Origin of the sequence: Arenibacter sp. S6351L (assembly GCF_023016025.1) — a bacterium.
Taxonomy (GTDB): Bacteria; Bacteroidota; Bacteroidia; order Flavobacteriales; family Flavobacteriaceae; genus Arenibacter; species Arenibacter algicola_B.
This window is the reverse complement of record NZ_JALKBB010000006.1, coordinates 57,672-115,342: the sequence shown is the minus strand read 5'-3', so window position 1 is coordinate 115,342 and position 57,671 is coordinate 57,672. Positions and strand designations below refer to the sequence as shown.

Sequence of the window (57,671 nt, the reverse complement as noted above, 5' to 3'; positions counted from 1 at the left end):
AAACCGCTTTGTTGAAACCATACCAAATAAGGTTCGGGCAGCTCCACCAAATATCTTCCCTTAAATTTACCAAATGGCATTCTATAATGTGCCAATTCTATTAATTGTCTCTTGTCCGGAACTACATTCATACTAAAGATTCTATCCAAAGATACCATCTTCAGAATTGCTTCCCAAGCATTTGATTGAAATCTATTTCCAAAAACGCACCAAGCTTTTGTTGAACATTCTATTTCGAAATTTCGTATTTTTATAACAAATCACCTATCTTTATACACGTACAATTTACATTTATAATGAATTACGACTGTACATATGACCAAAACAGCATTTTGGGCAATGCGGTGGGCAGATTGTGGTAAAGAGCAGGCCCGGGAAATTTTAATAGCAACCCACTTAGCACCTTCAATAAAAAAAAATTAAGTAGAACAGATGAAACGAAGAACATTTATAGGAACCTCAGCAGCAGCATCGGTTGGCATGCTGGCTTACAAAACTGGAAATGCAATGGCGCCAAACAACAATGAAGAGTCAAAATTAAAAAACAACATTAATCACAGTGTATGCTACTGGTGTTATGGGAGCATCCCTCTTGAAGAATTCCTAAAATCCCTAAACGATTTGGGCATAAAAAGTGTTGACCTTATTGGCCCAAAAGACTGGCCATTGCTTAAAAAATACAATATTAATTCCTCTATGTGCAACGGGGCCGAAATAAGCCTCACCGAAGGATGGAACGACCCCAAATATCATGAAACTCTGATTAAAAATTACACGGAGATGATTCCCAAGGTGGCAGCAGCAGGCTATACCAACCTTATCTGCTTTAGTGGCAATCGAAGGGGAATGGATGACACTGTTGGGCTACAAAACTGTGTAGACGGATTAAAAAAAATTATGCCACTGGCCGAAAAACACGGAGTGATTATTCAAATGGAGTTATTGAATTCCAAGGTGAACCACGAAGATTATATGTGCGACCACACCGAATGGGGCGTGGAATTGTGCAAAAAATTGGGATCCGACAATTTTAAACTGCTTTATGATATTTACCATATGCAGATAATGGAGGGCGATATTATTCGTAACATCCAAGACTACCATTCGTACTTTGGACATTACCATACTGGTGGAAATCCTGGACGAAATGAAATAAACGAAACCCAGGAATTGTATTACCCTGCAATAATGAAGGCTATTTTGGCCACAGGCTATAAAGGACATGTGGCCCAAGAATTTATCCCTACATGGGACGATAAAATAGCGGCCCTAAAAGAAGGGGTTACCATTTGCGACGTATAAATAGGGATTAATCCAATTAAAAGGAGACTTTGAACAAAGTCTCCTTTTAATTGTTTAGTGCTTTTTTAATCTTTTTATTCCAGATTAATTGCTGAACGGTATCCCTGGAAAAGTTGGTCTCGGAATCATATTGGTTCTGATAGTCGTTTAGCTCCCGAAGAATATTCCTATATATCTCCTTTACCTCAGACTTTGCATTACTGGTAAATTTGGTCTTGGCCAGAATTTGCCTCAATTTTCGGGCATATACTTCGGATATATCAAAATGCAATTGCTCATGGCTCAAGATCATCGGATTGGCCAATTTAGGTTTGTACCACGATTTATCTGGATAAAAATGGGTGTCCACCTTGAAATCAAGCTCCATTCTATCCTTGGTTCCCTGAGCAGAAAAACTGTAGGTGATACCGCTGGCAGTAATGGCCGCGGCGTTGGAAATATTGGATGGCCTGCCCTTGAAATCGGACCAGGTTAATTTTCTAGACGGGGTCCATAAAACCACCTCATCTTCCTGGCCATAGCCCAAATGAACCATCAGCCATATAAAAAGCCATAATACTTTCTTTAAAGTTCCCAATGGAAAGTGATATTCCTTACGATGTCCGGGTGCAAACTATAATGTACAGGGCAGGTACGTGCCGTATGCTCCAAAATTTTTCTGTGTTTATCAGAAATTATCTTGGGCATATTAAATTTAACATCAATCCTGGTAATCCGCCTAGGATCAGCCTCCATTTGCTTTTTAACTTCTGCAGTGGAATTCTCCAAATCCAATTCCAATCCCCTGGCCTTTATACCCATAACGGAAAACATACAACTGGCCAAACCCGTGGCAACCGTATCGGTAGGAGAAAATGCCTGTCCCAAGCCATGATTATCCAATGGTGCATCCGTTATGAAGGAATTACCCGATCTTGTATGTTCACAGTTCGTTCTAAGTCCACCGGTATAGGTTACTTTCGCGGTCATTGGATTTACTCTTTAAGTTCCACAATATTCATATTCTCATATCCGAGAATATAGGATGCCCTGTTATAATACCCGGAGGAGATATCTTTGTTAAAGTTAAATTTATTGCCCACATATTCGGTCTCCCCAACAAGTTTGGAAGCACTTACCAAATCATTTTTATAGGCCAATTTTAAGAGTAGGTCATAAGTTAGGTCAAAACCACGAACCGCATATGGATCAGGGTCTGCTCCATACCTCTTCCTATACAATTTCACAAAACTATTCTCCCCAACTTCCCGTGAAGCCGAAGGATAGGTAAACCTTAAATTGGAAAGATGGGAATAGGAAACAACTTCACTATCAAAAGCCCTATTCTTGTCTGTTGTAAAGAGACGTATGCTAATATCCTTACTTATCAAAGAATTAAGTAATGAACCTACGTGATAAACCACATTGGCCTGATCAGTTTCCAAAAACACCCAGTTCTCGGTCTCCAAAGAAAGTATTTTGGAGATTTTATCAATATCCACCGTTCGATCTTCCTTTAAGGCCACTATTTTGGCCCCAGGAAACTTCATTAACAAAGCAGATTCGGTAGACTTGTTCTTTTGATCTGCAATTATGATTACGTTTTCCTTTGTTCTCAATCCTTCAACATAGGTCATCATATGTTCCTCCATCACCTTTTCCGAAGGAAGGGCAAAAAACACATTGTTCAAACTTAAATCGCTCTTATCCGTTAAGGGTGCAACAACGGGCACTCCATATTCCGAGGCTTGCAGTGCTACTTCTTTTAGGGATTGGGTCTCCAAGGGACCAAAAATTGCCGATACACCAATTAAATTTTCCTTTTGCAATATACCCTTGGTGCGATTCATGTCCAATTGGGTATCATATGTTTTAACATCTACGGAAATTCCCAGTTTGGCTACAGAATCTAAGGCAACCATTGCTCCGGAATATAGCCCCAAACTATATTTTACGTCCTTTCTGTTCTCAATGGCACTTTTGGTGGCAGCGTTATCGTTTAAATCCAATCTATCCAATCTAAACGGTAAAAGAAATACCAATTTTGGACGGTTTAATGTATTGATACTGTCCCTTAGGTTAATCTTATCCAGGATTAGGGCATTTTTTACGTCAAAATTTCCGGTCTGGGCCTTGGGCAGTTTCAAGACCATACCCGCCTTTAACCCATCCTTTAATTCTGGATTAAGCTCCAATAATTCTTTATAAGTAACACCAAATTTACGTGTAAGTGAAAACTCGGTCTGCTTTGGTTTCACCTCATAAAAATTATAATTCTCAATATTGACCTCGCCGGTCTCCATCTTTTTCGCCGGTATCCGCAGCACCATACCTTCCTTTAGCCCTCCCCTTTCCTTTATTTCAGGATTCAAGGCTATAATTTCGCTGGCTGTTAGTCCAAATTTTTTCTCCAAACTATAAAAAGTTTGCTTGGCCGGGACGGTATATGAATTGTACAATTGGGTTTCCTGATCCTTAATGGAACTCCCCAATATCTTTGGCAATAGAAGCTCCTGTCCAGAAGAAAGGTAATCGCTTATTTTGGACAATTTAGGGTTTAAAACCAATAAACTATCTATGGTAATACCGTACTTATTGGCTATACTCCAGCGCGTTTCCTTAGGTTGAACGGTATAGATTTCATAATTCTCTTCAATATATGCTTTTTCGGATGGGTCTACCTTTTTATATTTAGGTATCTTAAGAATCATTCCTTTTTTCAACTGAACGGAATACAACTCTTTATTGTACCGTTTAATATCATCCTCCGAGATATTATACTGTTTGGAAATACCGAACAAGGTTTCCTTTCTTTTGGTCTTATGGGATGTATAGCCTATAGGTTCCCGGTGTTGAGGGCCTAACTCATCACCTTGTAAGGCTTGCAATAAGGTGTTTACTTCCGAAACACTATCTTTTTTTACAACCGCGCCGTTGAACGATGGTACCACCAAGATCGTATTGGCCCTTAAGGCCTGACCTTTTTTTATCTCTTTGTTGTAATTTAATATTCCTTGCTCGCTTACATTGTATCTTTTTGCGATACTTTCCAAAGTTTCCCCAGCTTTAACAGAATGGGTAGTGAATTTTTGCGCAATTGCATTGATGCTCACCAACATTAATAAAAATGTTGTCAATATTACTTTACTGTATATTTTCACAAGTATAGATTTTATTTGTTCTATTTAAAATAAGCCAAGTATAAAATTGAGAACGAACATTAACACAACAATGTTATAATACAAATTAAAAATTAATGCGCAGCCAGAGATTTAAAATTCCCTGGCACTTGCTCTCTAATTATTCCCATTCTATCGTTGCTGGTGGTTTGGAACTAATATCATAAACCACTCTATTTACTCCTCTAACCTTATTGATAATATCGTTGGAGGTTTTTTGCAGGAACTCGTAGGGTAAATTTACCCAATCCGCCGTCATACCGTCCGTGCTTTCTACCGCTCTTAAAGCTACACATTTCTCATATGTCCTTTCATCTCCCATTACACCTACACTGTTAACGGGCAACAGCATGGCTCCCGCTTGCCAAACCTTATCATATAGGCCCCATTCCTTTAATCCGTTGATAAAAATGGCATCTACTTCCTGTAAAATAGCCACTTTCTCCCGGGTAATATCGCCAAGGATACGGATAGCCAAGCCTGGTCCCGGGAAGGGATGCCTGCCCAATAACTCCTTATCGATCCCCAAACTGGCACCTACACGCCTAACCTCATCCTTAAACAACATTCGCAAGGGCTCCACCACCTTCAACTTCATATAATCTGGCAATCCACCAACATTATGATGACTTTTAATGGTCGCTGACGGACCGCCGGTAGCCGAGACAGACTCTATAACATCTGGATATATTGTTCCCTGCGCCAACCATTTTGCATCTTCCACCAAGTGTGATTCATCATCAAAGACCTCTATAAAAACTCTACCTATAGCCTTTCTTTTCTTCTCTGGATCACTTTCTCCTTCCAAGCTATCCAAAAAACGTGCCGAAGCATCAACACCCTTCACATTTAGCCCCATTCCTTCATATTGGTCCAGTACGGATTGGAACTCGTTTTTCCGTAAAAGTCCATTATTTACGAAAATACAGTGCAAATGTTTTCCGATTGCTTTGTGCAACAAGACTGCCGCTACTGTGGAATCCACCCCTCCGGATAGGCCAAGTATTACCTTTTCATCACCAATTTTAGCCTTTAATTCCGCAACGGTAGTTTCAACAAAGGAATCTGGGGTCCATGTCTGAGCAACACCGGATATGTGCACTAGAAAATTTTCCAACAATTTTTTCCCATCGGTAGTATGGTATACTTCCGGATGAAATTGTATAGCATAGGTATCTTCACCTTTAAGCTTATAGGCTGCATTTTCCACATCATGTGTACTTGCCAATTTAATGGCTCCTTCAGGTAATTCCTTTATGGTATCACTATGGCTCATCCAAACCTGGCTTCCTTCTGAAATCCCTTCGAAAAAGGATTCACTGTGATCTATAAAGGACAATTTTGCCCTACCGTATTCACGGGTATTGGAAGGAGCTACATTGCCACCGTTAAAGTGTGCCAAATATTGGGCTCCGTAACAAACCGCCAACAGAGGCTTTTTCCCTTTTATTTGAGACAAATCCGGATGTGGTGCGTCATCCCCCCTTACCGAAAATGGCGATCCAGAAAGAATCACCGCTTTGTATTCCGATAAATCGTCGGGTAAATGGTTGTACGGTTTTATTTCGCAGAAAATATTAAGTTCCCTGACCCTTCTAGCGATGAGCTGCGTATATTGGGAACCAAAATCTAATATGAGGACGTTATTTTGCATGGGCAAAAATAGTAATTTGAAATTTTTGAAAAAGTATCTTTATGGTATAATAATCATAAAACTTATAAACAGAAAGATATTGGGGAAGCTTTTTGCCGATATCGCCTTTTAAATAAAGGCTTCTTTCAACTAGTTAAAAAAAGAATTATTCGGAAAAATACCCAACAATCAAATTCGAACAAGGTACAAATTTGGCTCATTTGCGAAGATTTTTGCATTAAGGACAAAAAAAAGCCCGGTAACCAACCGGGCAGGCTAATCAAAACCAACCTAAACCAATTAACTAATTATAACTACTCATAATTTCATTAGAAATTATTTTCAAATTCATAGCAATTTATATCTATAACACCTGAGAAAAGAAATACCCTACTCCAACAATTATTTTTATCTTTAATAAAACTAAAAAAAGATTATCATGGCCACCGTTTACTTAGAGGAAATAAGGGAAGAGCTACAAAAGGTCCTCTCGGAAAAAGACCACCCTTTCCGATTTTTCACGCTTGCCACCGTAGGATTGGATCAGGTTGCCCGTTTGCGCACAGTTGTATTAAGGGATGTTTCCGATAATCTAAAACTTACTTTTTACACCGATAAGCGCTCAAAAAAAATTACACATATAAAAGAAAATAAAAGGGTTAGCCTACTCCTGTACCACCCAACCAAATTGCTTCAATTAAAAATTGAAGGCACGGCAACCTACAAAGATGACGAGGCCACCAAAGAGAAATATTGGAGTAAACTGGATGACTACGCAAAAAAACAATATACCACGAGCAGGTCTCCTGGAAGTAATTTAATTAACCCCCAGAATTTGGAATATTTAAGTGAAGAAAATCATTTCTGCCTAGTAGAGATTATACCCTACAAAATAGAATACCTAAAATTAAGTCAACCCCATCATATTAGGGTTCGGTTCTCCAAAGTTGGTATTCAGTGGGAAAGTGAGTATTTGGTTCCCTAAAAATATTTTAGACAACCCATTTCGCCTCATTCTAAGCCATAGAATCCAATATCATGGAAATATCCTTCTCCGTTGTATCCGGGTTGATAAAACAAAAACGCGCCACAGTTTCGTAAACGCCCTTTTGCCTATACTTGGTAGGAGTCACCAGAGCAAAACCTTCCCTGTGATTTTTATAGGTCCAATGGGTGTAATCTTGTGGCAACCATCCTTTTCTTCTAAACAGGACACATGAAAGACTGGGCTCCCTTACCAATTCTACCAAGGGATGCTTCTTTATTAATTCCCCTGCCAAATTGGCCAACCCAATACCCTGATCTACGGCCCAAGAATACTTGTCGGTACCGTGCATGGCCAGTGAAAACCAAAGCGGCAATCCCCTTACCCTGCGTGTCAATTGTATTTGATAGTCCGAAGGGTTAAAACCATGGGCACCTTCATCCTTAAATATTTCCAAATAGGAACCTTCTTGTGAATGTGCTTCCTTGGCCAATTCCGGATTTTTATAAATTATAGCCCCGCAATCATAGGGTGAGAAAAGCCATTTATGTGGATCAATGGTTATACTATCCGCCTTTTCTATCCCATGGAACAAAGGCCGGGCCGATTTTGAGGCCAAGGCGCCTCCACCATAGGCAGCATCCACATGAAACCATAGATTTTCAGTGCTACAAATTTCCGCAATACCGGACAAATCATCTATTATACCTGCATTGGTGGTACCTCCAGTTGCCACAACGGCAAATAACCTATCCCTTTGTTGGGCATCCAAGGAATTTATGCTTTCACTTAGGGCCTCTGCCGTCATCTGTTCCTCGGTTTCCACCAAAAGCACATCACAATCTATGACCTTGGCCATAGATTTCACAGATGAATGGGCCCCTGAAGAAGTTATGATCAATCCTTTTTTATTTACATTTTTTGGATTCTTTCGCCAATTTTCCCTGGCTGTTACCATGGCCGATAAATTGGCAGCCGTTCCTCCGCTGGTAAATACCCCGAAGGATCCCTTTGGCAAGCCTGTTAGGGATACCAACCATTTCATGGCCTCGTTCTCACAAAATATTCCGCCGGCTCCCTCCATCCAATAAGCTCCGTGGATGCTGGAGGCCGAAGTTACAAGATCGAACATGACCGCCGCCCTAGTAGGTGAGGCCGGTACAAACGCCAAATGTCTAGGATGATCAATAGGTACCGTAGCCTTTATAAGCACCTCTTTAAATAATTGAAAAGCCCTTTCCCCGCCAATTCCGTCGGGAGTTATTGTTTCCCCTACCAAGTCCTTTAACTCCTCTTCCTTTTTGGGCTTGCCCAATTCAGGAGCTGGATGGGTAATTCGACCAATGGCATATTTCATGACATCCAATGTCATTTCCACCATTTCAAAGTCTACTTTGTGCATGGACATAGTCTGTTTTTAACAAATATAATCTTTTTGATTGTCTAAAAATCTGTCAGGCGGTGCAATAAACCAGTATAGATCAATCCATTTTTACAATAGAAAACTCTCCGGAAAGTGGCTTAAGTGCTTTCATTAAATGTGGAATCAACCGCTCTCCATACTCTAGATATAGTTCCGAGAAATTAAGGTTGCGTTCTTGAAGTGATTTATTTGGAAAAAGTTGATTCTGAATCTCGGTCATACGCAACACATGGTCCTGTAACTTCCTTTTTTGGGCCTTCAACAATCTTCCCTGTAAATTGTCCAACCCCTTTAATTGTTTTACCTCTTGGGCTTTAACAGCTCCCAAAAAAGAAGCGTCAGTTTTGGCAGCCAGGTCGTACAATTCCTTGAACTGCTCTTGTAAATATTTCTTTTGGGGGGTAAAATCAATATCAATATTGGATATTTCCCTTATCTTTTTGTTAATAAAACTACTTTGATTTAAAAATATATCGGCCAGGGAAATATTCATTCGCTCTAATTTCTCCATCTGCTTCCCTGTAATGACCAAGGCCGAATTACGGAGCAATAATATAGGAAAGGGCACCTTCATTTCCGTAAACATGGTTCTCAATTGCAACCAATAGGCCAATTCGCCTCCTCCTCCTATATAACACAAATTGGGTAATATCACCTCCTGAAAAAGCGGTCTGGTAATCACATTGGGCGAAAAACGTTCGGGATAACTCTCCAATTCCGTCAGAATTTCTTCTTGGCTAAATTCAATTTTGGTATCATTTATATAAAATCTACCATCCTTTTCCACAATCCTCTCCCGGACCCCATCTATCAAATAAAAATAATTGATTTCCCGTGGATTAACCTGTATACCGTAATTGTCCGGTAGCCGTTGTAGCTGATCTATGGTTTCAACGACCTTATTATACGAAGCATTTTCCAACAAATCGCGCTTAACAAAGGGCACCAATAAACGCTTCAATTCGGTATTGTTCCCATCCAAAATAACCAGACCGTGTTCACCAAAAAGTTCATTGGCCAAAAAACGGGTAGCATCGGTAAGATTATCATGCTCCAAATACGCCTTAGCAAACCATTCCTTTAGCTTACTGGCATTTATACTATTGCCCATTTCATTGGAAAAAGCCTCTAGGATAGATTCCAGTCCATCCGTTGCCAATGGTCCTACCGCACCGGAGACATTTTTATTCCACTGTAATTTTTTCCCCCTAAAATTGAAGTAATTTATTTCATCAAAATCATGATCTTCGGTAGCCATCCAATAAATAGGCACAAAGTTGTTTTCCGGATTGGCCAGCTTCAGTTCTTTGGTCAAATTGATGGTAGAAATGATCTTGTATAAAAAATATAATGGCCCTGTAAATAAATTTAATTGATGCCCGGTTACAACCGTAAACGTTGAGGCTTCTTTAAGGAGCGATATATTTACCTTGGTATCCTCCGAAGTGTCAACATCCCTATATTGATTTTTCAGAACCGAGTACAGAACTTCACGATGGGCCCTAGGAAAATTCTGCTTGGCTTTTATCTGCTCCGCAAACTGATCTATTTTAGGTGGCCTATCATAAAAAGGAGACAAAGCTTCCTTTCCGTCCAGATAGTCACATATTAAATTGGAAAAATAGCCAGTTTTTTTAAAGGGTATGCTTTCGACTTCCATAGAAATGTTGGTAATAGCTGGTAAAGATAAAATTATCCCTTTTTTCAGTTCCTAAAAATACGTTAAGAAGTTTAATATTCACTTTTTTAATGTCATTTTGATACGCGCTTTACTCGATCCCTTAAATGGCAAGTATTGTTGGAAGACAACTAATATCACGAATATTCCTTAGATTTGATTCTTAGCAAATCAATGGATTTAAATGAAAAAACTTCTACTAACCTTTTTTCTCCTTTCAACCGCCTTGGGTATTTCCCAAACATTACTATCTCCCTCCGAATTTTTAGGATATGAATTGGGAACTGAATTTACAAGGCACCATCAAGTGGTCGACTACTATAAATATCTGGCCGAAAATGCTTCAGACAGGGTTAAATTAGTAGAATATGGAAAAACCAATGAACGCAGGCCTCTGATCGTTGCCTATGTTTCTACCCCGGAAAACATTGTTGCCTTAGAGTCTATTAGATTGGAGCACCTTAAGAATACCATTGGCCAGGGATCACCCACCAAGGCCATAGTCTGGTTGAGCTACAATGTTCATGGAAATGAAAGCGTCAGTACCGAGGCCTCCATGCAAACCATTTATGAACTTTTGACCAGCAAGGCCACTTACTTGGAAAATACGGTAGTAATAATAGATCCGTGTATTAATCCAGACGGTCGCGATAGATATGTTAATTGGTACAACCAGTTTAAGAACACTCCCAATAATATAGACCCTAACAGCAAGGAACACCATGAAGGTTGGCTTAATGGGCGTTCCAACCACTATATGTTCGACCTTAATCGGGATTGGGCATGGCTTACCCAGGTAGAGAGTCAGCAACGGATAAAAGTTTTCAACCAATGGCTGCCCCATGTACACGTTGATTTTCATGAACAAGGTGTAAACAACCCTTATTATTTTGCCCCGGCCGCAGAACCCTTTCATGAGGTGGTAACCGATTTTCAGCGCGATTTTCAGATTACCATAGGGAAGAACCACGCCAAGTACTTTGATGCCAATGGCTGGTTTTATTTTACAAAAGAAGTTTTTGACCTTTTATATCCTAGCTACGGTGATACCTACCCCACATATAATGGCGGTATAGGTATGACCTACGAGCAGGGCGGTAGTGGGCGTGCCGGACTGGGCATAAGAACTTTTATAGGAGACACCCTTACCCTACACGATCGTATTGCCCATCATCTTACAACTGGCCTGTCTACCGTGGAAGTAGCTTCCAAAAACACAGAAAAATTAAACAGGGAATTCAAGAAGTTTTATCAGAATAAAAATTTTAAATACAAAAGTTATGTAATGAATGGGGATCCCGATAAAATTGATGCCATTGCGACACTTCTCAGGTCCCATGAGATTAAATATGGCTGGGCAAAGGAAGGTACTGCCAAGGGCCATCTTTATAGCTCGGGAAAATTAGGGACCATAAAAACCTCCCCTTCCAGTTTGGTAGTATCCACCAACCAAGCCAAAGGCACATTGGCCCAGGTATTGATGGAGCCCAATACAAAGCTAAGTGATTCGCTGACCTATGATATAACGGCATGGTCTTTACCCTATGCATACGGATTGGAGACTATTGCCTCCCAGACGTTAGTGGAATCCGACCCCTCTAGGGATTGGGAAGTTCTCCCGCCAAAGGGAGCCAATATTGACCAGGACACCTATGCCTATATAAGTGACTGGTCCAGCATGAAGGATGCCCGTTTTTTGAGTGGATTAGTGAAAGAAAATATTAGGGTGCGTTTTGCAAAAAATCCTTTTTGGGCAGAAGGCAAAAAATTTGAAAGGGGTAGTCTCATCATCACCAAAGGGGACAATAAAAACCATAAAGACTTTGTGGAAACCTTGAGCCGGGTTGCGCATGACAATAAGACTATATTAACCCCCACCAATACTGGATTTGTTGAAAAAGGAAACGACTTTGGTTCCAGCTATGTACCTATGATTACGGATACAAAAATAGCAATGCTATCCGGCGAACCTACCAACACCCTCGAATTTGGGGAAATATGGCACTTTTTTGAACAACAACTTCGCTATCCACTAACTATTTTGGATACCGAATATTATGATGAAGTGGATTTATCCGAATACGACGTCCTTATTCTACCCAACGGATGGTATAGCAAGTTCTTCACTGAAGATAAACTGGAAGAATTGAAGGAGTTTGTCTCCAACGGAGGAAAGTTGATCGCCATGGAAGGAGCTATTAAGAGTATAAATGGAGAGCATGGGTTTGCAATAAAGGAAAAAGAGATAAAGAAAGACAGTACAGAAAACATACTCCCATATGAAGAGGCGGAAAGGGAAGACATTAAAAATGCGATTACCGGAGCCATTTTTAGAACTAAAGTTGACCAAACACACCCCTTGGCCTACGGTTATGGCGACCACTATTTTACCCTTAAATTAGGAGACGATGCCTTTGAAAATTTAGATTCAGGGACCGTTGTCTATTTGGAAAACGCGAATTCGCCAATTGCGGGCTTTGCAGGAAGTGAGGCTAAGAAAAAAATTGCCAATACATTGGTATTCGGTGTTGAGGAAGTGGGCAAGGGACAGGTTATCTATATGGTAGATAATCCATTGTTCAGGGGTTTTTGGGAAAATGGCAAACTCTTCTTCGTCAATGCCCTTTTTATGGTGAAATAATGCAAGTGGGGCCAATTTGCCGTGCAAGTTCCATTTAGTTGACCAAAACCCGTAATTCCCGCCAAACCAGCCTTTATTTAAAAGTAGAACTATACGACCAGAAATAGAAACCGGAACATCTAAAAACATTGGAACATGAAAAACATTTTTGAAAAAAAGGTAGTAGACGAGCTAATAGGAAGAATTAATAAATTGACCCCCAAAAGTACCGGAATATGGGGCAAAATGAATGTAGCACAGATGTTGGCCCACTGCAATGTTTCCTATGAAATGGTATTTACGGAAAAGCATCCCAAACCCAACGGACCAATGAAACTGATGCTAAAACTTTTTGTAAAGCAAACGGTAGTCAATGAAAAACCATACAAAAAAAATAGCAGGACTGCACCTGCCTTCCTAATCGTGGACGAAAGGGACTTTGAAAAGGAAAAGAAGCGATTGATAGACCATTTGATAAAAACACAAGAACTGGGAGAGGATTACTTTCACAATAAGGAATCACATTCTTTTGGTCCCTTGACTAAAACGGAATGGAACAATTTGTTTTACAAACACCTCAACCATCATCTGGAACAATTTGGGGTATAGAAAGCAAAGGAATAACGCTTTTGAACCCTTAAGGAACAACATCTCCCCAAGCTTTGGGTCTATTGACAAAAAAGATTCCTTATTTGAATATAATTCAATATTTTTGCAAATTAATCAACATATCAAATCAAAAATTAATTACCAATTATAAGTTTCATGAGAAAAATTCAAGGCATCTATCTATTGACAATCTCCATTTTGCTATCCTCTTGTTCCCCAAAAGAAAATAAGATAGGCGATTTTAAATTACTTCCCCAACCTCAAGAAATTGAAGTTACAGGGGTTAGTTCAATTTCTCCCGATCTAACCCTGAAAGCAGTAGCCAAAAACGGGGAAGCACTACCTATAATTGACCAGGATATTATGGTGCTGGATGATAATCAAGGAAAGATTGCTTTAATGTATGAAATAGATTCCAATCTAGGTACTCCTGCAGAAGGTTACACCCTGACTATTTCAAACGAACAGATCCTAATAAAAGGAAAGGATGAAGCCGGATTGTTCTATGCCTTCAAATCCTTGGAACAATTAATGCTGGATGCCAAGGATCAAAAGGTTAACCTTCCATTATGCCAACTAAAGGATTACCCTTTATTAGCCTACCGCTCCGTCCACTTGGATGTAAAACACCATTTGGAAAAGACCGAATACTATTACGAATTGATGGATAAGTTTGCCAGCTACAAGATAAATGGTATTATTTTGGAAGTTGAGGACAAATTAAAATTTAAACGCCAACCAACAGTTGCCTCCGCAGACGCCCTCAGTATCGAAGAGTGGAGAAAGATCAGCGATTACGCCAAAGAGCGGCATATAGAAATAAGCCCATTGGTACAAGGCCTGGGCCATGCCTCGTTTATTTTAAAACATCCGGAATACCTGGAGCTCAGGGATAACCCAGAAAGCGATTGGGCCTTTAATCCTCTGGATCCAAAGACCTATGAAGTACAATTTGACCTTTATTTGGACGCTATGGAGGCTTTTCCCTACGGAAGGTACCTGCATGTGGGGGGTGACGAAGTACATACTACCGGAAGAGGCAGCAATGAATCGCCCTTAAAATTACAACTGATGTGGTTGGACAAAGTGGCCAAATTCGCAGAAGAACACGGGAAAACCCCAATTTTCTGGGATGATATGCCTCTAAAACAAGCCGATGTCTATGACCCAATGTTCAAAAAAGATATGACCCAGGAGGAAGTAGATCAAGTCTGGATCGATAATGAACATAAATTGTTGGAATTTTTGGACATCTTCCCAAAGAATTGCATCTATATGCGATGGAATTACAGTTCCCCTCAAGCCCTTGGCAACATAAAGGCAATGCAATGGTTTACAGACCATGGCATGGAAGTTATGGGTGCCACGGCAGGCCAAACCAGATGGGTTTTAATGCCGCAGGAAGAGAGCAATATGGAAAACATCCGTTCTTTTGCGGTTAGCTCCATAGACAGTGGCCTAAACGGATTGTTATTGACCTTATGGGATGATGATTCTCCTCATTTTGAATTGTACATGAGGGGTATCTTGGCCTTTGCCGAATATTCCTGGATTGGTGACAAACGCAGTAAGGAAGAAATAAAGTCGGCCTTTAGGCAAAGGGAATATGGGTATGCCTTGGCCGATGACACTAAGGCTTTTATTACCGAACTTGAATCCCCTGTGGCCTTTTGGAAAAATGCACTACTTAAAAAGAACCAGCGCAATTTCCTTCATAAGATGAAAGACCCCTTGGAAGAGGCTGTTATTGACTTTCCGGACAAAGAAAATATAGGGGCATGGAGCTTGGCCAATGAAGAGCGTTTAAAGACAGCTGCCCAAACTCTATCCCAAACAGACAGTATTGCAAAAAAAATAGAGAATGCCCGTTCTCTTGCCCTGCGCAACGACCACAACCTACAAGTGTATGAACAGGTAAACAAACTTTCCGCTTATAGTCCAAAAATGCTACTGGCCCTTCGTGATTACGACATGGCGGATAGCAGCGAGGATATCATGGCCACGGCTTCCAAGCTAAAGGAATTGGAGGCGGAATTCGCCAGCCTTAGAAAGGAATTGGAAATGGTCTATGGTAAAACCCGTAATTTGAACAAACCGGATAATTATATTTTGGATCAAGACCATCATGTGCATTTGGCCAATCAATCCATAAATTTCGATTGGCAATTCTATGCAGAAATGATGTTCTTTAAAAAATTGAACAACGAACTTGCAAAAGAGATTTATATGGAGAATGCAGATCCCCTAAAAAAATAATTACCTACCAAAATTTACTACAGAAGAAATAGAGGTGAAATATCTTGTGCCAATGTTAACAATAATAAGCGTTAAATTAAGTATATTTCGCCCCTAAATCCGATTTGTAAATCGGGCTTAAGGAGCGTATATGAAAGAGAAGGAAGCCACCCGAATAAACAAATTTTTAAGTGAAATGGGGTATTGTTCGCGTAGGGCGGCGGACAAACTTATTGAGCAGGGACGGGTAACCATTAACGGAAAAGTTCCCGAAATGGGCACCAAGATCACTATGGACGATGAGGTACGTGTAGATGGGGAGCTTATATCCGAACCTCAAGAAAAGCCTGTATACATTGCATTTAACAAACCCATTGGTATTGTTTGCACTACAGATACCAGGGTGGAAAAGGACAATATTATCGACTTCATAAATTACCCAAGTAGAATATTCCCTATTGGAAGATTGGACAAACCCAGTGAAGGCTTAATTCTATTGACCAATGACGGAGATATAGTAAATAAGATTTTACGGGCCAGAAATAAGCACCAGAAAGAATATATAGTTACCGTAGATAGGCCCATAACCAAAACTTTCCTGGAAAAAATGGCCAATGGGGTCCCCATCTTGGACAGGGTAACCCGTAAGTGCGAAATTGAGGAAATAAGCAAGTTCCAATTTCGGATTATTCTAACACAAGGGCTTAACCGTCAGATAAGGCGTATGTGCGAGTATCTGGGTTACAATGTAACCGCCCTAAAACGTATTAGGATCATGAACATTCAATTGGACGTTCCTGTAGGCAAATGGCGGTATTTATCCGAAAAGGAATTAGGTGAAATCAATGAAATGATTTCCGATTCTACCAAGACCCATCACAAGTAAAAACAATAAACTGCCCCTCTAATTTAATTTTAAAAGTATGGCCATGAAGATGGAAGAAATAGAAAATATTGAGTTATTGTACTTAAGCGTGGATGACTATCAAGAGCTTAAAACGGCCATGATAGAATCGTACACCACTATGCCGGAATCTTACTGGCGGGAACATCAAATAGATAATTTAATATCCAAATTTCCGGAGGGACAGGTAGTCATAAAAGTGAATGGCCATATTGCAGGCTGCGCATTGTCCATTATTCTGGATTATGATAAATTTGAAAATAAACACACCTACCAACAAATAACCGGAAATTACACCTTTAACACCCACTCTCCGGATGGTGATGTACTGTATGGTATCGATGTTTTTATAAAACCCGAATATAGGGGTATGCGGTTGGGTCGTAGACTATATGATTACAGAAAAGACCTATGCGAGCGTTTAAATTTAAAGGGGGTTGCTTTTGGAGGTAGAATCCCCAACTATTATAAGTACAAAGACACCTTATCTCCCAAGGAATATATTGAAAAAGTAAAACGCAAGGAAATAAACGACCCTGTACTTAACTTTCAAATTTCCAACGACTTCCATCCAAGTAAAATTCTAAAAAACTATTTGGAAGGTGATTCAGCTTCCAACGATTACGCGGTACTTTTGAAATGGGACAACATTTATTATGAGAAGAAGAATATAGAGGCTAGCGTTGTAAAAAAGGTGGTGAGGGTTGGGCTCATCCAATGGCAGATGAGACCCTACAAAAACCTGGATGACGTACTTCAACAAGCAGAGTATTTTGTAGATGCGGTTTCCGGTTATCGGTCAGACTTTGCACTGTTCCCCGAATTCTTTAACGCCCCTTTGATGGCGGAGAACAATCATTTATCAGAGTCTGCCGCCATACGTGAACTGGCTCAGCACACGGCCACCATTGTTCAACGATTTTCAGAATTGGCAATTTCCTATAACATCAATATAATAACAGGGAGTATGCCAGAAATAAAGGATGAAAGTCTTTACAATGTTGGGTATATCTGTAAAAGGGATGGCACCAAGGAACGATATGAAAAACTCCATGTAACTCCGGATGAGGCAAAGGTATGGGGCATGCAAGGAGGCAACGAACTAAAGGTATTTGACACGGATTGCGGAAAGATTGGTGTCCTGATCTGCTACGATTCCGAATTTCCGGAACTGAGTAGATTACTGGCAGACGAAGGAATGGATATTTTATTTGTCCCCTTTCTCACCGATACCCAAAATGGCTTTTCCAGGGTCAGAAATTGTGCACAGGCCAGGGCCATTGAAAATGAATGTTATGTGGCCATTGCAGGAAGCGTGGGCAACTTGCCCAAGGTACATAATATGGACATTCAATATGCCCAATCCATGGTATTTACCCCCTGTGATTTTGCTTTTCCCGCCAATGGGATAAAGGCAGAAGCCACACCAAATACCGAAATGATTCTGATAGTTGACCTGGATATAGATCTACTGAGGGAACTAAACCAATTTGGTAGCGTTAGAAACCTAAAAGATAGAAGAACGGATATTTTTGAGGTGCGCAGAAAGAACTAAACAAAAAACAATATAGCACACCTTGTGCACCTTACTTAATGCTTATTGCCGCATAAAAGACTAATATATCCGGTACAACCAAAACCATTGTAGGTGAAACACTGTAGCTAAGGAACTTAGAACATATTGTTTCCCAAAAGGAACAGCACAAGTCAACTTGTGTTGTATTTACACGGCTATTTCCCATATACATCGGCTTTAACATAAGCCACTTTAATTTATGGGGCGGAAAACCAGGCTCCATTAGCTGTGGTTTTACTGTCTTGGGCCTCCGAAAAATTAAACAAATTTTTAGTAGGGTATTTCATTAAAAATCACTAACTTAGGAAGACCATCGTTCATTGATATAAGCTTTGAATGCTTAGCTTAAATTACCCTTTCCAACCTGCACCAACTACTATTTATATTTATTGCGAATACCCATGAACGCTTGGAACAATAAAATTCAAACAGATGAAACTCAAAAAAAATCCCTTTGGAAAAAATCCCCTTATAACCGCAATAACCATTTTGTTGTTCTTAGGGGTAACGCCCTCCGTTTCGGCGGCCATTCTGTACCAAGATGTGCAGGAACAGGAAAGTTCATTTAACCAATATCAAGGTAAAATTGTTGATAGCGAAACCAATAATCCATTGGTATTTGCCACTCTTTCCATTGAAAATACGAATATTAGTACCGTCAGTAATACCGAGGGTTACTTTTCCTTGAAAGTTCCCAAAGATATTGGCGAGGGACAGGTTAGCGTTTCCTTTTTGGGCTACAAGACCAGAACAATCCCTTTAAGCCAGTTGAAGGAAAATAAGAATGAAATTGCCCTGGAGGTAAGCTTTACGGAATTATCCGAAGTGAGCCTTGCCGTTCCTAAAGACGCAAAGGCCCTGGTCCAAGAAACCTTGCTCAGAAAAGGTGATAATTATTTTGACGACCCCACCTTAATGACAGCCTTTTACAGGGAAACCATTAAAAAAAGAAGGAAAAACGTTTCTTTATCCGAGGCCGTGGTCAATATTTACAAATCTCCCTACAATTCCGATCGTAGGGATGCATTACAGCTCTACAAGGCAAGAAAGAGCACCGATTATGATAAACTGGATACCTTGGCCATTAAACTGCAAGGGGGGCCTTTTAATACCCTCTTTGTGGACATGATCAAATACCCTCAGTATATCTTTACAGAAGAAACGTTTGATGATTACAACTTTAGCTTTGAAAATTCCACCAAAGTTAACGACAAGCTTATCTTCGTAATCAATTTTAAACAAAAGGAATCCATTACGGATCCCTTATACCAAGGTAAACTGTATATAGATGCCGATAAAAAAATTCTGACCAGTGCCATCTATTCCCTAAACATTACGGACAGGGAAAAGGCAGCTAAAATGTTCGTTCGTAAAAAGCCTGCCCATGCCAATGTTTGGCCAACGGACATTGCCTACCGCGTAGATTACAGGGAAAAAAACGGAAAATGGTATTACGGATACAGTAATGTCCTATTGGAATTCAAAATAAATTGGGACGATCGACTTTTCAATTCGGTATATAGTATGACCTGCGAAATGGCCATTACCGATTGGGAGAAAAACACTACAGGAGAATCGCCCAAATTTAAGGACCGTATCAAATCTTCGATAATTTTGGAAGATGAAGCAATAGGATTTTCAGATCCGGATTTTTGGGGCGAGTACAATATCATAGAACCAGAAAAATCCATTGAATCTGCCATTAAGAAAATACAAAGGCAATTAAGAAGGTCTAAGGCCAAAGAGGATTCATCCTCCCTGGGAATGTAGAGCTATTATATTTGAACAATGAAGTCCGTCATGTTTATGACGGACTTTTTTATGCGATTTTTTATATATTTAGGTGATACAAAATAAGATTAATGAAAAAAAGGAGACAGTTCTTCAAAACAGCCCTAGGGGCAGGGATGGCTACCCTAGTGCCAGCAACAATATTTGCCAATCCACACGAAAAAAAATCAGCCCTTACAACCTTAAAGCCCAAAGCATTAAAAAAAGGAGATACTATAGGCCTTATTGCACCTGGTTACGCCATAAAACCCGAGGTATTGGTGGAAGCCAAAGAAACTCTGGAAAAAATGGGATTTATACCTTACCATACGGATCGCATACACGGGAACCATGGTTACTTTAGCAATACGGACGCGGAAAGGGTTGCGGATCTAAACGAAATGTTCGCCAATAAAAAGGTAGATGGTATCCTTTGCGCACGTGGCGGATACGGATGTACCAGGATTATGCATTTAATAGATTATGGACTTATTAGAAAGAACCCCAAGGCTTTAATTGGATTTAGTGACATTACGGCTCTTTTAAATGGCATATATCAGGAAACTGGCCTTATCACGTTTCATGGGCCCGTGGGGAGCACCATCAATGACCCGTATAGTATTGAGCAGCTGCAAAAAGTGGTAATGAAATCCAAAGAATTGCCTCCCATTATAAATAATGTAGAAATAACAGATCTGGAGGAATATAGCAAGCCCGAATATGATCGATATTGCATCAACCCGGGTTTTGTAACCGGAAAATTGGTAGGCGGTAGTTTAACTTTGGTAAATGCCCTGATAGGGACTCCCCATGAAATTGATTTCACAGATGCTATAGTCTTTCTTGAAGATATTGAAGAAGCCCCCTATCGTATAGATAGGATGCTGACCCAATTACTGCAGGGCAAGACCTTTAATAAAGCGGCAGGAATAGCTTTAGGTGTTTTTAAAGGCTGTGATAGTGTTCCCGATCCCAAATCCTTTACGCTTAAGGAAGTTATAATGGACAGAATTAAACCTCTTGGAATACCTGCTGTTTACGGCATGACCTTTGGCCATATAGAAAACAACTTTACACTCCCTTTGGGAATTAATGCCAAATTGGACACCGAGAAAATGACACTACAATTATTGGAAAAGGCGGTCCGATAAATATAGGCCGCACAACTTATAAACTGGTAAATATTATTTAAAGCAAATTACCTAAAAGTATAATGCAGCCATCATAAGGATGGCTGCTTTTGGTTGAAACTAGCCGTCATCGGTTAGTTGGCCACCTCACTAATAAACTTCAATCTATACAACCTAAGCTCTTCATCCTCATATTCCCCATCAAATTCCTTTAAGGCCACTTCAAGATCGTCCGTATTGGCTTCCAAGAAGTAATCATGGATTTCCTCTTGCTGATCCTCATCCAAAATCTCATCGATCCAATAGGCGATATTCAATTTGGTACCGCTAAAAACAATTTGTTCCATCTCTTTGATCAATTCGTTCAATTCCAATCCCTTGGCAGAAGCGATATCATCCAACGGCAATTTTCTATCTACGTTTTGAATGATATAAAGCTTAAGGGAGGAATTGGCACCCGTACTTTTTACGATGAGATCATCGGGTCTTAAAATGTTGTTATCCTCAACATAGGCGGCAATCTGATCAACAAAGGGCTTGCCATATTTTTTTGCCTTACCTTCCCCAACTCCATAGATATTCACCAGTTCATCCAAGGATATTGGATATTTAAGCGCCATGTCGTCCAAAGAAGGATCTTGAAATACAACAAATGGCGGAACCCCCAATTTATGGGCTTCTTTTTTTCTTAAATCTTTAAGAATCTTCAATAAATTATCATCGGCCACACCTCCTGAAGATTTGGCGGCGCTTACTATAGCATCATCGGTCTCCTTATTGTAAACATGATCCATCGTCATCATAAATGAAGTTGGATTCTTAACAAATTCCTTTCCAAGTGGGGTTACATGCAAAATTCCGTATTGCTCAATTTCCTTTCTAAGCAAGCCAGCAACCAAGCTCTGCCGGATCAAAGCCATCCAATAGCCTTTATCCTTATCCTTTCCTATACCAAAAAAATCCTTTTCATCGGTCTTGTGAGAGGAAATCAAGGCATTTACCTTCCCGACCAAGGCCCTTACCACCTCTTTGGACTTGAATTTCTCGCTGGTACCCGTTACTACACTGATCAGCTTAACCACATCGTCCTTGGCTTCCTGCTTTTCCTTGGGGTTTCTGGTATTATCATCCATATCGGCACCCTCACCGTTTATTTCATCAAATTCCTCCCCAAAATAATGAAGTATAAATTTTCTTCGGGACATTGAAGTCTCGGCATAACCCACAATTTCCTGCAATAGGGCATTTCCTATCTCCTGCTCTGCCACTGGCTTTCCGGACATAAATTTTTCCAGTTTTTCCACATCCTTATAGGAGTAAAAAGCAAGGCAATGCCCCTCCCCCCCATCTCTTCCGGCCCTACCAGTCTCCTGATAATAGCTTTCTATGCTCTTGGGAATATCGTGATGAATTACAAAACGCACGTCCGGTTTGTCGATTCCCATCCCAAATGCAATGGTGGCAACCACTACATCCACATCCTCCATAAGGAACATGTCTTGATGCTTGGACCTGGTCTTACCATCCAATCCCGCATGATAGGGTACTGCGCTAACTCCGTTTACCTGCAATACTTGGGCCAGCTCCTCTACCCGTTTCCTACTAAGACAATAAATAATGCCCGACTTGCCCAAATTTTGCTTTATGAACCTAATGATATCACTATCAACATTTTGGGTTTTAGGCCTTACTTCGTAATAAAGATTTGGTCTGTTAAAACTTGCCTTGAACACCTTGGCATCAGTTATTCCCAAGTTTTTGATAATATCTTCCTGTACCTTGGGAGTCGCGGTAGCAGTTAGGGCAATTAATGGAATATTATCTCCCAACCTGCCAACAATAGATTTAAGATTGCGGTACTCCGGTCTAAAATCGTGTCCCCATTCCGAAATACAATGGGCCTCATCCACCGCTACAAAGGATATGGTTTCCCCCTGCAAAAAATCCACATATTCCTCCTTGGTCAAAGATTCGGGAGCAACATACAAAAGCTTGGTTATCCCACTGCTTACATCACTTTTTACCTGTTTGATTTCTGTCTTTGTCAAAGAAGAGTTCAAAACATGGGCCACTCCTATCTCGCTGGACACGTCCCTAATTGCATCTACTTGGTTCTTCATCAGGGCAATCAATGGCGATACCACAATTGCCGTTCCTTCCTGCATTAGTGCCGGTAATTGATAACAAAGGGATTTACCACCTCCTGTGGGCATTATTACAAAGGTATTTTTACCTTGTACAATATTCTTAACAACATTTTCCTGTAAACCTTTGAACTGGGAGAATCCAAAATACTTTTTTAGAGAGGCATGTAAATCAATCTCATTTATACCCATACCGTACTTCACCATATTAATATTATAAATTGGCGCCATCGCCAAAAATGAAATTCCTTAAGTTAAGGAATTTTTGTCTTTTAAATAAGTATTTATTCGAAATAAATTTGTTCAAATTTAAAATATTCTATAAACTTAAGTTTATGTAATTTTGTAAAATAAAGATAAGACTTTCTTTTAGGAAAATCATCACATAATTTTAATTTACTTTGAGCGATACCAAAGCTATATTGGCCATAGCAAAGAAAACCATAGATAATGAGGCCGAGGCAATATCCCATTTAGCGACTCTCCTAAACGAAGATTTTTCCAATGCGGTGGAATGCATCAGACATTCCAAAGGCAGGGTCATAATTTCCGGAATTGGAAAAAGTGCCCTGATCGCTTCCAAAATTGTTGCCACCTTAAATTCCACAGGTACCCCATCTATATTTATGCACGCCGCCGACGCCATACACGGCGATCTTGGAACCGTTCAGAAAGACGATGTAGTCATCTGCATATCCAAAAGTGGCAATACCGCCGAAATTAAGATGCTGGTACCTTTAATAAAACGGGGCAAGAACAAATTAATAGGAATGACCGGGAATCCGGATTCCTTTTTGGCAGCACAGGCAGACTACATTCTAAATACCTATGTTGAAAAAGAGGCCTGCCCCAACAATCTTGCACCAACTACCAGTACAACTGCTCAATTGGTCATAGGGGATGCCCTGGCTATCTGCCTATTGGAACTCAAGGGATTCAGCAGTAAGGACTTTGCTAAATACCACCCGGGAGGTGCGCTTGGGAAAAAATTATATTTAAGGGTGGGCGACATTGCCAGTAATAATCAGATTCCGCAGGTCCGTACCAACAGTGATGTAAAATCTGTGATCATAGAGATATCCGAAAAAATGTTAGGTGCCGCAGCGGTATTGGAAGACCAAAAAATTGTTGGAGTAATAACTGATGGCGATATTAGGCGTATGCTTAACAAATATGACAATATTTATGGTTTAACCGCCAAAGATATCATGAGCATTACTCCTAAAACTATAGCTTCGGACGTCCTTGCCGTAAAGGCATTGGAAATAATGCAGGCCAATAATATATCACAAATATTGGTTGTTGATGGAGAGAATTACAAAGGAATAGTACATTTACACAATTTAATTAAAGAAGGCATACTGTAATGACAAAAAAGATTAAGACCCCAAATGAGATGTCGTTCCTAGACCATTTGGAAGAACTAAGATGGCATTTAATAAGATCAACCTTGGCCGTAGTTATTATAGGGGGAGTGGCTTTTTTAATGAAAGGATTTATTTTCGATACGGTCATCTTTGGCCCAATGATGCCAGATTTTCCAACCTACCACGTTTTTTGCGACTTTTCCAAGTTATTGGGTTTTAGCGAGGCTTTTTGTAATACAGAACCGGAATTTACGGTACAGAGCAGGCAAATGTCCGAACAATTCTCCGCACACATCTGGACTTCCATTTGGGCAGGTTTTATTATTGGATTTCCCTATGTACTCTATGAAATGTGGAAATTTATTGCTCCCGGTCTTTACGACAATGAACGTCAGAATGCAAGGGGTTTTATCTTTATAGCTTCCTCTCTTTTCTTTATGGGGGTATTGTTCGGGTACTACGTTGTAGCTCCTTTGTCCATTAACTTTTTGGGAGGATACTCCATAAGCGACTCAGTAGTAAGGGAAATAGATTTGGTATCCTACATATCTACCGTAAGAGCGGCAGTAATTGCCTGTGGTCTAATATTCGAATTACCCATTATCATTTATTTCTTGACCAAAATAGGTTTGGTTACCCCGGAAGTACTTCGTAAATACAGAAAAATAGCGTTGGTTGTGGTACTTATTATATCCGCCGTAATCACCCCACCGGATGTGGCCAGTCAGATAATTGTGGCGGTACCCATTTTAATCCTATACCAAATAAGTATTTATATTTCCAAGGTGGTTTTAAAAAGAGAAGCCAAAAAACAGAAGAAAAATGTCAAATCAAGTTAAGGAGTTTAACGAGTATCGTTCCAAAATGAACGAAAAGCTCTTGGCGGACAACAACAAGATCATAAAAAGAATCTTCAACTTGGACACCAATGCCTACGCCGCCGGTGCTCTAGACGTAAAGACCAAGGAGCTGTTGGGATTGGTAGCCTCCGCTGTACTGCGTTGCGACGATTGTGTAAAATACCATCTGGAAAGCTCCTTTAATGAAGGCGCCAGCAAGGAAGAAGTTATGGAAACTTTGGGCATTGCCACCCTTGTCGGCGGTACTATAGTAGTCCCCCACTTAAGAAGGGCCTATGAATATTGGGAGGAACTGGAAAAACAAGAAGGTTAAAAAAACTACAATATCTTTTCCCAAACTAATATAAGGCTTAGTTTTGGAGAATAGAAAGGTACTATGAAGCTAAGAGCAGATAATATTATGAAGTCCTACCGAGGGCGACAAGTAGTTAAAGGAATTTCATTGGAGGTCAACCAAGGTGAGATCGTTGGTTTATTGGGCCCCAATGGTGCCGGAAAAACAACATCGTTCTATATGATAGTGGGGTTGATAAAACCTAATGGGGGCAATATTTATCTGGATAAAATGGAAATAACGCGCTTCCCTATGTACAAAAGAGCGCAAAATGGTATTGGATATTTGGCTCAGGAAGCCTCAGTATTTAGAAAATTGAGCATTGAAAAAAATATTCTTAGCGTACTTCAATTGACCAAATTGAGCAAAAAGGAGCAGCTGATGAAGATGGAATCGCTCATTGAGGAGTTTGGACTGGGGCATATACGCAAAAACCGGGGCGATCTTTTATCGGGTGGCGAAAGAAGGCGGACCGAGATTGCAAGGGCCCTGGCAACAGATCCGAAATTTATCTTATTGGACGAACCCTTCGCTGGAGTAGACCCTGTGGCCGTTGAGGACATTCAGAGAATTGTGGCCCAACTTAAAAATAAGAATATCGGCATCTTAATTACAGACCACAACGTACAGGAAACTTTGGCAATCACAGAGCGTTCTTATCTTATGTTTGAAGGTGGTATCCTTAAATCAGGGATTCCCGAAGACCTGGCAGCCGATGAAATGGTCCGAAAGGTGTATTTGGGACAGAATTTTGAGCTTCGTAGGAAGAAATTGGATTTTTAATTATACCCTCTCCCACCTAACCGGAAATTGTTCAAAGCAATAAGCCATCCCAAGCCCAATTCATTTTTTTATGTATTATCTAATCAATGTTGGCCTAACCTCAAAGAGGTCAATCAATATTTATAAGTAATCAATCTATTTTTGGGGTTTTTAGGTTATTCACCAAAGAACTTATAATATAAAAAGCTATGATTCCCGGAATAGCGATAAATTTCATGGTGAGGATCAGCACAAAACTTACCACTATAAAAATATAGCGCAGGGCGTTATCCCGAAAGCTCCAATTTTTAAACTTCAACGCAAATAACCCAATACGGGCATTTAGCAGATACGAACTCAATAGGGTTGTCCCGATCAAGAACCATTTATTCAAGATTATGGTATTTAAAAAATCATTGTTATGATATAGCAATATTAGGGGAAAGGAAAGTATCAGCAAGGCATTGGCTGGCGTTGGCAGTCCCACAAAGGAGGAAACCTGATTTTCATCCAGATTAAATTTTGCCAAGCGATATGCCGAGGCCAGGGTAATTAAAAACCCAAAAAAAGGAATCAAGGGAATGTTGAATGCGGCCCAATGCATGGTCTCCGTTGTATCTGGCTGAAGGCCAATGTTCCATCCACCGCTATAGGACATACTCAACAGCTGAAACATTACTATACCAGGCACCAAACCACTTGTAATTACATCTGCAAGGGAATCCAATTGCAGCCCCAACTCACTTCTCACATTCAAAGCCCTTGCTGCCAATCCATCAAAAAAATCAAAAAATATACCCAAAAACACAAAAGCCGCGGCTACCTCCAGTTTGTTAAGTACGGCAAACACGGTGGCGACACAACCACAAAAAACATTCAACAAGGTAATTATATTTGGAATATGGCGCTTCATAGGTCTTGTTTTACTAGGTTTACCACCAACATTTGCACATTGCAACTTGGGTACCATCATGTAAAAATACCATTTATTAAAAAATGCTGTTAAAATATATCCTGTTTTTTATAATAGCTTGTACTATCCCGCTTAAATCCTATAAATTATTCGATATTTGCGTTGGTAATTTCAAAAAATAGTGGCTCCCAATAGTATATGAGCATAAGGATTCTTTTTATTGCATTTTTTTTGGGCCTGATGTTCCACGGTACCGCACAGGTTAGGGAATTATCTCCCGAATCCCAAATTAGCGTTTTAACCTGTGGCTCTGGCAGCGACCTATACACTACATTTGGCCATAGCGCTTTTAGAATACAAGATCCCACCCAGGGAATAGACTGGGTATACAATTATGGGACTTTTAATTTTGACCCTCCCATGTTCTATGTGGAGTTCGCCATGGGCAAATTATTCTATTCCCTGAGCAAGCAAAACATGCCCAATTTTTTGTATGCCTACGAAATGGAAAATAGATGGGTAAAAGAACAACTCTTGCGACTTACCCCTACAGAAAAGAATGAATTGTTCCAATTTTTGGAAAATAATTATCGCCCAGAAAATAGGGATTATAAATACGATTTCTTTTTCAACAATTGCGCCACCAAAATAGGGGATGTCTTACAAGAGGCCCTAGGTGAAAATTTGCATTTTAATGAAGGTCATTTGGAAAAGAATTACACCTTCAGGCAGCTTATACACCAAAACCTAATTACCAATTCATGGTCCAGTTTCGGCATAGATTTGGCGTTGGGGGCTGTCATAGACAGAACAGCTACGGTTAAGGAACATATGTTTTTACCCATATATGTAATGGAACAATTGGGCAATACCACCCTATCCAAACATAATCTAGTAATTAGGGACAGGTCCATTTTAACTTCGGTAAAAAAGGAGGAACAGGGATATTTTCTGGCCTCCCCCCTGTTTTGGATATTGGCAATGTTGTTGTTTGTTTTGACCATCACCTATATCGACTATAAGAATCAAGTTAGAAGCAGGATCTTGGATTCCATACTATTTTTTGTTACAGGGCTGGCCGGTGTTCTGCTGATTTTTCTTTGGTTTTTTACCGACCATACGGCTACAGCCAACAACTTCAATATTCTATGGGTATTTCCATTAAATTTAATTGTTGGCTTTACCATTGTTAGAAAGAAGAAGGCCCCCAATTGGCTGCCCAAATACTTGCTAATTTTACTTGGACTATTAAGCTTAACCTTGGTATTGGCAGCATTTAAAGTGCAGGTTTTCTCCCCCTTGGCCATTCCCCTTTGGATAATGCTTGGAGTGAGATATCTTTTTTTATGGAAGTATTTCCAACAACACATCAGTTTAAAATAACACCTTAAATGAACCTACTTACTGTAGAAAACATATCCAAATCATTTGGCGAGTTATCGCTTTTTTCAAATATTTCCTTTGGCATCAACAAGGATCAAAAGATTGCGCTCATTGCCAAAAACGGCAGCGGAAAGACTTCTATCTTAAACATACTTTCCGGCAAGGATGCATCGGACAGCGGCCAGATAAATAGTCGTAAGGGCATTCGAATTTCATTTTTGGAACAAGAACCGGACCTAGACCCCAAATTGACCGTAGAGGAAACCATCTTTGCATCGGACAACGAAGTTTTAAAAGTTATTCAAAACTACGAACATGCACTTCTGGATCCAGAAGATGCTGATGCCTACCAAAAGGCCTTTGAAGCAATGGAACGCTATGATGCTTGGGATTTTGAAACCCAATACAAGCAAATCCTGTTCAAATTAAAATTGGAAGATCTAGATGTTAAGGTAGGACTACTTTCAGGGGGACAAAAGAAGCGATTGGCATTGGCCAATGCCTTGATCAATAGGCCGGATCTACTTATATTGGATGAACCTACCAACCATTTGGACCTGGAAATGATCGAGTGGCTGGAACAGTATTTCGCCAAGGAGAACATGACCTTGTTCATGGTTACCCACGATCGTTATTTCCTGGAGCGGGTCTGCAATGAAATCATTGAATTGGACAATGGGCAGCTGTATTCCTACAAGGGTAATTATTCCTATTATTTGGAAAAGAAAGAAGCCCGTATAGAACAGGAAGCAGTGGAACAGCACAAATCCAAAATACTGTTCAAGAAAGAACTGGATTGGATGCGCAGGCAGCCCAAAGCAAGGACCACTAAATCGAAATCCAGAATCGACGATTTTCATACTATTAAGGAAAAGGCAAGCCAACGTAGAAAGGAACACGAGGTGCAGTTGGAAATAAATATGGAACGTATGGGGAGCAAAATTGTGGAGCTTCACAAAATATCCAAATCCTTTCCCAACAAGCCCATTCTGGACAAATTTGAATATAACTTCCTGAAGGGGGAACGAATCGGTATCATAGGAAAAAATGGCACAGGAAAATCTACCTTTTTAAATATACTGAGCGGCACCGTGCAACCGGACAGTGGCAAGGTAATCATTGGCGAAACCATTAAGTTTGGCTATTACACCCAAAAGGGTATTACTATAAAAGAAGGTCAGAAAGTAATCGACGTTATCCGTGAATTCGGGGATTACATTCCGTTAATGAAGGGGAAACAAATTTCAGCCCAGCAACTATTGGAACGTTTTCTGTTCGACCGTAAAAAGCAATATGATTTTGTTGAAAAATTAAGTGGAGGGGAACGCAAACGCCTATACCTGTGCACCGTCTTAATACAAAATCCGAACTTTCTTATCCTAGATGAACCTACCAACGATCTGGACATTGTAACGCTGAACGTATTGGAAAGTTTTCTGCTCGATTTCCCAGGCTGCCTTTTGGTTGTTTCCCACGACCGTTATTTTATGGATAAGATCGTGGACCACCTCTTTGTTTTTAGGGGAAATGCAGAAATTGAGGACTTTCCAGGCAACTATTCCGATTTCAGGACTTATGAAGACAGTAACATACAGGAAAACAAGGCATCCAAAGAAAAAGCCAACGAGGTAAAAAATTCCAAAAATACCTGGAAAGAAGAAGAAACCGGAAAAAAGCTTTCGTTTTTGGAACAAAAGGAGTACAAACAATTGGAAAAGGAAATCCAAAAACTGGAATCCCAAAAGGTGGAAATCCAGAATAAATTTACGGATAGCACCCTTTCCGGTGATGATATTTCCAAATTATCTATTGAGCTCAAGGAGATTACAGATACCATAGAAGAAAAAACAGAACGCTGGTTCGAGCTTTCTATGTCCATGGGCGAATAAATCTTGTCCAATAAAGTTTAAGATGTTATATAAGCTATTCGCATTTATAAAATTCCGGCTGTCATCCAGCAACCAGCACGGGGTACACTCCCCTTTTGTTTACCGGTTTATTACCAAGTGTCTTTACGCTGCCCCACATTATAGAATATCAAAGTCCCATAATATTCTAGTAAAGACTATAGCCTATTTTGGACTTGGCCAAGTACATTTGGTCCCTGCCAATATTGCTGTGCAAAAAGAAATAACAAAATACTTAAAAGGGGTATCCTTCACCAATACCTCCAAAGAATTAATTTTTATTGAACGGTTGGATAAGGCAACGGTTGATGAATTTATTGTTCATAATTACAACCTTGCCAACGATACTGTTGTTTTCGTAGATGGGATATACCAAACGGCGAACACTCATAAATTATGGGAAAATATAAAAGAATTGAAACAGGTAAGGGTTACCATAGACCTATTTTACTGCGGACTGGTTTTTTTTAGAAAGGAACAGGCCAAAGAGCATTTTAAGATTCGGATTTAAACCCGTATTTTTAAAGGAGATAAAGAAATTTTTAAAATATGACCGATGGACTACATCATTTACATAGTGCTTGCCGTTCTAGGAGTTATTTTCTTTGTTGCCCAAGGGTTTACCAAAAGAAGATCTAGAGACAGAAAATCCAGGAAATTCATGGAAGATTATAATAGAGAGGATAGGAGTAAGTCCAAAGACCAAGCATAAAAACAATATTTAGACTTGCTCCAAAACAAAGCCTGCTGCTCAGCAGTATCACCCTCCACTATAATCAACAAAAATTATTATTCCTTAAATTAAAATACATTGACCGGCATGAAAATATATACCAAGACAGGCGATGATGGCACAACAGGTCTGTTTGGCGGCACCCGGGTACCCAAGCATCACATTCGTATTGAAAGTTATGGCACCTTGGACGAACTCAATTCCTGGATCGGATTGATAAGGGACCAGCAAATAGACAAATCTTCCAAGCAGGTATTGATAAAAATTCAGGAGAAATTATTTACCGTAGGAGCGCTATTGTCCATTGACCCGGAGAAAGAAAAACTAAAAAGTGGAAAAGACCGATTAAATATTCCTAAAATTGATAGTGGGGATTTAAACCTTCTAGAGAAGGAAATAGACCTTATGGAACAAGACTTGCCCCCTATGACCCATTTTATTTTACCGGGAGGACATACAACAGTGTCATATTGTCATATTGCAAGGACTATTTGCCGTAGGGCGGAGCGCCTAGTCTCCCAATTGAACGATTTTGAGCCTGTAGACCCCATTTTATTATCCTATATAAACAGACTTTCCGATTTTCTCTTTGTATTGGCACGAAAATTGTCCTATGATGTACAAGCTGAGGAAATAAGATGGATTCCGGAGAAGCGGGACTAATAAATTCGTTAATTCTTCGTTATCAAAATATTAAAGCGATAAAATTAGAATAGAATTAGATGAATTTTACGCAAAAAAACTTGGCAGTTTCAGTTTAAAAATTACTTTTGCAAAATATTAAAAAATAAATAATTACGATGTATTGGACATTAGAATTAGCATCCTACCTAAGTGATGCGCCCTGGCCCGCAACAAAAGACGAATTGATAGATTACTCAATTAGAACCGGTGCACCTTTGGAGGTTGTAGAAAACCTACAGTCCATGGAGGAAGAAGGAGGGGAGATTTATGAATCAATCGAAGAGATTTGGCCAGACTATCCCACGGAAGAAGACTATCTTTGGAACGAGGACGAGTATTAAAATATTAACGGAATTACAACAAAAAAGTCTCATATGAGGCTTTTTTTTTACGTAATTTTGATGTTGGAAATCTTATATCCAAAAGTTGGCATTGCACGTGCCAACTAAAATATTTTGTGCATATACATTGGAAAAGGCTTTTACCAGGTCTTTCATTAATAACAGAAATTATTATGAGTTTTTTAAATTCAGTATTAAAGGTATTTGTAGGGGATAAATCAAAGAAAGATGTCAAGGACCTACAACCTTTGGTCAATCAAATAAAATCGTTCGAAGCGGCGTTGGAAAAATTGAGCCACGATGAACTAAGGGAAAAGACGGCTTTTTTTAAAAATAAAATAAAAGAAGACTGTAAAGAGATCAATGAGCAAATAGATAAGTTGCTAAAAGAGGTAAAGGAGTCTGCAGACATAGACAAGAACGAAGATATTTATGCGGACATAGACAAATTAAAGGAGGAAATATATACCATTTCCGAAAAGGCCCTGACAGATATGTTGCCCGAAGCCTTTGCCGTTGTAAAAGAAACTGCAAAACGCTTTGCCAATAATGAAACCATTACCGTTAAAGCCTCCGAATACGACAGGCTGCTTTCCGGTTCAAAGGATTACGTTACCTTGAATGGCGACAGTGCCATCTGGAAGAACTCTTGGGATGCCGCCGGCAAGGAGGTTACCTGGGATATGATACATTATGATGTGCAATTAATTGGGGGGATTGCCCTTCACCAAGGAAAGATTGCGGAAATGCAAACAGGGGAAGGTAAAACCTTGGTGGCTACCCTGCCCCTCTATTTAAATGCACTAACCGGCAAGGGAGCCCATTTGGTTACAGTTAACGATTATCTGGCCAAAAGGGATAGTGCCTGGATGGCACCTATATTCGAATTCCACGGACTTTCAGTGGATTGTATAGACAAACACCAACCCAATTCCGACGGACGTAGGGCTGCCTATAACGCAGATATTACCTATGGCACCAACAATGAGTTCGGTTTTGATTATCTGAGGGATAATATGGCCCATACTCCCAGCGACCTGGTTCAAAGACCTCATAATTATGCCATTGTGGATGAGGTGGATTCTGTTCTTGTAGATGATGCCCGTACCCCCTTGATCATTTCAGGTCCGGTACCAGAGGGAGATCGACATGAATTTAATGAACTGAAGCCCAAAGTTGGTGACATTGTCAACAAACAGCGCGCCTATTTAACGGGAGTTTTGGCTGAGGCCAAAAAATTGATTACCGAGGGAGATACCAAAGAAGGTGGTTTCCTTTTGTTACGTGTACATAGAGGTCTTCCTAAGAACAAAGCCTTAATAAAGTTCTTGAGCGAAGAAGGGGTAAAACAGTTACTTCAAAAGACCGAGAACTTTTATATGCAGGATAACAACCGCGAAATGCCGAAGGTAGATGAAGAACTTTGGTTTGTTATCGATGAAAAAAATAATCAGATAGAACTCACAGAAAAGGGAGTTGAATATCTATCCGGGGATGGCGAAAAGGACTTTTTCGTAATGCCGGATATTGGAAATGAAATTGCAAAAATCGAGAATCAGGATCTTGAAATTAATAAGGAAGCCGAATTAAAAGAGGAATTGTTCAAGGATTTCGCGATAAAAAGTGAGCGTATCCATACCATGAACCAGCTTTTAAAGGCATACACGCTTTTTGAAAAGGATGTGGAGTATGTGGTTATGGAGAACAAGGTTATGATCGTAGACGAACAAACGGGCCGTATTATGGATGGCAGGCGTTATTCTGACGGATTGCACCAAGCCATTGAAGCCAAAGAAAATGTTAAGATCGAGGCAATGACCCAAACCTTTGCCACCGTAACCTTACAGAACTACTTTAGGATGTATAGCAAACTGGCAGGGATGACCGGTACAGCTGTTACCGAAGCTGGGGAATTTTGGGAGATTTACAAGTTGGATGTGATGGAAATCCCTACCAACAGACCAATTGCAAGGGACGATAGACAAGATTTGATCTACAAGACCAAACGCGAAAAGTACAATGCCATTATTGATGAGGTTACCAAAATATCACAATCCGGCAGACCGGTGCTTATTGGTACTACCTCTGTGGAGATCTCCGAACTTCTTTCGCGTATGTTAACAATCAGGAAAGTACCTCACAACGTACTTAATGCCAAATTGCATAAGAAAGAAGCGGATATTGTGGCCGAGGCAGGTAATGCAGGTGTGGTAACCATAGCCACCAACATGGCAGGTCGTGGTACAGATATTAAACTAAGTACAGAAGTAAAAAAAGCTGGAGGTTTGGCGATTGTAGGAACTGAACGCCATGATTCCAGAAGGGTAGATAGACAGCTTAGAGGTCGTTCCGGACGACAGGGAGACCCAGGAAGCTCTCAATTCTATGTTTCCTTGGAAGATAACCTTATGCGATTGTTCGGATCGGACAGGGTAGCCAAAATGATGGATAAGATGGGCTTGGAAGAAGGTGAGGTTATCCAACATTCCATGATGACGAAATCTATTGAGCGCGCACAGAAGAAAGTGGAGGAAAACAATTTTGGTGTCCGTAAGCGATTATTGGAATATGATGATGTCATGAACGCCCAAAGGGAAGTAGTCTACAAAAGAAGACGCCATGCCTTACAGGGGGAGCGACTTAAAGTAGATATCGCCAACATGATCTACGATACCTGCGAGGTAATTTCGGACACCAATAAGGCAGCCAACGACTTCAAGAACTTTGAATTTGAACTTATAAAATATTTTTCCATCACCTCTCCCATTAGCGAAAATGACTTTGCAAAAATGGGCGTTCAGGAAATGGCGAATGTTATTTATAAAACGGCATATACCCATTATAAGAACAAAATGGAGCGCAATGCAGCCACGGCCTTCCCAGTTATAAAGAAGGTATATGAGGACAATGCCAATAAGTTTGAAAGAATTGTAGTGCCTTTTACAGACGGCATAAAATCCTTGAATGTGGTTACCAATCTTCAGGAAGCCTACGAAAGTAATGGCAACCAATTGGTAACAGATTTTGAAAAGAACATTTCCCTCGCCATCATTGACGATTCCTGGAAAACTCATCTACGAAAAATGGACGAGTTGAAACAATCCGTTCAATTGGCCGTACATGAACAAAAAGATCCCTTGTTGATCTACAAATTTGAGGCCTTTGAACTTTTCAAGGGAATGATAGAAAAGGTGAACAAAGAAGTCGTCTCTTTCTTGTTTAAAGGAGAGCTTCCAACGCAGAGTCCGGAAATCCAAGAAGCCAGAAATGTTCGCAGGCCAAAGGAAAACTTAAAGACCTCCAAGGAAGAAATCCCCAACAGTGATGAGATGTCGGCCCAGAGCAGGGCTGTAGGCCAAAATCAGGGTGGACGACCACAGGTAACCGAAACCATTGTACGGGAAAAGGCCAAAATAGGAAGAAACGAAAGGATCACTATTAAGAATGTAATGTCCGGTGAAAGCAAGACGGTCAAATACAAGCAAGCAGAACCGCTTTTGGAAAAAGGCGAATGGGTAATTATAGAAGATTAGTAAAAACGCCCAACAGCTTTAAAATTAAAGTAGTACGCACAAAAAAGCGACGCCCTACAAAGGTGTCGCTTTTTTATTGTTCAAATTTTAATATATTTATAACAATACTAAGGTTTTTTCTGACGGAAAAGCAAAACTAATATCGAATAAAAGAGGTGAAAAATTGGGGCCAAAAATCAATAGATCCAAAATCCCACCTGCAAGGCAAAAGGGATTTCCATAAAAATATTGTTTTAACCTTAAAATTCATCGCGCTTTAATTCAAACGATTATCTTTACCTTCAGAATACAACCATTAACCAATTTTTAATGCAAATACCCACTCAGGATCAGTACCGACTAAAGGACAAAGTCCGTTTAACGTTAAGGGTCAACTATATTTCCTCGGTCCTTTCCATTCTTTTTGGTATTATCTGTATATTTTTCCTTAAGATCACTGAAATAATTCCCACTACTTTTTTTGTCTTTGGCACTTTAAATTTGGCCAATACCCTTTTGTACCACAAGCACAAACTATTGGGATTAACTTACAATATTACTTCAATAATGGCCTTGGCCTCCTCTGTTATTATTACCATATACAGTGGTGGCATTAACAGTCCCTTTATTTTTGTATTGGCATTGGTGGTATTTGCCGGATACATCAGCACAAAGGTATATGGAAGGGTTTACCTAAACTTAAATCTGCTTATTATTATCCTTATTTACTCCCAGAGTATAGCAGAATTTAATTTTACAGAAAATGTAGTCCCTATAGAAAGTAAAAATATTTTTGCACTTTTTAGTATTCTTTTCTCGGTATACCTCTTGGGAGGTGTTATAGGAAAAAACCTTCTAAAGGCGCACAACGAACTGCATAAGATTAGAAACGAAAACGAGGCCCGCATTAGGGAAAAAGACACGCTCTTAAAAGAAATTCACCATAGGGTAAAGAATAATCTTCAAACCGTATCCAGCTTACTAAGTCTTCAATCCAGAAGCATTGAAGAACCTAGAATAAAAACTTTGATAAAAAGCAGTCAAAACCGGGTAATTTCCATGGCCATGGTACATGAGATGTTGTATATGCGTCACGATCTGTCCAAAATTGAATACAAGTCCTATGTTGAGGAATTAAGTGACTATCTCATACGATCCTTCAAAGGCACTGAAAACAATATCACGCTAAACATCAAAATCCCGGATATTAAACTCGGGATAGACACGGCTATCCCATTAGGACTATTGATCAACGAAGTAATTACCAATGCCCTTAAATACGGTATAAAGGATAATGATCACGGGGAAGTACATATAGAACTTGTACAATCGAATGGTAAGGATTATATACTTTATATTGGTGACAATGGTGAAGGTTTTCCGGACGGTATAAGCCATAAGAACACCAAATCGTTAGGACTAAAACTTATCCATAATCTGTCCCGTCAATTAAAGGGATCCATAAACAGGGATTCCTCCAAAAAAGGCACAAACTACGTTGTCAAATTTTCCGATATCCAACATCCCTTTAAGACTTAAACCCATAAGTAGTAGCTACACTTATTCGCATACTCTTTCTTATTTTCAATTTTTTAATGAAAACAAGCCAGGGTTTATGTCAAATAATGTCCGGTGAAGACTGCCTATCCGCAGAATGGCGTATCCCGATGCTTATCGGGAGAGACCTCTTATCAAAGATATAGCTATCCAAAACCTTCAATTAATAATCAGTTATAGGTACTCCGTTTTAAGACGAACTTACGATAACTGGCGGTAAAATCGGATTCCGTGTAAAGGTCTATTCCTTTTCCTGCTTCCCTGACACTTTCAAAGGTCTCAGAATACCCTTCGTTTTAGGAAAAATAATGATATGACTAAGGCCAAGAAATATGAGAATTAAAAGAGCAAATAATATCATAATGGTCTATTTTGGGACTGTCCGTTTTGGGGCAGCAGGTTAGTGTATCTTGTTAGGCCAATTTGGCTTTGTTTAATTTAGTTGTAAAAGACAATGCTTTTGTAATCTTGGAATTTTTGAACATATACAAACGTGCAACAGGGTTTTCATTTTTTAAAGCAACCTCTTGCTTTGCAGTGGCAGCAACAATGCTCATGGTAGCAGTTTCAACCTTAACTTCAGCAGCACTGTTTTGAGCTTGCGCGGCCATTCCGATAAAAAGAACAAAGATTAAGGTTAAAATGGTTTTCATGACTTGCGTTTTGTTATATATATAACTCGTGCAAGTGTACTTATCTAGGTTCCGATTCGCTGAAAAGCACTGTTACTCGTTCATTGGAAAAAAGTCTGTTAATGTGCAAAATATTGTCGATAAACGTCAGGAGGCCTCAATTCACTTTAGCGATAAAAGAAGTATTTAACCGAGGTTAACTAGCTGTAGTTTGGGACATTTCTCCTTTTAAGGCCTAAGATTATTGTTTAATGCAGAACAACTATATCCAAAGGGAATTTTGAACAAAATGTTAAATGTTTTTTTATTTCAAAGCAACTGCTTAGTTTTGTCCTGTATTTAAAAAATGGCACGGAGCAAACAATATAACGAAGAGGAAGTAATAGAAAAGGCCATGGGCTTGTTCTGGCGCAATGGGTATGAGAATACCTCCGTTCGTATGTTGGAAAAAGAAATGGGCATAAACCAATTCTCTATTTACTCAAGTTTCGGAAGTAAGAACGGGGTTTTCTTGGAATGTATTAAATCCTATAAAAAACGGATACACTGCATTACAGAAATTTTAGAAAAATCAAACAACGGGGTAGCCGGTATTAAACAATATTTTTACGATTTCTTGGAATTCTCCAAAGATGATAATGGCAAAAAGGGATGTTTGGTTACCAATACCGTAAATGAATTGGGAGCGCATGGGGATCCCATTATTATGACAGAATTGAAGAGCTTTTTTAATGAAATTAAAACCCTATTTGCAAATAGCTTAAAACAAGACAAAAATAAAACCCAAGTAACTATTGAAAAACAAGCCAACTACTTGGCCACATCTATGTTAGGACTTTCCCTGGCCTCTAAAATATTAAGTAGGAAAGAATTGGAAGATTATATAGAAACAGCATTTACGAACCTTTAACATTTTTTTTACTCCATTTCTAAGCAGTTGCTTAGAAATAAAATAAAATCGAATAAACAATAAATTAAAAATTGAATTATGACTACATTAAAAGTACACGACATTGAGACCGCACCAGAGGAAAGTAAACCGTTATTGGAAAAATCAGTTAAGGCCTTTGGGATGATACCCGGATTACATGGGGTATTAGCCGGTGCTCCAGGCATCCTAGAGGCATATCAGACATTGCATCAATTGTTTGTAGACTCTTCCTTTAACAACGAAGAACTAACGGTGGTGTGGCAAACCATTAACGTGGAACACGAATGTCACTATTGTGTACCGGCACATACCGGCATAGCCCATATGATGAAGGTAGATCCGGCAATAAGCGAAGCTTTGAGAAATAAGACCGCAATGCCCACAGAAAAATTACAGGTATTGCACGAGACCACTTTATCCATTGTTCGGAATCGTGGAAATATTTCGGAAGAAGAAATGAACAGATTCTATGCCGTGGGTTACGGGGAAAGACAAATTTTAGAAATTATCCTTGGACTATCGCAAAAGGTAATAAGCAATTATTCCAATCATATTGCCAACACTCCTGTTGATACACCATTTAAAAAGTTTGCCTGGAAACCCGAAACAATAGTCTCCTAAATAAAGGAAAGGACTAAGAAAGGAATCGGACGGTAAAGGTATACACAACTTAAGTGACCGCCCGGTTCCATTTTCCACCAATATGGGAACAGATTCTATACAACCAGTCCCATATTCATTAACTTTGAACTTTTGTATCAATGGAAACCTTTCAACATTCGTTTGGTCCAAATGCAGAAGCTATTTTGGCTGACCTTCCTAATTTTACCAATGTGCAACCACAAGTTCAAATTAGTGAAGTTAAATAAGCCTTAACCAATACTAAATATCAAATAAAATGGCAGATAAAATTAAAATAGATATCGTATCCGATGTGGTGTGCCCTTGGTGCACCATTGGTTACAAACGCTTGGATAAAGCTATCTCAGAAATGGGTATTCAAGACCAAGTTGAAATAGAGTGGCAACCTTTTGAACTAAATCCACATATGCCAAAAGAGGGTCAGAACGTACAGGAACATATTGCCGAAAAATATGGTTCTAGCTTGGAAGACCAAAAGCGCTCACAGGAATATATGGCCGAGGCAGGGGCAGAACTGGGATTTACCTTCGATTATTTTGATGAAATGAGAATGGCAAATACCTTTGAAGCTCATATCTTATTGGAGTATGCCAAGGCATTTGGAAAGCAAACCGAATTAAAGATGCGTTTAACCACAGCTTTTTTTAGCGAAAGAAAAGATGTCTCGGACAGAGCTATTTTAAAGCAAGCTTTATTAGATGTTGGTTTAAACGCTGAAGAAGCTCTAGCTAAATTAGATAATGATGAAGCACGTTACGAGATAAGAAGTAAAGAAGATTATTGGAAAAATTTAGGAGTTAATTCTGTACCAACTATTGTATTTAACCGAAAAAGCGCAGTGACAGGGGCACAACCTGTAGATGTATTTAAACAGATACTTACTGAAGTTATTGAACAATAAGGATAACAGGAGAACATATAAACAGGCCCTCAAGTGCACGGAAACCAGCATTGGCGGTTCCTGTTAAAAAATTGAATTTATGAAAAGAGTAGTGATTACAGGATTGGGAGCCTTGACCCCAATAGGAAATTCGGTTGATGAGTTTTGGGAAAATGCCATAAAAGGCAAAAATGGATTTTCAAAAATCACCAAGTTCGACCCTTCTTTGTTTAAAACAACCTTCGCGGGTGAATTAAAGGATTTCGCACCCGAAAAATATCTTGATCGCAATGAAATAAAAAGAAGTGATCCCTTTACCCAGTATGCCCTTTGTTCCGTAACAGAAGCTTTCGGTGATAGCGGATTAAACCTGGATACACTTTCTCCTTTTGATATTGGGGTAATTTGGGGAACTGGTCAGGGCGGTATGAAAACCTTTGAGGATGAAGTGAAGAATTATACCCAGGGAGGAATGAATCCCCGATTCAATCCTTTTTTTATACCCAAACTTTTAGCAAATATGGCATCGGGAATGATTGCTATGAAATTCGGATTAATGGGAATTAATTATACAGCGGTTTCGGCCTGTGCATCTTCAAGCTCTGCCATTATGGATGCCTTTAACTATATTCGATTAAACAAGGCCAAAGTAATGGTGACAGGGGGATCGGAAGCTCCCATAACCGAGGCTTCTATTGGTGGCTTCAGTGCAATGAAAGCTTTATCTACCAGAAATGATGATCCACAAGGAGCATCAAGACCATTTGATGAAGATCGGGACGGATTTGTTATGGGCGAAGGAGCCGGTGCCTTAATTCTTGAAGAATATGAACATGCCAAAAAACGCGGCGCAAAAATCTATGCCGAAATAGTAGGAGCTGCTATGACCGATGACGCCTACCACATTTCAGCCACACATCCAGAGGGTCTCGGTGCTATAAAAGCTATGCAATTGGCCATGGAGGAAGCAAAACTTAATTCGGGAGAGATCAATTACTTAAACACCCACACTACCTCTACCCCTGTTGGTGATTTGAGCGAGATAAAGGCTGTGGCAAAAACCTTCAACAATGAGTTCAACAACCTAAAAATAAGCGCTACAAAATCCATGACCGGGCATTTATTGGGAGCGGCAGGTGCAGTGGAAGCGATTTTATCCATAAAGGCCATTCAAAACAATATTATTCCACCAACAATCAACACTACAAAAATTGATTCCAATATCCCCGTATCCATGCCCATAGTACTTAAGGAAGCCATTGACCATAACGTAAATGTAGCCATGAGCAACACCTTTGGATTTGGCGGGCACAACGCTACAACAATTTTTAAAAAATTATAAAATCCGGTGTTGTACACTAATGCTGATTTAACCTAAGACCGATTAATATAAAGAAATACAAATCCATATGAAACCACCCAAGGTTCTATTTTTTGACGTAAATGAATCCCTATTAGATTTAGGGAATATGAAAAATAGTATAGGGAAGGCCTTAGGGGGCCGAGAAGATCTCTTGCCTCTATGGTTCACTACCATGTTGCAATACTCCCTTGTATCAACCGCTAGTAGGCAATATGTAGATTTTGGCACCATAGGAGCCGCCACCTTGAGAATGGTCGCCGCAAATCATGGAATTCAATTATCGGAGAAGGATGCCAAGGAGGCACTAACCCCATTGCGCTCCTTACCCCCTCACCCGGAAGTTAAGGCTGCTTTGGAAAATATTAGAAATGCCGGTTATAAAATGGTCTCCTTGACCAACTCCTCTAACAAAGGAGTCGAGATGCAATTTAAGAATGCCGGTCTTACCGACTATTTCGATGAACGATTAAGTATAGAGGATCTTGGAAAATACAAACCCGACAGCGATGTCTATAATTGGGCAGCCAGGAAAATGGGGGTACAACCAAATGAATGTATAATGATTGCTGCCCACGGATGGGATATTGCGGGTGCAATGTGGGCCGGTTGGAGAGGTGCATTCATTGCCCGTCCCGGACAACAACTGTATCCTTTGGCTCCACGGCCCGAAATAATTGAAACAGATCTACTCAAAATTTCTAAACAACTCATCGTTCTAAAAAACTAGTATATAGGTCACGTCCTCATCACCGCCACTCCTGGTGGTGGCACTTTATCTACATTGCCATCCCCAAGGTACCTGCATATTCAAAAGATATTCTACCTAATATTGACTTCTATTAATCCATACCTTTCGAAAAATACCAATAAACAAGAACTTGTGATATTAAAGGAACTCGATATTCCCAATATAAGTTTAAGGCTTTTTCATTAACTTGTAACCTCGGCCTACAATTTAGATAAAACATAGCGTTAACAGGAACCATTTGCGAGTCAGTGGTCTACTGGATAAACTTATCTTTAAAAAACAATCGATATGAAAACAATGACGTGTAAACAATTGGGAGGTGCCTGTGACATGCAATTTCACGCCAATACCTTTGAAGAAATGGCTGAACAAAGCAAAAAGCATGGTATGGAAATGTTTAAGGCGGGTAACAAAGAGCACTTGGAAGCCATGAATAAAATGCAGGAACTTATGAAATCACAAGATGCCATGGCCAAATGGTTCGAAAATAAAAAAAAGGAATTTGAAGCACTCCCAAAGAGCAAAAATTAATTCCTCTACGATTTATTAGCAGAAGAAAGAAGACACAGATCTAGATATCCCGTTTCACTGGCTCCTTCAATGTCCTTACACTATCCTCTTTTTCAGGAAAAACAACCATATAATTAAGGCAGATACAGAAGAAGATTAAAAGGGCAATTATTATCATAGTATTTTCTTTGATTGAAAGCCGAATGGCGACTTTATTAATTTACCCAAGTACTAAGCCAGTTTAGCTTTGTTCAACTTGGTAGAGAAAGATAATTCTTTGGTTATCTTAGAATTTTTAAACATATACAAACGTGCAACAGAGTTCTCGTTTTTTAAAGCTACTTCTTGTTTTGCCGTTGTAATACTCATGGTAACAGTTTCAACCTTAACTTCGGAAGCATCGTTTTGAGCTTGAGCAGCTACTCCGATAAAAAGAACAAAGATTAAAGTTAAAATGGTTTTCATGACTTGCGTTTTGTTATATATATAACTTGGGCAAGTGTACTTTTCTAGGTTCTGATTCGACGAAAAACACTCTTTCTCGTTAAGCGGAAAAATTCCAGATGAAGTGCAAAAAATTCCCGATGAACGTATCGGGCTCCAAAATCACTTTAGCGATAAAAAATTGCATTTCATCGATTAGAGCAAGTATTTACTTACAAATTAAGCCCCGCTGATTTGTGATTTTCCACACTTAAAATAAAAAAATGATATAATACAGCAATCCTGGGTTGAAGATTATTCCCGATATTTATGTCGATTAACAGTCATTTAAAATGAAATACCTCATTGGACCGCTATAAGGAAACATTCGAGACTTGGAACAAAATAGCTTCCCTATATCAAGACAAGTTTATGGAACTGGACTTGTACAATGAAAGCTATGATCTTATTTGCAATTCGATATCAACAAAAAATGCCGAAATTTTAGAAATAGGCTGTGGCCCCGGAAACATCACAAGATATCTTTTATCCAAAAGGCCCGACTTCAATATACTGGGGATAGACGTTGCCCCAAATATGATAAAATTGGCAGAAAAGAACAATCCAACTGCTACATTCAAGGTTTTGGACGGCAGACGGATCAGTGAACTGAACACCCAATATGATGGAATAGTTTGTGGTTTTTGCCTACCCTTTCTTTCACCGGCAGATTGTGTTCAATTAATTGTGGATTCCCACAGATTATTATTGAACAACGGGTTACTCTATTTAAGTTTTGTGGAGGGTGATCCAAACAAATCGGACTACAAAGTGGGTAGCAACGGAGACAGAGTCTATTTCCATTTCCATAAATTGGATACATTAAAAACAATTCTAACTCAAAATTCATTTGAAGAACCTGAGGTTTACCATATAGATTACCAGAGAACGGAAGCCCTAATAGAAAAACATACGGTCCTGATAAGCAGGAAAAATCAACACCAAAAGGACTAATTGTAAAAAAAATTAAAAAACATTGCTTAAAATAAATATTCATCGTAATATTGCGATATACAAATAATAAGAGAATGGGATTAGCTAAAACAGAAATATTTTCGGATCAACAAAACGAAATTGCCATTTTTGCCAAAGCTTTTGGGCATCCGGCCCGGGTGGCCATACTACAGCATCTTTTTAAATTGAATACCTGTGTTTGCGGTGATCTGGTGAGTGAAATTGGATTGGCACAACCTACCATATCACAGCACCTAAAAGAATTGAAACTCTTGGGACTCATTAAGGGTAGTGTTGAAGGAACCAGCGTCTGCTATTGCATTAACACCGAAAAATGGCTGGAAATGAAGGAAATCATAAAACAATTCCTAAATCTGGACATTAGCAAACAGGGAGATTGCTGCTAAAAAATTTAAATTCTTTAATCGTATAATCGCAATAAACAAATAACAAAATGAAACTATCAGAAGTAAAAACAATTTTAGGAAATTTGGATACTATCGCATTCCAATTGCCAAACGGTAAACTAGTTCCCAATCACTTTCACGTTACCGAAGTAGGTAAAATAACCAAGAATTTTATAGACTGTGGGGGAACCGTTCGAAAAGAGGAGGTGGTAAATTTTCAGCTATGGGATTCCAACGACTATGACCACCGACTTCATCCTGAGAAATTGGTGCACATCATTGAACTCTCTGAAAAGGTATTGGAAATTGGGGATTTGGAAATTGAAGTGGAATACCAAGGAGAAACCATTCAAAAATTTGGATTGGATTTTGACGGTACCAACTTTCTTTTGGCCACGAAACATACAGATTGCCTGGCTAAGGAGAATTGTGGTATTCCTACTGAAAAACCAAAATTAAAGTTATCCCAATTGCAAGGAACAACAGCCAATTGTTGTACTCCCGATTCCGGATGCTGCTAAACCCATTACTATCCAACAAACACCAACCCATGACACCAGTAAAAACGAAGCTTTTTGCTAATATTGAGAAAGTAATCTCTAATTTAAGCGTTAAAAATATAAGCAAGGAACGTAAAGAAATATTACTACCTCTTGTTGAATATGTACAGCACAAAATAAATAAACACGAGCCTGTAAGGATCAATTTTATATGTACCCATAATTCCAGACGGAGTCACTTGTCCCAAGTCTGGGCACAAACCATGGCTTTTTATTTTGGAATTAAAAACGTGTACTGTTATTCTGGAGGAACGGAAGCTACTGCCTTATTTCCTATGGCGGCGGAAACCTTAAAAAATTCGGGATTTAGTATAGAGACCATATCTCATGGAGAAAATCCAGTTTACAGCATTAAATATGCAGACAATGAACCTGCAGTAATTGGATTTTCAAAGAAGTTCGATGATAGTTTTAACCCTAAATCTGAATTTGCAGCAGTTATGACCTGCTCCCAGGCAGATGTTGGCTGCCCATTTATAGCAGGCGCCGAAAAGCGTATACCCATTACTTATGAGGATCCAAAGGCGTTTGATAATTCCCCGCAACAGGCAGAAAAATACAAGGAAAGAAGCCTTCAAATTGCAACGGAACTACTATACATATTTGCCCAAATAAAATCATAATTAATGGCCTCGAACAAAAAATTAAGTTTTCTGGACAGCTACCTCACCCTATGGATTTTTTTGGCAATGGCTTTGGGAGTAGGCATAGGCTATTTTGTACCTAGCTTTCCTAAGATCATCGATAGTTTTAGTAGTGGAGCAACCAATATACCCATTGCCATTGGCTTGATACTAATGATGTACCCTCCATTGGCCAAGGTAGATTACTCCCTCTTGCCCAAGGTTTTTAAAAACACCAGGATTTTATCTATTTCTTTAATCCTGAATTGGATTGTTGGTCCAATTTTGATGTTTGCGCTAGCCATTACTTTTTTAAGGGATTACCCAGAATATATGGTGGGACTCATCCTAATAGGCTTGGCGCGTTGCATAGCCATGGTACTTGTATGGAACGATCTGGCCGAAGGAAGTAGCGAATACGGGGCCGGATTGGTAGCCCTAAATAGTATATTTCAGGTATTTGCCTACAGTTTTTATGCCTGGATCTTTATTACCGTACTCCCGCCCTATTTCGGATTTGAAGGGGCAATAGTGGATATATCTATTGCTACCATAGCCGAAAGCGTAGCTATTTATTTGGGAATTCCGTTTGCACTGGGTTTTTTAAGTAGATTGATCTTGGTTAAACTAAAAGGTGAGGAATGGTACTCCAACACATTTATTCCAACCATATCCCCAATGACCTTGATTGCCCTATTGTTTACCATAGTGGTCATGTTTTCCTTAAAAGGAGAAATGATTGTTGAGATACCCATGGATGTTCTTATCATAGCGGTTCCATTACTCATCTATTTTACCCTGATGTTTATTATTGGGTTTTTCTTTACCAAGGCCATGGGTGCTGAATACGACAAAACGGCTTCGGTTGCCTTCACGGCGGCCGGGAACAATTTTGAATTGGCCATAGCCGTGGCAATAGCCGTCTTCGGACTAAATTCAGGACAGGCATTCGCAGGGGTCATTGGTCCCTTGGTGGAAGTTCCTGCCTTAATTTTATTGGTGCGCGTAGCCTTTGGGTTACGTAAAAAATATTATCCAATAGTCAAAGTTGAAGAGGGGCACTAAAGGTTTGGGAGATTCAGTATTTAAATGCTAATAATGTAGTGGCTTAAAACTAAGTCAATTTAGACTTGTTCAATTTGGTAGAGAAAGACAATTCTTTGGTTACCTTAGAATTTTTGAACATATACAAACGGGCAACAGCATTGTTAGTTTTAACAGCAACTTCTTGTTTTGCTGTTGCAGTTACAATACTCATGGCAACAGTTTCAACCTTAACTTCGGCAGCATCGTTTTGAGCCTGTGCAGCTACTCCGATAAAAAGAACAAAGATTAAAGTTAATATGGTTTTCATGACTTGCATTTTGTTATATATATAACTTGGGCAAGTGTATTTTTCTAGGTTCTGTTTCGATAAAAAGCACTGTTTCTCGTTAAGTGGACAAAATCCGGATGAAGTGCAAAATAATATCGATGAACGTATACAGACTCAAAATCGTTTTAACGATAAAATTTTGCGTTTCATCGATGAGTGTAAGTATTCACTTACAGTTTAAGGCCCTGCGATTTTAAGATTATGTGATCAAAAAGTAAAAATCCGTGGAATTACTTCGATTTAATATTAAATGAATTCCAATAATATTCTTTGCTTCTTACTTTTATAATATGAAAAAAGCCTTGGACCGTTTTTCCAAACAATCAAAAACCTATAAAGACTATCGGCCTACCTACCCAGAAGAGTTGTTTAATTATATATACTCCTTTTGTAATGGCAGGAATACTTGTTGGGACTGTGGTACAGGCAACGGCCAAGTGGCCGCTTTACTATCCAATTCCTTCGATCAGGTATTTGCCACCGATATAAGCCAAGAACAAATTAAATATGCCATTCCCAGACCAAACATACACTATAGCGTTCAAAGAGCTGAAAAGACAACATTTCCAGATCGCTATTTTGATTTGATCACAGCAGCCCAAGCCGTACATTGGTTTCATCTCCCAAGCTTCAATAAGGAAGTCTATAGGGTTTTAAAACCCAATGGTATTGTTGCTATTTGGGGTTACGGACTTCTAAAAATAAATTCAGAAATTGATACCATTGTTAATCACTTTTATCAAGATATCATAGGGAAATATTGGGATAAGGAAAGGGGGCACATAGATCAAAATTACAGCACCATTCTATTTAATTTTGATGAAGTGGATATCAAGAAGACCTTTAAAATTGAAACCCAATGGACAATTGATCAGCTACAGGGGTATTTTAATTCTTGGTCCAGTGTTCAAAATTATATGGAAAAGAACAAGGGCGAAAATCCCGTAGAAAATCTAATAAGGGATATAGCTCCTATATGGAATACAAGACGGCAACAAATAAACTTCCCTATCTTTCTAAGAATGGGTACCCCATTAAGCAAATAGATTTAAATATTGATTCTATGTAGTTGCCTTATTAAGTAATTGGTCTAAAGATATTCAGTTTATCCAATTATACACACTAGGCAGCAGCCAAAATGCTACGTCTCCTAATCAACATAAAAATTCCCAAGGAAATGGATCCACAAACCAAAAATCCCACGAAAAGAGGAAGAATGGTATCCTGTATATAACCACCAACATAGGTTGCGATGGGAATAGCGATCATAGTAGATATAAATCCGGTGATGGCGGCCCCTATACCAGCTATATGGCCTATTGGCTCCATAGCAATGGCCCTAAGATTACCGAACAAAAAGCCCAAGGTAAAAAATTGCATGGCCAAGAAGGAGATCAATATCCACAAACTAGGATTTTGGGAATTCCAGAACAAGCCCACATAAACAATAGAAACAGTACAAAATAAGGTTAAGGCAATCAATGCCAATCTTCTCATCCCCAATTTCACCACCATGGTACCATTCAACAAGGTAGATAGGCCAACGGAAATTGCCAATCCGGCAAAAACATAGGGGAAATTGTCGGCCAAGCCATACTGCACTTCAAACACCTCTTGTGCCGAACTCAAATAGACCATAAAAGCCCCTGTGATTAGCCCAGAAACAATGGTAAAAGCCACTGTTTCCCGGTGTTGGAGCAATTCCCTAAATCCGTCCACGAACACATGACTGGAAAATTTAATCTTGTATTCCGGTTTTAAAGTTTCCGGTTGCCTTCGCCAAAACCAAACTCCCACCACTAAAGTAGCAACCAATTGCATATAAAAAATAGCTTCCCAACCATAATGATCCAGAAAAAATTTTCCCATAGAAGGAGCTACAATAGGCACCAAAATAAAAAATGCCGTGACAAAAGACATAATCTTGGCCATATAATCCCCCTTATAGGAATCCCTTATCATGGATATGCTTATTGTTCTCGGGGCAGAAAGCCCTATACCCTGCAGAATTCGACCTATTATCATCCACTCCAAATTGGGAGCCAAAACACAGATAACACTGGCCAAACAAAACACAATAAAGCCAATATAAACAATAGGTTTCCTACCAAAACTATCCGATAGAGGTCCAAAAACCAATTGCCCTACACCCAAGCCCAAAAAAATCATCGTTATAAACTTTTGATTTTCAGTAGGATCAAGGCTATTGATATCTATCCCTATAGTAGACATTGCCGGCAAAAGAGCATCAATGGCCAGTGCTACGATAGACATTAAGGAAGCCATTATGGCTACAAATTCGAATTGTGGTCGCTGCTGACTTTTTTGCATCCGGCAAAATTAAACATATGGAATAAGATTCACCCACATATTACTGGAAATAACAAAACGATAACATTTATAAAAATTCCTCAAAGCACTGACTTTTTGATAATTATAAAAGCCCTCTCCGAATTTCAAGCAGCCAACTGGCACGTATATTTAAACCTAAGGAAAAATTAATTCCAGAAAAGCCACCTTAAAATATAATTCCCATACATTTGAAGGTATAAACACTAATTATTTATTATGAAAATCAATTTTATCATTGCTCTAGTATTTTTATCAACCCTATTTAGTTATGGCCAAAAGCTAAAAGTAAAACAGGGAGATTTTAATTTTATTAAGGGTCAGAAAGAAATAAACGTAGAATTTGTTTATGACAATATGAAACTTTTAAAAAAGAATCTTTCAAATGATGAATACGTAAAAGAGCATTCTGCAGAATTGGAAGAAAAAACAAGGGGAAAAGGTACATCTTGGGAAAAAAGCTGGTACGCAAGTAGGGAGCTGATCTATGCACCAAAATTTCTGGAATTAATGAATAGATATCTTTACGAGGACCACAATATTTTCTTTAATGAGAATTTAGCTGAGGCCAAATACACCCTTCTAGTGGAAACGGTATGGGTTTATCCAGGTTGGGATGCCGGTGTCATGAAACAACCTGCAAAAGTTAGCACCTTATTAAAGTTCGTTGAAACCAATAATAGAGCTAATGTACTGTTGGAAGTTTCTAGTGAAAACGCACCTGGAGACCAATGGGGAAGTTCATTTAGCAATGAAGACCGATTGGGTGAAGGTTACGCAAAAACTGGAAAATCATTTGCTAAGTTAATTTTGAAAAAAGGATTCTAGACCAAATTATCTTTTAGTCGGTTACAAAAAAGTGAATGACAATGTCATTCACTTTTTTGCTTTTCAAGCTCAATAATATGTGCTACCGTCCTTATAAGCCTGTTGTGCTTGGTAACAAATGGATTGGTTTTATCCCAAACATAGCCCGCCAAAACGGAACAAATTTGTCTTTTTACCTCTGGGTTTTCCGGTTCGTGGAAAAATAAGGTCTGCAGATTACCGCTATACCATTCCTTAACATAAGAAGAAAAAACACTTACTCCTTCCCTAATATAACCAGAGTATTCCTTCTCCCAATCCACTGATTGTTCATTAAGCTCTTTGGCAATCAGTTTTGCCCCCAACAAGGCCGATTCAGTAGCAAAAGTAACTCCGGATGAAAATACAGGATCCAAAAATTCAGCACTATTGCCCGTTAATATAAATCCTTTACCGTAAAGTTTTTTTACTGATTTGGAATAATTTTTTATCATAACAGGCTCGAACAAGAATTCAACTCCTTTAAAACGTTCATAATAATAGGTGGACAACTGCAACATCTGGGTCAATTTCTCTGCATTACTTCCTTCAAAAGATTCCAAAAATTCAGTAGGCCCTACATATCCTATACTTGTTCTTCCATTTGAAAATGGAATGACCCATAACCAAACCTCGGTCTCAATTACATCAAAAGTTATCAGGGTACCTTCCCTGCCCTCCGGGCGGTTTACATCCACTACGTGGGTAAAAACAGAAGAATGACTAGGCAGGGCAGAGGGCTTATCCAAGTCCAACAATCTGGGCAATACCCTTCCGTAACCACTGGAATCTATTATGTATCTGGCCCGAACCTGGTATGGTGTCCCATTTTCGTCCTTAATGGTGGTCACGGAACCTCCATTTTCGTCAATAACCACATCCACAACCTCATGTCCAAAGGAGACTTCCACTCCCTTCTTGACTAATTCGTCTACCAATACCTTGTCGAAATCGGCTCTTGGAACCTGCCAAGTCCAATCCCAACCCTTGGTATGTTTCTTACTAAAATCAAATTCACAGATTTTGTCCCCTTTTATAAATCGGGCTCCGAATTTTTTTTCAAAACCAAAGGCATTCAAACCGTCCAACAGACCTACTTCCTCAAAATGATCCATACACCTGGGCAAAAGACTCTCCCCGATAACAAACCTGGGAAAAACACTTTTTTCAACCACTTGAACTTTAATTCCTTGACTTTGCAAAAAGGCTGCAGAGACGCAACCAGACGGCCCTGCGCCAATTACCAAGACTTCGACTAAACGTTGATTCATTATTTTTAAAATATTGATTGGTTAAATATCATACATTTGCAATCCAAAATAACTATTTTTATTAATTGTTATTCAATTTACTTTTTAAATATTGAATTTATATACATGTTGACTATTAAAGGAAAGTTAGGAATAGAGGATTTCTATCGTATAATTTTTAAAGAAGAATCTATTCTAATAAATAAAGACGTTTTAGCAACCGTCGAAAATAGTTTTAATTTTTTAAGCCAATTTTCCCAAAACAAAATTATTTACGGTGTAAATACAGGTTTTGGCCCAATGGCCCAATACAAAATAAAGGACTCCGACCGAATCCAATTACAATACAATCTTATAAGAAGCCACGCTTCCGGAACCGGCAATCTAATCCCGGCACAATATGTTAAGGCTGCCATGTTGGCCAGATTGAACACTTTAAGCTTGGGTCATTCAGGTGTACATATTTCGGTAATAGAATTAATGACTTCGCTCATCAATAAAAACATTACCCCTGTAATTTTTGAGCACGGTGGTGTTGGTGCCAGTGGGGATTTAGTCCAATTGGCCCATATTGCGTTAGTACTTATAGGGGAAGGTGAAGTTTTTTACAAGGACGAGAGAAGACCAACGGAAGAAGTTTTTAAAATTGAAAACCTAAAGCCGATTACCGTCTCATTAAGAGAGGGCTTGGCACTTATAAATGGCACTTCCGTAATGACCGGTATAGGCCTTATCAACACCATAAATAGCAGAAAGTTATTGGATTGGATGATATGCTGTTCTTCTGCCATCAACGAAATAGTACAGGCCTATGATGACCATTTGTCCCTAGAGCTAAATCAGTCCAAAAAACATAAGGGACAGCAGCACATCGCCAAATCAATGAGAAATCATTTAAAGGACAGTACACTTACCCGAAAAAGGGAACACCATTTGTACAATGGCAATAATGAAGTGTCAATTTTTGAGGAAAAGGTTCAGGAATACTATTCCCTGAGATGCGTACCCCAAATTTTAGGCCCGGTCCTTGATACTTTGAACAATGTGGAAAAAATTCTTATTGAAGAGGTTAATTCGGCCAACGACAACCCCATTGTGGATGTTGAAAAAGAGCATGTGTACCACGGTGGAAATTTCCATGGCGATTATGTTTCCCTTGAAATGGACAAACTAAAATTAATTGTAACCAAAATGAGCATGCTCGCCGAAAGACAATTAAATTACCTCTTAAATCCAAATCTAAATAATATACTTCCCCCATTTGTCAATCTTGGCAAACTTGGTTTAAATTTTGGGATGCAAGGTGTACAGTTTACTGCCACCTCCACAACTGCTGAGAACCAGATGTTGTCCAATCCCATGTACGTGCACAGTATCCCTAACAACAACGACAATCAGGATATTGTTAGCATGGGAACCAATGCAGCCAATATTACCAAAAAAGTCATCGAAAATACTTTCGAAGTCCTTGCCATAGAAACGATAACTATTGTTCAAGCAATTGAATATTTGAAAGTACAGGATAAAATATCATCAAAAACAAAAAAAATGTATGATGATATTAGAAATTTGGTTCCCCCTATCTCCGACAAAGACGTTCCCATGTACCCTTACGTAAATAAGGTTAAAAGCTTTATTCAAAATTTTGAAGAAGAAACTTACGCATGTAAGGAGCTTAGTTAAAAAATTGAGTTAGAAAAGTTATTTAAATAAAATATTCCATAATTTAATAGTGGCTTAGTTTAATCTTAAACATATGCCGAGTCTTAACTTGGTAATTATTGAATATGAACGTTTTAATTTAAAAAAATCACAGATGAAAACAAAAATTGGATTGTCAGTTGTACTTTTTTTAGTTTTTGGTAATTTTTATTCCCAGGAATATGCCCTGGTAAGAGAAAATGGCCTATTTGGGTATATTAATACCTCGGGGGAATATGCGATAAAACCCCAATTCAAGAAAGCGGATAATTTTACGAACGAGCGCGCCGCTGCCTCAATGGGTGACAAATGGGGCTATATAAATACTTCGGGAGAATGGGCAATTCAACCTGAATACGAACATGTAAAGGAATTTAATTCCGGGCTGGCCCTGGTAAACAAAGGTGACCAATGGCATTATATCAATGTTTCGGGCGAAACCTTGGAAACACCAGTTTCGGATAAATATTATGATTTTGACAATGGAGTGGCCTTTTTTAAAAGAGGCGAAAAAATTGGGCTTTTAGGGACCGACGGAAAATTAATTGCCGAACCGGATTTTGATGAAATAAAACCCTTTATTGATGGATATGCCAAGGCCAGAAAAGGTGAGCTATGGGGAATGATCAACAAAAAGGGTGAGATCTTTATCCCCATTGAGAACCAAGAAATTGGAGATTATAATAGTAAAGGTGTGTGGGTAAAAAAACAGGATTCCTTTGGTATAGTAGCCAATGGTAATTTTAACCCGGTAAAGAATGCCGATAAGATCTGGGAATTCACTGACAAGTCCGACTTAACATATGCCCGTAGCAATAAATTGATGGGCTTCATCAATAACAAAGGCGAGTGGGTCATAGCTCCTACCTATGAAAAGGCAAGGGATTTTAGCCAAGGATTGGCCCCAGTGTTTATGAACAAAAACTGGGGGTATATTAATGAAAAGGGAGAAAAGGTTATAGATTTCAACTTTAAGGATGCCGAAGTGTTCTCCGCTAACGGTCTTGCTCCTGTGAAAGAAAAGAAATGGGGCTTTATAGATAAAACTGGAAAATGGGTAATACAACCCGAATATGATATCACGGCAGGATTATCGTTTTCTATCTTTAAAAAGAATTTGGAAAAAGGGTTCATTAATGGGCTTGCCCGAGTAAAACATAACAAGGAATGGGGGTTTCTAAATGCCAAGGGAGAAGTTTTGGGCAATAAATGGTACGAAAATGCGGAGATATTCGACGACGTAAAGAATTAAATCACACTAATTAGATAAATGAGCGAAAAAAAGAAATTTGCACTGGTAACCGGAGGATCAAGAGGAATTGGAAAAGCCATATGCCTACAGCTAGCACTAGATACCGAGTATAAGATTCTTATTAATTATCAGTCCAATGAATCCGCGGCACAGGAAACCTTAGATGAAATAGAAAAAATTGGAGGGAGCGCGGAACTTATACAATTTAATGTTGGCGATGCGGAAGAAGTAAAAAGTAAATTGGATAAATGGCATGAGGACAACAAGGAGGCTATTATAGAAGTAATTGTAAACAATGCCGGCATTACCAAAGACGGCCTTTTCATGTGGATGAAACCTGAGGATTGGAACAGTGTAATCAACACAAGTCTAAATGGTTTTTTCAATGTCACCAATCACCTGATCCAAAAATTATTGGTGCATAAATATGGCAGGATCATTAATATGGTTTCCGTATCCGGCCTTAAAGGTACACCGGGGCAAGTCAATTATTCTGCCGCAAAAGGAGGAATAATAGCGGGTACAAAGGCCTTGGCCCAGGAAATAGCAAAAAGGAACATCACCGTTAATGCTGTGGCACCTGGCTTTATCAAAACGGATATGACCGGTGATCTTGACGAAAAAGAGCTTAAAAAAATGATACCTATGAACCGCTTTGGGGAAGCTGGGGAAGTAGCCCATTTAGTTTCCTTTTTGGCTTCCAAAAAGTCATCGTATATTACAGGCGAGGTCATAAATATTAACGGAGGTATATATTCTTAAAAATAACACTAGGAAAGATGAAGAGGGTCGTAATTACAGGTATGGGAATATACTCTTGTTTAGGAAAAAACCTGGACGAAGTCAAAGAATCACTTTACAAGGGAACTTCAGGAATTGTTTATGACGAAAAACGGAAGGAATTTGGATATCGCTCCTGCTTAACGGGCATGGTAGAAGAACCCGACCTGAAAGACTTGCTCACTAGAAGGCAACGTTTAAGTATGGGAGAGGAAGGAGCCTACGCATATATAGCCACTTTGGAGGCTTTAAAAAATGCAGGTATATCCCAAGAATATTTAGACAATAATGAGGTTGGCGTACTATACGGCAATGATAGCACAGCCAAATCAGTAATCGAATCCATTGACAAACTAAGGGAAAAGAAAGACACTACCTTGGTTGGTTCCGGGGCTATTTTTAAAGCCATGAACTCGTCCGTAACCATGAACCTCTCCACCATCTTCAAATTAAGGGGAATAAACTTCACCGTAAGTGCTGCTTGTGCAAGCGGGTCGCATGCCATTGGTATTGCCTATCAATTAATTAAAAGTGGACTTCAAGATTGTATCATATGCGGCGGAACCCAAGAAATCAATGAATTGGCCATGGGCAGTTTTGACGGACTAGGTGTATTTTCGGTCAACGATGTAGCACCTGGGACTGCTTCTCGCCCATTTGACAAAAGTAGGGACGGACTGGTACCCAGTGGCGGAGCTGCATCCCTTATAGTTGAAAGCTATGAATCCGCTAAAAAAAGGAATGCTGTTATTTTAGGAGAAATCATAGGCTACGGGTTTTCGTCCAATGGGGATCATATCTCCACTCCAAACGTAGACGGCCCTACATTGGCCATGAAAAAAGCTATAGACCAAGCCCAAATTAAACCCGGCGAAATAGACTATGTAAATGCCCATGCTACCTCTACTCCTGTGGGGGATTCCAATGAAGCCAAGGCCATATTTGCTGTTTTTGGTGATAACGGTCCCTATGTTAGCTCTACAAAATCCATGACCGGCCATGAATGTTGGATGGCTGGTGCCAGTGAGATTGTGTATTCCATGCTGATGATGGAACATTCATTTATTGCACCCAATATAAATCTTGAAAATCCTGACGAGGATGCGGCCAAATTAAATCTGGTAAGAAAAACACTGGATAAAAAAATTGATGTATTTTTGTCGAATTCTTTTGGATTTGGAGGTACAAATTCAGCATTGCTAATAAAAAAAGTGAAAGATTAAAGATGAATAAAGAAGTAATTATTGATAAAATAAACAACTTTCTTATAGATGAATTTGAAGTTGATGCAGATGATATTTCTCCATTGGCCAATTTAAAGAAAACCCTTGAATTGGACAGTTTGGATTTTGTTGATTTAGTAGTGGCTATCGAATCTAACTTTAGTGTTAAATTGGTGGGAGAAGATTTCATTAATGTAATTACTTTACAAGACTTTTATGATCTTATAGAGAGGAAATTAAACTAAAATTTTAGTCGCAAAAAATGTCAAATCAATGGAAAGGAAAGTCCAGAGGTTCTGTTTTAGGATATAAGATTTTTGTTTTTTCCATTAAAAGGCTTGGATTGGGATCGGCCTATTTTATTCTATATTTTGTCGCCTTTTATTTTTGTTTTTTTGCTCCCGCAAGCACCAAGGCCAGCTATTACTACTTCCGTAAAAGACTTAAATACAGCACGCTAAAAAGTATTGTATCCATTTATAAAAGCTACTACGTATTTGGACAGACCATTTTGGACAAAGTAGCTATTTCTTCGGGTCTTAGAAATAGGTTTACCTATCATTTCGACGGAATAGAACATTTAAACGAAACCTTGGCCAATAAAAAGGGGGGGATTTTGATCAGTGCCCATTTGGGCAACTT

The 57,671-nt window shown here is 39.2% G+C and carries 54 protein-coding genes (2 of these 54 cut by a window edge); 40 read left to right on the top strand and 14 right to left on the bottom strand.

Annotation, left to right across the window (positions count from 1 at the left end):
• Nucleotides 1-131, bottom strand: the 5' portion of a protein-coding gene (locus MWU82_RS06965; RefSeq protein WP_072862729.1) for a DUF3820 family protein. 103 nt of this gene lie to the left of the window's left edge; only the first 131 of its 234 coding nucleotides appear in the window; the start codon lies at nt 129-131; its stop codon lies beyond the left edge, outside the window.
• Between the two features lie 301 nt (nt 132-432).
• On the opposite strand from MWU82_RS06965, the gene MWU82_RS06960 reads away from it, so the two are divergent.
• Nucleotides 433-1,302: a TIM barrel protein gene (locus MWU82_RS06960; RefSeq protein WP_247095812.1), complete on the top strand. Its 870-nt coding sequence runs from the start codon at nt 433-435 to the stop codon at nt 1,300-1,302.
• A 46-nt stretch (nt 1,303-1,348) separates the two neighbouring features.
• On the opposite strand, the gene MWU82_RS06955 is transcribed toward MWU82_RS06960, so the two are convergent.
• The 4 genes from MWU82_RS06955 to guaA form a co-directional block, all read right to left on the bottom strand.
• Nucleotides 1,349-1,879, bottom strand: a complete 531-nt coding sequence (locus MWU82_RS06955) for a DUF922 domain-containing protein (protein WP_247095810.1) — start codon at nt 1,877-1,879, stop codon at nt 1,349-1,351.
• Complete coding sequence (locus MWU82_RS06950; RefSeq protein WP_247095808.1) at nt 1,867-2,271, bottom strand: OsmC family protein; 405 nt, start codon at nt 2,269-2,271, stop codon at nt 1,867-1,869. The genes MWU82_RS06955 and MWU82_RS06950 overlap by 13 nt, the downstream gene beginning before the upstream one ends.
• 5 nt (nt 2,272-2,276) lie before the next feature.
• Nucleotides 2,277-4,442 carry a LysM peptidoglycan-binding domain-containing protein gene (locus tag MWU82_RS06945; protein WP_247095806.1) on the bottom strand — a complete coding sequence of 722 codons (2,166 nt, stop codon included), beginning with the start codon at nt 4,440-4,442 and terminating at the stop codon, nt 2,277-2,279.
• A gap of 139 nt (nt 4,443-4,581) precedes the next feature.
• Nucleotides 4,582-6,114, bottom strand: coding sequence for a glutamine-hydrolyzing GMP synthase (guaA, locus tag MWU82_RS06940; RefSeq protein WP_215946482.1), 1,533 nt, complete (start codon nt 6,112-6,114; stop codon nt 4,582-4,584).
• A 418-nt stretch (nt 6,115-6,532) separates the two neighbouring features.
• On the opposite strand from guaA, the gene MWU82_RS06935 reads away from it, so the two are divergent.
• Nucleotides 6,533-7,078, top strand: coding sequence for a pyridoxamine 5'-phosphate oxidase family protein (locus MWU82_RS06935; protein WP_215946481.1), 546 nt, complete (start codon nt 6,533-6,535; stop codon nt 7,076-7,078).
• Nucleotides 7,079-7,109: 31 nt separating this feature from the next.
• Here the strand turns inward: MWU82_RS06935 and MWU82_RS06930 are convergent, their stop codons facing one another.
• Nucleotides 7,110-8,480 (bottom strand): aminotransferase class V-fold PLP-dependent enzyme, encoded by a 1,371-nt coding sequence (locus tag MWU82_RS06930; RefSeq protein ID WP_247095884.1) that lies wholly within the window; start codon nt 8,478-8,480, stop codon nt 7,110-7,112.
• Between the two features lie 79 nt (nt 8,481-8,559).
• Nucleotides 8,560-10,161, bottom strand: coding sequence for a bacillithiol biosynthesis cysteine-adding enzyme BshC (gene bshC, locus MWU82_RS06925; protein WP_247095805.1), 1,602 nt, complete (start codon nt 10,159-10,161; stop codon nt 8,560-8,562).
• 202 nt (nt 10,162-10,363) lie between these two features.
• On the opposite strand from bshC, the gene MWU82_RS06920 reads away from it, so the two are divergent.
• From MWU82_RS06920 to MWU82_RS06890, 7 genes are all read left to right on the top strand, one after another.
• Nucleotides 10,364-12,820, top strand: coding sequence for a M14 family zinc carboxypeptidase (locus tag MWU82_RS06920; RefSeq protein ID WP_215946479.1), 2,457 nt, complete (start codon nt 10,364-10,366; stop codon nt 12,818-12,820).
• 135 nt (nt 12,821-12,955) lie between these two features.
• The gene (locus MWU82_RS06915) at nt 12,956-13,408 is read left to right on the top strand and encodes a DUF1569 domain-containing protein (RefSeq protein WP_247095803.1); all 453 of its coding nucleotides are present in this window, start codon (nt 12,956-12,958) and stop codon (nt 13,406-13,408) included.
• A gap of 156 nt (nt 13,409-13,564) precedes the next feature.
• Complete coding sequence (locus MWU82_RS06910; protein ID WP_247095802.1) at nt 13,565-15,664, top strand: family 20 glycosylhydrolase; 2,100 nt, start codon at nt 13,565-13,567, stop codon at nt 15,662-15,664.
• 130 nt (nt 15,665-15,794) lie between these two features.
• On the top strand, nt 15,795-16,529 hold the full coding sequence (rluF, locus tag MWU82_RS06905; protein ID WP_215946476.1) for a 23S rRNA pseudouridine(2604) synthase RluF: 735 nt from the start codon (nt 15,795-15,797) through the stop codon (nt 16,527-16,529).
• Nucleotides 16,530-16,572: 43 nt separating this feature from the next.
• Nucleotides 16,573-18,102, top strand: coding sequence for a bifunctional GNAT family N-acetyltransferase/carbon-nitrogen hydrolase family protein (locus tag MWU82_RS06900; RefSeq protein ID WP_215946475.1), 1,530 nt, complete (start codon nt 16,573-16,575; stop codon nt 18,100-18,102).
• A 453-nt stretch (nt 18,103-18,555) separates the two neighbouring features.
• Entirely contained in the window at nt 18,556-19,893 is a 1,338-nt protein-coding gene (locus MWU82_RS06895) for a carboxypeptidase-like regulatory domain-containing protein (protein WP_215946474.1), read from the top strand.
• Nucleotides 19,894-19,985: 92 nt separating this feature from the next.
• Nucleotides 19,986-21,044: an LD-carboxypeptidase gene (locus tag MWU82_RS06890; protein ID WP_247095800.1), complete on the top strand. Its 1,059-nt coding sequence runs from the start codon at nt 19,986-19,988 to the stop codon at nt 21,042-21,044.
• Nucleotides 21,045-21,157: 113 nt separating this feature from the next.
• Here the strand turns inward: MWU82_RS06890 and recQ are convergent, their stop codons facing one another.
• Entirely contained in the window at nt 21,158-23,359 is a 2,202-nt protein-coding gene (gene recQ / locus MWU82_RS06885; RefSeq protein WP_215947100.1) for a DNA helicase RecQ, read from the bottom strand.
• A 209-nt stretch (nt 23,360-23,568) separates the two neighbouring features.
• Between recQ and MWU82_RS06880 the strand changes: the two genes are divergently transcribed.
• The 4 genes from MWU82_RS06880 (at nt 23,569) to lptB (ending at nt 26,511) form a co-directional block, all read left to right on the top strand.
• On the top strand, nt 23,569-24,534 hold the full coding sequence (locus tag MWU82_RS06880) for a KpsF/GutQ family sugar-phosphate isomerase (protein ID WP_215946472.1): 966 nt from the start codon (nt 23,569-23,571) through the stop codon (nt 24,532-24,534).
• The gene (tatC, locus tag MWU82_RS06875; RefSeq protein ID WP_215946471.1) at nt 24,534-25,373 is read left to right on the top strand and encodes a twin-arginine translocase subunit TatC; all 840 of its coding nucleotides are present in this window, start codon (nt 24,534-24,536) and stop codon (nt 25,371-25,373) included. Before MWU82_RS06880 ends, tatC begins: the two co-directional genes overlap by 1 nt.
• Nucleotides 25,357-25,707, top strand: a complete 351-nt coding sequence (locus MWU82_RS06870) for a carboxymuconolactone decarboxylase family protein (protein ID WP_215946470.1) — start codon at nt 25,357-25,359, stop codon at nt 25,705-25,707. Before tatC ends, MWU82_RS06870 begins: the two co-directional genes overlap by 17 nt.
• A gap of 63 nt (nt 25,708-25,770) precedes the next feature.
• Nucleotides 25,771-26,511: an LPS export ABC transporter ATP-binding protein gene (lptB, locus tag MWU82_RS06865; protein WP_031442894.1), complete on the top strand. Its 741-nt coding sequence runs from the start codon at nt 25,771-25,773 to the stop codon at nt 26,509-26,511.
• A gap of 130 nt (nt 26,512-26,641) precedes the next feature.
• Here lptB and MWU82_RS06860 read toward each other — a convergent pair whose 3' ends face one another.
• Nucleotides 26,642-27,403 carry a CDP-alcohol phosphatidyltransferase family protein gene (locus tag MWU82_RS06860; RefSeq protein ID WP_247095799.1) on the bottom strand — a complete coding sequence of 254 codons (762 nt, stop codon included), beginning with the start codon at nt 27,401-27,403 and terminating at the stop codon, nt 26,642-26,644.
• Nucleotides 27,404-27,601: 198 nt separating this feature from the next.
• Here MWU82_RS06860 and MWU82_RS06855 point away from each other — a divergent pair, with 198 nt between their 5' ends.
• The 8 genes from MWU82_RS06855 (at nt 27,602) to MWU82_RS06820 (ending at nt 37,502) form a co-directional block, all read left to right on the top strand.
• Nucleotides 27,602-28,786 carry a DUF4105 domain-containing protein gene (locus tag MWU82_RS06855; RefSeq protein WP_247095797.1) on the top strand — a complete coding sequence of 395 codons (1,185 nt, stop codon included), beginning with the start codon at nt 27,602-27,604 and terminating at the stop codon, nt 28,784-28,786.
• Nucleotides 28,787-28,794: 8 nt separating this feature from the next.
• The gene (locus MWU82_RS06850) at nt 28,795-30,675 is read left to right on the top strand and encodes an ABC-F family ATP-binding cassette domain-containing protein (protein ID WP_215946468.1); all 1,881 of its coding nucleotides are present in this window, start codon (nt 28,795-28,797) and stop codon (nt 30,673-30,675) included.
• Between the two features lie 22 nt (nt 30,676-30,697).
• A complete protein-coding gene (locus MWU82_RS06845) occupies nt 30,698-31,204 on the top strand; it encodes a hypothetical protein (RefSeq protein WP_215947133.1) in 507 nt (168 codons plus the stop codon).
• A 45-nt stretch (nt 31,205-31,249) separates the two neighbouring features.
• Complete coding sequence (locus MWU82_RS06840; protein ID WP_247095795.1) at nt 31,250-31,405, top strand: hypothetical protein; 156 nt, start codon at nt 31,250-31,252, stop codon at nt 31,403-31,405.
• A gap of 108 nt (nt 31,406-31,513) precedes the next feature.
• Nucleotides 31,514-32,089, top strand: a complete 576-nt coding sequence (locus MWU82_RS06835; RefSeq protein ID WP_247095794.1) for a cob(I)yrinic acid a,c-diamide adenosyltransferase — start codon at nt 31,514-31,516, stop codon at nt 32,087-32,089.
• A gap of 137 nt (nt 32,090-32,226) precedes the next feature.
• Nucleotides 32,227-32,451 carry a DUF2795 domain-containing protein gene (locus MWU82_RS06830; RefSeq protein ID WP_013994285.1) on the top strand — a complete coding sequence of 75 codons (225 nt, stop codon included), beginning with the start codon at nt 32,227-32,229 and terminating at the stop codon, nt 32,449-32,451.
• A 173-nt stretch (nt 32,452-32,624) separates the two neighbouring features.
• Complete coding sequence (gene secA, locus MWU82_RS06825) at nt 32,625-35,984, top strand: preprotein translocase subunit SecA (protein WP_247095792.1); 3,360 nt, start codon at nt 32,625-32,627, stop codon at nt 35,982-35,984.
• A 309-nt stretch (nt 35,985-36,293) separates the two neighbouring features.
• A complete protein-coding gene (locus MWU82_RS06820) occupies nt 36,294-37,502 on the top strand; it encodes a sensor histidine kinase (protein ID WP_215946464.1) in 1,209 nt (402 codons plus the stop codon).
• Nucleotides 37,503-37,933: 431 nt separating this feature from the next.
• Here MWU82_RS06820 and MWU82_RS06815 read toward each other — a convergent pair whose 3' ends face one another.
• The gene (locus MWU82_RS06815) at nt 37,934-38,173 is read right to left on the bottom strand and encodes a hypothetical protein (protein WP_247095790.1); all 240 of its coding nucleotides are present in this window, start codon (nt 38,171-38,173) and stop codon (nt 37,934-37,936) included.
• Between the two features lie 325 nt (nt 38,174-38,498).
• Between MWU82_RS06815 and MWU82_RS06810 the strand changes: the two genes are divergently transcribed.
• The 6 genes from MWU82_RS06810 (at nt 38,499) to MWU82_RS06785 (ending at nt 43,247) form a co-directional block, all read left to right on the top strand.
• On the top strand, nt 38,499-39,062 hold the full coding sequence (locus MWU82_RS06810; protein ID WP_247095789.1) for a TetR/AcrR family transcriptional regulator: 564 nt from the start codon (nt 38,499-38,501) through the stop codon (nt 39,060-39,062).
• 78 nt (nt 39,063-39,140) lie between these two features.
• Complete coding sequence (locus tag MWU82_RS06805) at nt 39,141-39,704, top strand: carboxymuconolactone decarboxylase family protein (RefSeq protein WP_215946461.1); 564 nt, start codon at nt 39,141-39,143, stop codon at nt 39,702-39,704.
• A 277-nt stretch (nt 39,705-39,981) separates the two neighbouring features.
• Nucleotides 39,982-40,626, top strand: coding sequence for a DsbA family oxidoreductase (locus MWU82_RS06800; protein WP_215946460.1), 645 nt, complete (start codon nt 39,982-39,984; stop codon nt 40,624-40,626).
• A 79-nt stretch (nt 40,627-40,705) separates the two neighbouring features.
• Nucleotides 40,706-41,947 (top strand): beta-ketoacyl-ACP synthase II, encoded by a 1,242-nt coding sequence (fabF, locus tag MWU82_RS06795; RefSeq protein WP_247095787.1) that lies wholly within the window; start codon nt 40,706-40,708, stop codon nt 41,945-41,947.
• A 67-nt stretch (nt 41,948-42,014) separates the two neighbouring features.
• Complete coding sequence (locus MWU82_RS06790) at nt 42,015-42,695, top strand: haloacid dehalogenase type II (RefSeq protein ID WP_215946458.1); 681 nt, start codon at nt 42,015-42,017, stop codon at nt 42,693-42,695.
• A 309-nt stretch (nt 42,696-43,004) separates the two neighbouring features.
• On the top strand, nt 43,005-43,247 hold the full coding sequence (locus MWU82_RS06785; protein ID WP_215946457.1) for a DUF1059 domain-containing protein: 243 nt from the start codon (nt 43,005-43,007) through the stop codon (nt 43,245-43,247).
• Nucleotides 43,248-43,457: 210 nt separating this feature from the next.
• Here MWU82_RS06785 and MWU82_RS06780 read toward each other — a convergent pair whose 3' ends face one another.
• Nucleotides 43,458-43,691, bottom strand: a complete 234-nt coding sequence (locus MWU82_RS06780) for a hypothetical protein (protein WP_215946456.1) — start codon at nt 43,689-43,691, stop codon at nt 43,458-43,460.
• A 324-nt stretch (nt 43,692-44,015) separates the two neighbouring features.
• On the opposite strand from MWU82_RS06780, the gene MWU82_RS06775 reads away from it, so the two are divergent.
• The 5 genes from MWU82_RS06775 (at nt 44,016) to arsB (ending at nt 47,318) form a co-directional block, all read left to right on the top strand.
• Nucleotides 44,016-44,663, top strand: a complete 648-nt coding sequence (locus MWU82_RS06775) for a class I SAM-dependent methyltransferase (RefSeq protein WP_247095785.1) — start codon at nt 44,016-44,018, stop codon at nt 44,661-44,663.
• 74 nt (nt 44,664-44,737) lie between these two features.
• A complete protein-coding gene (locus MWU82_RS06770) occupies nt 44,738-45,070 on the top strand; it encodes a metalloregulator ArsR/SmtB family transcription factor (protein WP_247095783.1) in 333 nt (110 codons plus the stop codon).
• A 47-nt stretch (nt 45,071-45,117) separates the two neighbouring features.
• The gene (locus tag MWU82_RS06765) at nt 45,118-45,591 is read left to right on the top strand and encodes a DUF6428 family protein (protein WP_247095782.1); all 474 of its coding nucleotides are present in this window, start codon (nt 45,118-45,120) and stop codon (nt 45,589-45,591) included.
• A gap of 29 nt (nt 45,592-45,620) precedes the next feature.
• Entirely contained in the window at nt 45,621-46,253 is a 633-nt protein-coding gene (locus tag MWU82_RS06760) for a protein-tyrosine-phosphatase (RefSeq protein ID WP_247095780.1), read from the top strand.
• A 3-nt stretch (nt 46,254-46,256) separates the two neighbouring features.
• On the top strand, nt 46,257-47,318 hold the full coding sequence (arsB, locus tag MWU82_RS06755) for an ACR3 family arsenite efflux transporter (protein WP_247095779.1): 1,062 nt from the start codon (nt 46,257-46,259) through the stop codon (nt 47,316-47,318).
• A gap of 49 nt (nt 47,319-47,367) precedes the next feature.
• Here arsB and MWU82_RS06750 read toward each other — a convergent pair whose 3' ends face one another.
• Complete coding sequence (locus MWU82_RS06750; RefSeq protein ID WP_247095778.1) at nt 47,368-47,607, bottom strand: hypothetical protein; 240 nt, start codon at nt 47,605-47,607, stop codon at nt 47,368-47,370.
• A gap of 311 nt (nt 47,608-47,918) precedes the next feature.
• On the opposite strand from MWU82_RS06750, the gene MWU82_RS06745 reads away from it, so the two are divergent.
• Nucleotides 47,919-48,674: a class I SAM-dependent methyltransferase gene (locus MWU82_RS06745; protein WP_247095777.1), complete on the top strand. Its 756-nt coding sequence runs from the start codon at nt 47,919-47,921 to the stop codon at nt 48,672-48,674.
• 76 nt (nt 48,675-48,750) lie between these two features.
• Here the strand turns inward: MWU82_RS06745 and MWU82_RS06740 are convergent, their stop codons facing one another.
• Nucleotides 48,751-49,959, bottom strand: a complete 1,209-nt coding sequence (locus tag MWU82_RS06740) for a multidrug effflux MFS transporter (protein WP_247095775.1) — start codon at nt 49,957-49,959, stop codon at nt 48,751-48,753.
• A 237-nt stretch (nt 49,960-50,196) separates the two neighbouring features.
• On the opposite strand from MWU82_RS06740, the gene MWU82_RS06735 reads away from it, so the two are divergent.
• Nucleotides 50,197-50,805, top strand: a complete 609-nt coding sequence (locus MWU82_RS06735) for a hypothetical protein (RefSeq protein ID WP_247095774.1) — start codon at nt 50,197-50,199, stop codon at nt 50,803-50,805.
• Between the two features lie 44 nt (nt 50,806-50,849).
• Here the strand turns inward: MWU82_RS06735 and MWU82_RS06730 are convergent, their stop codons facing one another.
• Nucleotides 50,850-52,094, bottom strand: a complete 1,245-nt coding sequence (locus MWU82_RS06730; RefSeq protein WP_247095773.1) for an NAD(P)/FAD-dependent oxidoreductase — start codon at nt 52,092-52,094, stop codon at nt 50,850-50,852.
• A 105-nt stretch (nt 52,095-52,199) separates the two neighbouring features.
• Between MWU82_RS06730 and MWU82_RS06725 the strand changes: the two genes are divergently transcribed.
• From MWU82_RS06725 to MWU82_RS06700, 6 genes are all read left to right on the top strand, one after another.
• Nucleotides 52,200-53,756, top strand: a complete 1,557-nt coding sequence (locus tag MWU82_RS06725; protein ID WP_215946445.1) for an aromatic amino acid ammonia-lyase — start codon at nt 52,200-52,202, stop codon at nt 53,754-53,756.
• Between the two features lie 133 nt (nt 53,757-53,889).
• Nucleotides 53,890-55,026, top strand: a complete 1,137-nt coding sequence (locus MWU82_RS06720; protein WP_215946444.1) for a WG repeat-containing protein — start codon at nt 53,890-53,892, stop codon at nt 55,024-55,026.
• Between the two features lie 18 nt (nt 55,027-55,044).
• Nucleotides 55,045-55,788 carry a 3-oxoacyl-ACP reductase FabG gene (fabG, locus tag MWU82_RS06715; RefSeq protein WP_215946443.1) on the top strand — a complete coding sequence of 248 codons (744 nt, stop codon included), beginning with the start codon at nt 55,045-55,047 and terminating at the stop codon, nt 55,786-55,788.
• Between the two features lie 17 nt (nt 55,789-55,805).
• Nucleotides 55,806-57,029 carry a beta-ketoacyl-[acyl-carrier-protein] synthase family protein gene (locus MWU82_RS06710; protein WP_215946442.1) on the top strand — a complete coding sequence of 408 codons (1,224 nt, stop codon included), beginning with the start codon at nt 55,806-55,808 and terminating at the stop codon, nt 57,027-57,029.
• A gap of 2 nt (nt 57,030-57,031) precedes the next feature.
• Nucleotides 57,032-57,274 (top strand): phosphopantetheine-binding protein, encoded by a 243-nt coding sequence (locus MWU82_RS06705; protein ID WP_215946441.1) that lies wholly within the window; start codon nt 57,032-57,034, stop codon nt 57,272-57,274.
• Between the two features lie 17 nt (nt 57,275-57,291).
• On the top strand, nt 57,292-57,671 hold the 5' end (the start) of the coding sequence (locus MWU82_RS06700; RefSeq protein WP_215946440.1) for a lipid A biosynthesis acyltransferase. 502 nt of this gene lie beyond the right edge of the window; only the first 380 of its 882 coding nucleotides appear in the window; it begins with the start codon at nt 57,292-57,294; its stop codon lies off the right edge, out of view.

Bases quoted from the DNA above. Each gene is read 5' to 3' on its own strand.
- MWU82_RS06750 (WP_247095778.1), bottom strand. From the start codon at position 47,607: ATGAAAACCATATTAACTTTAATCTTTGTTCTTTTTATCGGAGTAGCT.
- MWU82_RS06855 (WP_247095797.1), top strand. From the start codon at position 27,602: ATGAGCATAAGGATTCTTTTTATTGCATTTTTTTTGGGCCTGATGTTC.
- fabF (WP_247095787.1), top strand. From the start codon at position 40,706: ATGAAAAGAGTAGTGATTACAGGATTGGGAGCCTTGACCCCAATAGGA.
- MWU82_RS06950 (WP_247095808.1), bottom strand. From the start codon at position 2,271: ATGACCGCGAAAGTAACCTATACCGGTGGACTTAGAACGAACTGTGAA.
- MWU82_RS06895 (WP_215946474.1), top strand. From the start codon at position 18,556: ATGAAACTCAAAAAAAATCCCTTTGGAAAAAATCCCCTTATAACCGCA.
- guaA (WP_215946482.1), bottom strand. From the start codon at position 6,114: ATGCAAAATAACGTCCTCATATTAGATTTTGGTTCCCAATATACGCAG.
- MWU82_RS06935 (WP_215946481.1), top strand. From the start codon at position 6,533: ATGGCCACCGTTTACTTAGAGGAAATAAGGGAAGAGCTACAAAAGGTC.
- MWU82_RS06780 (WP_215946456.1), bottom strand. From the start codon at position 43,691: ATGAAAACCATTTTAACTTTAATCTTTGTTCTTTTTATCGGAGTAGCT.
- MWU82_RS06745 (WP_247095777.1), top strand. From the start codon at position 47,919: ATGAAAAAAGCCTTGGACCGTTTTTCCAAACAATCAAAAACCTATAAA.
- lptB (WP_031442894.1), top strand. From the start codon at position 25,771: ATGAAGCTAAGAGCAGATAATATTATGAAGTCCTACCGAGGGCGACAA.
- MWU82_RS06860 (WP_247095799.1), bottom strand. From the start codon at position 27,403: ATGAAGCGCCATATTCCAAATATAATTACCTTGTTGAATGTTTTTTGT.
- MWU82_RS06890 (WP_247095800.1), top strand. From the start codon at position 19,986: ATGAAAAAAAGGAGACAGTTCTTCAAAACAGCCCTAGGGGCAGGGATG.
- MWU82_RS06830 (WP_013994285.1), top strand. From the start codon at position 32,227: ATGTATTGGACATTAGAATTAGCATCCTACCTAAGTGATGCGCCCTGG.
- MWU82_RS06730 (WP_247095773.1), bottom strand. From the start codon at position 52,094: ATGAATCAACGTTTAGTCGAAGTCTTGGTAATTGGCGCAGGGCCGTCT.
- MWU82_RS06710 (WP_215946442.1), top strand. From the start codon at position 55,806: ATGAAGAGGGTCGTAATTACAGGTATGGGAATATACTCTTGTTTAGGA.
- MWU82_RS06790 (WP_215946458.1), top strand. From the start codon at position 42,015: ATGAAACCACCCAAGGTTCTATTTTTTGACGTAAATGAATCCCTATTA.
- MWU82_RS06870 (WP_215946470.1), top strand. From the start codon at position 25,357: ATGTCAAATCAAGTTAAGGAGTTTAACGAGTATCGTTCCAAAATGAAC.
- MWU82_RS06960 (WP_247095812.1), top strand. From the start codon at position 433: ATGAAACGAAGAACATTTATAGGAACCTCAGCAGCAGCATCGGTTGGC.
- MWU82_RS06770 (WP_247095783.1), top strand. From the start codon at position 44,738: ATGGGATTAGCTAAAACAGAAATATTTTCGGATCAACAAAACGAAATT.
- MWU82_RS06705 (WP_215946441.1), top strand. From the start codon at position 57,032: ATGAATAAAGAAGTAATTATTGATAAAATAAACAACTTTCTTATAGAT.
- MWU82_RS06805 (WP_215946461.1), top strand. From the start codon at position 39,141: ATGACTACATTAAAAGTACACGACATTGAGACCGCACCAGAGGAAAGT.
- MWU82_RS06735 (WP_247095774.1), top strand. From the start codon at position 50,197: ATGAAAATCAATTTTATCATTGCTCTAGTATTTTTATCAACCCTATTT.
- MWU82_RS06820 (WP_215946464.1), top strand. From the start codon at position 36,294: ATGCAAATACCCACTCAGGATCAGTACCGACTAAAGGACAAAGTCCGT.
- tatC (WP_215946471.1), top strand. From the start codon at position 24,534: ATGACAAAAAAGATTAAGACCCCAAATGAGATGTCGTTCCTAGACCAT.
- arsB (WP_247095779.1), top strand. From the start codon at position 46,257: ATGGCCTCGAACAAAAAATTAAGTTTTCTGGACAGCTACCTCACCCTA.
- MWU82_RS06725 (WP_215946445.1), top strand. From the start codon at position 52,200: ATGTTGACTATTAAAGGAAAGTTAGGAATAGAGGATTTCTATCGTATA.
- MWU82_RS06845 (WP_215947133.1), top strand. From the start codon at position 30,698: ATGTTATATAAGCTATTCGCATTTATAAAATTCCGGCTGTCATCCAGC.
- MWU82_RS06910 (WP_247095802.1), top strand. From the start codon at position 13,565: ATGAGAAAAATTCAAGGCATCTATCTATTGACAATCTCCATTTTGCTA.
- MWU82_RS06760 (WP_247095780.1), top strand. From the start codon at position 45,621: ATGACACCAGTAAAAACGAAGCTTTTTGCTAATATTGAGAAAGTAATC.
- secA (WP_247095792.1), top strand. From the start codon at position 32,625: ATGAGTTTTTTAAATTCAGTATTAAAGGTATTTGTAGGGGATAAATCA.
- MWU82_RS06835 (WP_247095794.1), top strand. From the start codon at position 31,514: ATGAAAATATATACCAAGACAGGCGATGATGGCACAACAGGTCTGTTT.
- MWU82_RS06840 (WP_247095795.1), top strand. From the start codon at position 31,250: ATGGACTACATCATTTACATAGTGCTTGCCGTTCTAGGAGTTATTTTC.
- MWU82_RS06915 (WP_247095803.1), top strand. From the start codon at position 12,956: ATGAAAAACATTTTTGAAAAAAAGGTAGTAGACGAGCTAATAGGAAGA.
- fabG (WP_215946443.1), top strand. From the start codon at position 55,045: ATGAGCGAAAAAAAGAAATTTGCACTGGTAACCGGAGGATCAAGAGGA.
- MWU82_RS06920 (WP_215946479.1), top strand. From the start codon at position 10,364: ATGAAAAAACTTCTACTAACCTTTTTTCTCCTTTCAACCGCCTTGGGT.
- rluF (WP_215946476.1), top strand. From the start codon at position 15,795: ATGAAAGAGAAGGAAGCCACCCGAATAAACAAATTTTTAAGTGAAATG.
- MWU82_RS06800 (WP_215946460.1), top strand. From the start codon at position 39,982: ATGGCAGATAAAATTAAAATAGATATCGTATCCGATGTGGTGTGCCCT.
- MWU82_RS06765 (WP_247095782.1), top strand. From the start codon at position 45,118: ATGAAACTATCAGAAGTAAAAACAATTTTAGGAAATTTGGATACTATC.
- recQ (WP_215947100.1), bottom strand. From the start codon at position 23,359: ATGGGTATAAATGAGATTGATTTACATGCCTCTCTAAAAAAGTATTTT.
- bshC (WP_247095805.1), bottom strand. From the start codon at position 10,161: ATGGAAGTCGAAAGCATACCCTTTAAAAAAACTGGCTATTTTTCCAAT.
- MWU82_RS06815 (WP_247095790.1), bottom strand. From the start codon at position 38,173: ATGAAAACCATTTTAACCTTAATCTTTGTTCTTTTTATCGGAATGGCC.
- MWU82_RS06850 (WP_215946468.1), top strand. From the start codon at position 28,795: ATGAACCTACTTACTGTAGAAAACATATCCAAATCATTTGGCGAGTTA.
- MWU82_RS06785 (WP_215946457.1), top strand. From the start codon at position 43,005: ATGAAAACAATGACGTGTAAACAATTGGGAGGTGCCTGTGACATGCAA.
- MWU82_RS06930 (WP_247095884.1), bottom strand. From the start codon at position 8,480: ATGCACAAAGTAGACTTTGAAATGGTGGAAATGACATTGGATGTCATG.
- MWU82_RS06740 (WP_247095775.1), bottom strand. From the start codon at position 49,959: ATGCAAAAAAGTCAGCAGCGACCACAATTCGAATTTGTAGCCATAATG.
- MWU82_RS06810 (WP_247095789.1), top strand. From the start codon at position 38,499: ATGGCACGGAGCAAACAATATAACGAAGAGGAAGTAATAGAAAAGGCC.
- MWU82_RS06900 (WP_215946475.1), top strand. From the start codon at position 16,573: ATGAAGATGGAAGAAATAGAAAATATTGAGTTATTGTACTTAAGCGTG.
- MWU82_RS06720 (WP_215946444.1), top strand. From the start codon at position 53,890: ATGAAAACAAAAATTGGATTGTCAGTTGTACTTTTTTTAGTTTTTGGT.